This is a genomic window from Marinobacter sp. F4218 (assembly GCF_019443085.1).
Lineage (GTDB): Bacteria > Pseudomonadota > Gammaproteobacteria > Pseudomonadales > Oleiphilaceae > Marinobacter > Marinobacter albus.
Window position 1 is genome coordinate 399772 of record NZ_JAHZIL010000004.1, and the last position, 57671, is coordinate 457442.

52 protein-coding genes (2 of these 52 only partly in view) are annotated in these 57671 nt (G+C 58.8%); 14 read left to right on the forward strand and 38 right to left on the reverse strand.

The window, feature by feature from the left end:
- From tsaB to ppc, 4 genes are all read right to left on the reverse strand, one after another.
- Window positions 1-268: the beginning of a tRNA (adenosine(37)-N6)-threonylcarbamoyltransferase complex dimerization subunit type 1 TsaB gene (gene tsaB, locus K0B93_RS17155; protein ID WP_219868482.1), read on the reverse strand. The gene continues 431 nt to the left of window position 1, outside the view; the window shows 268 of its 699 coding nt (coding positions 1-268); it begins with the start codon at window positions 266-268; its stop codon lies off the left edge, out of view.
- A gap of 35 nt (window positions 269-303) precedes the next feature.
- Window positions 304-957 carry an adenylate kinase gene (gene adk / locus K0B93_RS17160; protein ID WP_219868483.1) on the reverse strand — a complete coding sequence of 218 codons (654 nt, stop codon included), beginning with the start codon at window positions 955-957 and terminating at the stop codon, window positions 304-306.
- A gap of 201 nt (window positions 958-1158) precedes the next feature.
- Window positions 1159-2529 carry an HDOD domain-containing protein gene (locus K0B93_RS17165; RefSeq protein WP_219868484.1) on the reverse strand — a complete coding sequence of 457 codons (1371 nt, stop codon included), beginning with the start codon at window positions 2527-2529 and terminating at the stop codon, window positions 1159-1161.
- A 61-nt stretch (window positions 2530-2590) separates the two neighbouring features.
- Window positions 2591-5236: a phosphoenolpyruvate carboxylase gene (ppc, locus tag K0B93_RS17170; protein ID WP_219868485.1), complete on the reverse strand. Its 2646-nt coding sequence runs from the start codon at window positions 5234-5236 to the stop codon at window positions 2591-2593.
- 104 nt (window positions 5237-5340) lie between these two features.
- Between ppc and K0B93_RS17175 the strand changes: the two genes are divergently transcribed.
- The gene (locus tag K0B93_RS17175; RefSeq protein ID WP_219868486.1) at window positions 5341-5574 is read left to right on the forward strand and encodes a hypothetical protein; all 234 of its coding nucleotides are present in this window, start codon (window positions 5341-5343) and stop codon (window positions 5572-5574) included.
- 106 nt (window positions 5575-5680) lie between these two features.
- On the opposite strand, the gene K0B93_RS17180 is transcribed toward K0B93_RS17175, so the two are convergent.
- From K0B93_RS17180 to cysM, 5 genes are all read right to left on the reverse strand, one after another.
- Entirely contained in the window at window positions 5681-6025 is a 345-nt protein-coding gene (locus K0B93_RS17180) for a pilin assembly protein (protein ID WP_219868487.1), read from the reverse strand.
- A gap of 133 nt (window positions 6026-6158) precedes the next feature.
- Complete coding sequence (gene mazG / locus K0B93_RS17185) at window positions 6159-7013, reverse strand: nucleoside triphosphate pyrophosphohydrolase (protein WP_219868488.1); 855 nt, start codon at window positions 7011-7013, stop codon at window positions 6159-6161.
- Window positions 7010-9247, reverse strand: coding sequence for a GTP diphosphokinase (gene relA, locus K0B93_RS17190; protein ID WP_219868489.1), 2238 nt, complete (start codon window positions 9245-9247; stop codon window positions 7010-7012). Before relA ends, mazG begins: the two co-directional genes overlap by 4 nt.
- A gap of 57 nt (window positions 9248-9304) precedes the next feature.
- A complete protein-coding gene (gene rlmD / locus K0B93_RS17195; RefSeq protein WP_219868490.1) occupies window positions 9305-10654 on the reverse strand; it encodes a 23S rRNA (uracil(1939)-C(5))-methyltransferase RlmD in 1350 nt (449 codons plus the stop codon).
- A 29-nt stretch (window positions 10655-10683) separates the two neighbouring features.
- Complete coding sequence (gene cysM / locus K0B93_RS17200) at window positions 10684-11577, reverse strand: cysteine synthase CysM (RefSeq protein ID WP_219868491.1); 894 nt, start codon at window positions 11575-11577, stop codon at window positions 10684-10686.
- A gap of 224 nt (window positions 11578-11801) precedes the next feature.
- Here cysM and K0B93_RS17205 point away from each other — a divergent pair, with 224 nt between their 5' ends.
- Window positions 11802-14678 carry an ATP-binding protein gene (locus K0B93_RS17205; RefSeq protein ID WP_219868492.1) on the forward strand — a complete coding sequence of 959 codons (2877 nt, stop codon included), beginning with the start codon at window positions 11802-11804 and terminating at the stop codon, window positions 14676-14678.
- Window positions 14679-14700: 22 nt separating this feature from the next.
- On the opposite strand, the gene pdxJ is transcribed toward K0B93_RS17205, so the two are convergent.
- From pdxJ to rpoE, 13 genes are all read right to left on the reverse strand, one after another.
- Window positions 14701-15441 carry a pyridoxine 5'-phosphate synthase gene (gene pdxJ, locus K0B93_RS17210; protein ID WP_219868493.1) on the reverse strand — a complete coding sequence of 247 codons (741 nt, stop codon included), beginning with the start codon at window positions 15439-15441 and terminating at the stop codon, window positions 14701-14703.
- Window positions 15431-16159 carry a DNA repair protein RecO gene (recO, locus tag K0B93_RS17215; protein ID WP_219868494.1) on the reverse strand — a complete coding sequence of 243 codons (729 nt, stop codon included), beginning with the start codon at window positions 16157-16159 and terminating at the stop codon, window positions 15431-15433. Before recO ends, pdxJ begins: the two co-directional genes overlap by 11 nt.
- A 7-nt stretch (window positions 16160-16166) precedes the next feature.
- Complete coding sequence (era, locus tag K0B93_RS17220; RefSeq protein WP_219868495.1) at window positions 16167-17084, reverse strand: GTPase Era; 918 nt, start codon at window positions 17082-17084, stop codon at window positions 16167-16169.
- Entirely contained in the window at window positions 17084-17773 is a 690-nt protein-coding gene (gene rnc / locus K0B93_RS17225) for a ribonuclease III (RefSeq protein WP_219868496.1), read from the reverse strand. The genes era and rnc overlap by 1 nt, the downstream gene beginning before the upstream one ends.
- Window positions 17770-18159 (reverse strand): DUF4845 domain-containing protein, encoded by a 390-nt coding sequence (locus tag K0B93_RS17230; RefSeq protein ID WP_219868497.1) that lies wholly within the window; start codon window positions 18157-18159, stop codon window positions 17770-17772. The genes rnc and K0B93_RS17230 overlap by 4 nt, the downstream gene beginning before the upstream one ends.
- A gap of 27 nt (window positions 18160-18186) precedes the next feature.
- Window positions 18187-18987 carry a signal peptidase I gene (gene lepB / locus K0B93_RS17235; RefSeq protein ID WP_219868498.1) on the reverse strand — a complete coding sequence of 267 codons (801 nt, stop codon included), beginning with the start codon at window positions 18985-18987 and terminating at the stop codon, window positions 18187-18189.
- A gap of 11 nt (window positions 18988-18998) precedes the next feature.
- Window positions 18999-20801 (reverse strand): translation elongation factor 4, encoded by a 1803-nt coding sequence (gene lepA, locus K0B93_RS17240; RefSeq protein ID WP_219868499.1) that lies wholly within the window; start codon window positions 20799-20801, stop codon window positions 18999-19001.
- A gap of 104 nt (window positions 20802-20905) precedes the next feature.
- Window positions 20906-23632, reverse strand: coding sequence for an EAL domain-containing protein (locus K0B93_RS17245; protein WP_219868500.1), 2727 nt, complete (start codon window positions 23630-23632; stop codon window positions 20906-20908).
- Window positions 23633-23752: 120 nt separating this feature from the next.
- A complete protein-coding gene (locus K0B93_RS17250) occupies window positions 23753-25228 on the reverse strand; it encodes a DegQ family serine endoprotease (protein ID WP_219868501.1) in 1476 nt (491 codons plus the stop codon).
- Window positions 25229-25319: 91 nt separating this feature from the next.
- Complete coding sequence (locus K0B93_RS17255) at window positions 25320-25769, reverse strand: SoxR reducing system RseC family protein (protein WP_219868502.1); 450 nt, start codon at window positions 25767-25769, stop codon at window positions 25320-25322.
- Entirely contained in the window at window positions 25766-26803 is a 1038-nt protein-coding gene (locus tag K0B93_RS17260) for a MucB/RseB C-terminal domain-containing protein (RefSeq protein WP_324125713.1), read from the reverse strand. Before K0B93_RS17260 ends, K0B93_RS17255 begins: the two co-directional genes overlap by 4 nt.
- A 2-nt stretch (window positions 26804-26805) precedes the next feature.
- The gene (locus K0B93_RS17265) at window positions 26806-27363 is read right to left on the reverse strand and encodes a sigma-E factor negative regulatory protein (protein ID WP_219868503.1); all 558 of its coding nucleotides are present in this window, start codon (window positions 27361-27363) and stop codon (window positions 26806-26808) included.
- A 15-nt stretch (window positions 27364-27378) separates the two neighbouring features.
- On the reverse strand, window positions 27379-28065 hold the full coding sequence (rpoE, locus tag K0B93_RS17270) for an RNA polymerase sigma factor RpoE (protein WP_219868504.1): 687 nt from the start codon (window positions 28063-28065) through the stop codon (window positions 27379-27381).
- Between the two features lie 134 nt (window positions 28066-28199).
- Here rpoE and nadB point away from each other — a divergent pair, with 134 nt between their 5' ends.
- The 5 genes from nadB (at window position 28200) to K0B93_RS17295 (ending at window position 32560) form a co-directional block, all read left to right on the forward strand.
- Window positions 28200-29804: an L-aspartate oxidase gene (gene nadB, locus K0B93_RS17275; RefSeq protein ID WP_219868505.1), complete on the forward strand. Its 1605-nt coding sequence runs from the start codon at window positions 28200-28202 to the stop codon at window positions 29802-29804.
- 49 nt (window positions 29805-29853) lie between these two features.
- Window positions 29854-30126, forward strand: coding sequence for a succinate dehydrogenase assembly factor 2 (locus K0B93_RS17280; protein WP_219868506.1), 273 nt, complete (start codon window positions 29854-29856; stop codon window positions 30124-30126).
- Entirely contained in the window at window positions 30110-30592 is a 483-nt protein-coding gene (locus K0B93_RS17285; RefSeq protein ID WP_219868507.1) for a hypothetical protein, read from the forward strand. The genes K0B93_RS17280 and K0B93_RS17285 overlap by 17 nt, the downstream gene beginning before the upstream one ends.
- 3 nt (window positions 30593-30595) lie before the next feature.
- Window positions 30596-31609, forward strand: coding sequence for a YgfZ/GcvT domain-containing protein (locus K0B93_RS17290; protein WP_228743578.1), 1014 nt, complete (start codon window positions 30596-30598; stop codon window positions 31607-31609).
- Window positions 31610-31726: 117 nt separating this feature from the next.
- Window positions 31727-32560: an HDOD domain-containing protein gene (locus K0B93_RS17295; protein ID WP_219868508.1), complete on the forward strand. Its 834-nt coding sequence runs from the start codon at window positions 31727-31729 to the stop codon at window positions 32558-32560.
- Window positions 32561-32563: 3 nt separating this feature from the next.
- Here the strand turns inward: K0B93_RS17295 and ung are convergent, their stop codons facing one another.
- From ung to ffh, 13 genes are all read right to left on the reverse strand, one after another.
- The gene (gene ung, locus K0B93_RS17300; protein ID WP_219868509.1) at window positions 32564-33295 is read right to left on the reverse strand and encodes a uracil-DNA glycosylase; all 732 of its coding nucleotides are present in this window, start codon (window positions 33293-33295) and stop codon (window positions 32564-32566) included.
- 3 nt (window positions 33296-33298) lie between these two features.
- A complete protein-coding gene (lysS, locus tag K0B93_RS17305; protein WP_219868510.1) occupies window positions 33299-34840 on the reverse strand; it encodes a lysine--tRNA ligase in 1542 nt (513 codons plus the stop codon).
- 52 nt (window positions 34841-34892) lie between these two features.
- Window positions 34893-35988, reverse strand: a protein-coding gene (gene prfB, locus K0B93_RS17310; protein WP_219868511.1) for a peptide chain release factor 2 whose coding sequence is annotated in 2 segments (ribosomal slippage) — window positions 34893-35915 and window positions 35917-35988 — 1095 coding nt in all. Because the reading frame shifts where the segments join, the coding sequence is not laid out codon by codon here.
- A gap of 139 nt (window positions 35989-36127) precedes the next feature.
- Window positions 36128-37861: a single-stranded-DNA-specific exonuclease RecJ gene (gene recJ, locus K0B93_RS17315; protein ID WP_219868512.1), complete on the reverse strand. Its 1734-nt coding sequence runs from the start codon at window positions 37859-37861 to the stop codon at window positions 36128-36130.
- A 6-nt stretch (window positions 37862-37867) separates the two neighbouring features.
- The gene (gene thrC, locus K0B93_RS17320; protein ID WP_219868513.1) at window positions 37868-39268 is read right to left on the reverse strand and encodes a threonine synthase; all 1401 of its coding nucleotides are present in this window, start codon (window positions 39266-39268) and stop codon (window positions 37868-37870) included.
- Window positions 39269-39279: 11 nt separating this feature from the next.
- Window positions 39280-40581 carry a homoserine dehydrogenase gene (locus K0B93_RS17325; protein WP_219868514.1) on the reverse strand — a complete coding sequence of 434 codons (1302 nt, stop codon included), beginning with the start codon at window positions 40579-40581 and terminating at the stop codon, window positions 39280-39282.
- Window positions 40582-40729: 148 nt separating this feature from the next.
- Window positions 40730-41476 carry a DsbC family protein gene (locus tag K0B93_RS17330; protein ID WP_219868515.1) on the reverse strand — a complete coding sequence of 249 codons (747 nt, stop codon included), beginning with the start codon at window positions 41474-41476 and terminating at the stop codon, window positions 40730-40732.
- Window positions 41477-41599: 123 nt separating this feature from the next.
- On the reverse strand, window positions 41600-42481 hold the full coding sequence (gene xerD, locus K0B93_RS17335; protein WP_219868682.1) for a site-specific tyrosine recombinase XerD: 882 nt from the start codon (window positions 42479-42481) through the stop codon (window positions 41600-41602).
- A gap of 135 nt (window positions 42482-42616) precedes the next feature.
- Window positions 42617-42973: a 50S ribosomal protein L19 gene (gene rplS / locus K0B93_RS17340; RefSeq protein ID WP_070969457.1), complete on the reverse strand. Its 357-nt coding sequence runs from the start codon at window positions 42971-42973 to the stop codon at window positions 42617-42619.
- Between the two features lie 25 nt (window positions 42974-42998).
- Complete coding sequence (gene trmD, locus K0B93_RS17345; protein WP_219868516.1) at window positions 42999-43757, reverse strand: tRNA (guanosine(37)-N1)-methyltransferase TrmD; 759 nt, start codon at window positions 43755-43757, stop codon at window positions 42999-43001.
- A gap of 3 nt (window positions 43758-43760) precedes the next feature.
- On the reverse strand, window positions 43761-44288 hold the full coding sequence (gene rimM, locus K0B93_RS17350; RefSeq protein ID WP_219868517.1) for a ribosome maturation factor RimM: 528 nt from the start codon (window positions 44286-44288) through the stop codon (window positions 43761-43763).
- Between the two features lie 27 nt (window positions 44289-44315).
- Window positions 44316-44555 (reverse strand): 30S ribosomal protein S16, encoded by a 240-nt coding sequence (gene rpsP / locus K0B93_RS17355; protein ID WP_219868518.1) that lies wholly within the window; start codon window positions 44553-44555, stop codon window positions 44316-44318.
- Between the two features lie 163 nt (window positions 44556-44718).
- Complete coding sequence (ffh, locus tag K0B93_RS17360) at window positions 44719-46107, reverse strand: signal recognition particle protein (RefSeq protein WP_219868519.1); 1389 nt, start codon at window positions 46105-46107, stop codon at window positions 44719-44721.
- A gap of 181 nt (window positions 46108-46288) precedes the next feature.
- On the opposite strand from ffh, the gene K0B93_RS17365 reads away from it, so the two are divergent.
- The 5 genes from K0B93_RS17365 to K0B93_RS17385 all read left to right on the forward strand — a co-directional run bounded on the left by K0B93_RS17365 (window position 46289) and on the right by K0B93_RS17385 (window position 52435).
- The gene (locus K0B93_RS17365; protein WP_219868520.1) at window positions 46289-47095 is read left to right on the forward strand and encodes a cytochrome C assembly family protein; all 807 of its coding nucleotides are present in this window, start codon (window positions 46289-46291) and stop codon (window positions 47093-47095) included.
- Window positions 47096-47176: 81 nt separating this feature from the next.
- Complete coding sequence (locus K0B93_RS17370; RefSeq protein WP_219868521.1) at window positions 47177-48457, forward strand: HlyC/CorC family transporter; 1281 nt, start codon at window positions 47177-47179, stop codon at window positions 48455-48457.
- 150 nt (window positions 48458-48607) lie between these two features.
- Window positions 48608-49210 carry a Yip1 family protein gene (locus tag K0B93_RS17375; RefSeq protein WP_219868522.1) on the forward strand — a complete coding sequence of 201 codons (603 nt, stop codon included), beginning with the start codon at window positions 48608-48610 and terminating at the stop codon, window positions 49208-49210.
- A 196-nt stretch (window positions 49211-49406) separates the two neighbouring features.
- Window positions 49407-51614 (forward strand): DUF1631 domain-containing protein, encoded by a 2208-nt coding sequence (locus K0B93_RS17380; RefSeq protein WP_219868523.1) that lies wholly within the window; start codon window positions 49407-49409, stop codon window positions 51612-51614.
- A 5-nt stretch (window positions 51615-51619) separates the two neighbouring features.
- Entirely contained in the window at window positions 51620-52435 is an 816-nt protein-coding gene (locus K0B93_RS17385) for a TonB family protein (RefSeq protein WP_219868524.1), read from the forward strand.
- Window positions 52436-52445: 10 nt separating this feature from the next.
- Here the strand turns inward: K0B93_RS17385 and grxD are convergent, their stop codons facing one another.
- Complete coding sequence (grxD, locus tag K0B93_RS17390; RefSeq protein ID WP_219868525.1) at window positions 52446-52772, reverse strand: Grx4 family monothiol glutaredoxin; 327 nt, start codon at window positions 52770-52772, stop codon at window positions 52446-52448.
- Between the two features lie 240 nt (window positions 52773-53012).
- Here grxD and argF point away from each other — a divergent pair, with 240 nt between their 5' ends.
- Window positions 53013-53927, forward strand: a complete 915-nt coding sequence (argF, locus tag K0B93_RS17395) for an ornithine carbamoyltransferase (RefSeq protein ID WP_219868526.1) — start codon at window positions 53013-53015, stop codon at window positions 53925-53927.
- A gap of 4 nt (window positions 53928-53931) precedes the next feature.
- The gene (locus tag K0B93_RS17400) at window positions 53932-55005 is read left to right on the forward strand and encodes an ABC transporter ATP-binding protein (protein ID WP_219868527.1); all 1074 of its coding nucleotides are present in this window, start codon (window positions 53932-53934) and stop codon (window positions 55003-55005) included.
- Between the two features lie 7 nt (window positions 55006-55012).
- Here the strand turns inward: K0B93_RS17400 and glpK are convergent, their stop codons facing one another.
- Both glpK and K0B93_RS17410 read right to left on the reverse strand, forming a co-directional pair.
- A complete protein-coding gene (glpK, locus tag K0B93_RS17405; RefSeq protein WP_219868528.1) occupies window positions 55013-56494 on the reverse strand; it encodes a glycerol kinase GlpK in 1482 nt (493 codons plus the stop codon).
- A gap of 260 nt (window positions 56495-56754) precedes the next feature.
- Window positions 56755-57671: the 3' portion of an ATP-binding protein gene (locus tag K0B93_RS17410; RefSeq protein ID WP_219868529.1), read on the reverse strand. 664 nt of this gene lie beyond the right edge of the window; 917 of the gene's 1581 nt are visible here — the last part of the coding sequence; its start codon lies off the right edge, out of view; its stop codon occupies window positions 56755-56757.

Here is a 57671-nt window from a genome sequence, read left to right on the forward strand (position 1 = left end):
CCACCGGCACATCCAGTCCCCATGCAAGGCCCTGAACCACGCCCGTCGCAATCCGAATGCCGGTGAAGGAACCCGGACCACAGGCAAAGGCCAGCGCATCCAGGTCCTTGGGCTCCAGACTTTTTTCAGCCAGGAGCTCCCGCACCATGGGCATCAACAGCCGGGTGTGGCCGCGGGGCGCAATCTCGAAACGTTCGGATATCTCGCCATCAAGAAGAAGGGCTGCCGAGCAGCCCTCCGATGACGTATCCAGTGCAAGCAGTTTCACGGACGTGAAAACCCTCGGGTCGGGATATCGTTGATTTACTGAAGCTTGGACAGAATCTGGTCACGAATGCTGTCGAGGCTGCCAACGCCCTCCACACGCACGTACTTTGGCGCGTCCTCCGGAGCCTCAGCAGCCCAGTCCTGATAGTAACCTACCAGCGGCGCCGTCTGGTCGTGATAGATTTTCAGACGCTTGCGAACGGTCTCTTCCTTGTCGTCTTCACGCTGGACCAGTGCTTCTCCGGTTTCGTCATCCTTGCCCTCAACCTTGGGCGGATCGTATTTCACGTGGTAGATACGGCCACTGCCTTCGTGCACGCGGCGGCCGGAAAGACGGCTGACAATTTCTTCGTCATCGACCGCAATCTCGACCACGAAATCGATAGCAATACCCTGATCCTTCAGCGCTTCGGCCTGGGGAATGGTGCGCGGGAACCCGTCCAGCAGGAAGCCGTTCTTGCAGTCAGGCTGCTGAATGCGCTCCTCGATCAGGGCGATGATGATATCGTCAGATACCAGACCACCGGTTGCCATAACCTCCTTGACCTGTTTTCCCAGATCGGATTCGGCCTTGACCGCGGCACGCAGCATGTCACCGGTGGAGATCTGGGGAATATCGAAACGTTCGGTGATGAACTGGGCCTGCGTCCCCTTCCCCGCGCCCGGCGCGCCTAACATGATGATTCGCATAACGTTGTGCTCCCGTTTTAGTCATTATCGTTTGAAAAGTTATGGCAAAAGCCCTTGCCTTTGCGACAACCTCTCGGTATCGAACGGATGTGCGCCAGGATCGGCGAACGCGCATTATACGAAGTCAGCCTGCCCAGAGAAAGTCGACCTCCGTATCATGAACTGCGAATGGGCATTTCGGGCCCGGAACGCCCGGCGGACTCAGGATGACAGGGATGTGGCCAGTGCGTCCAGATCCGGGGCAACACGATCTATCTCGAGCTCGAGATCGTCTACCACCGCAGGAGAGAGCCCGAGTCCTTCAAGAAGAGAGGGGATATCGTCAGCGTTGAATTCGTCACCAATTCGCCGAGCCTTGAGCAGGGCGTTGGCCAGTTGAACCATCAGCACATACTGTTCATCGTCGCCGTGATACCCCGCATGCTGGTGCATGCCGGCTGACTTGATCACTGGATCGGGCAGCTGCCAGAGTCGGTGCAGGATGCCGCCAATTGCACCGTGACCGACGGCAAGAACCTGCTCATTGCGGGCATGCCCGAACACCTGCTGCTCCAGGGAATACATGCTCGCCTCCGGATTGGCCTCGCGCAGGGCGTTCAATTCCTCGAATTCGGCAGGGAACAGGTGTCCTACCAGCAACAGGCCAAAGTTGTGCAGCAGACCGCACAGGTAGGCCAGCCCCTTATCGACGCCACAATAGGGCGCCAGGCTCTGACACAGGAACGCGCAATAGAGGGAGTGGCGCCAAAAATTGTCCATGCCCAGCATGCCCTTGCGCGGTATATCGAAAGCTCGCACCGAGGCGATACCCAGGGCGATGTGAGCCACCCGGTCAAAGCCCAGCACCCGCGTTACCGCCTCCTGGACCGAGTTGACCTGCCCCGGGTAATTGAACAGGGCCGAACGGGCGTAGCGCATGATCTGGGCGGTCAGGCTGGGATCAAATTCGATCAGTTCGGCCAGCTCCCGGGCGGTAGCTTCGGTGTTGGCGGTCAGGCGCAGAATACGCAGGGCCAGGGCAGGCATGGGCGGGAGTCGATACAACTGCTGCAGCTTGTCGGCGACCTCATCCAGAGTCAGCGCGGCACGATTGCCGTTGCCCTGCCCCCGGATGACGAGATGCCCACCACGGCTTCCCGCCAACGCCAGCCTCAGGTGACACCCTTCCATTTCAAGCACCCCGTGGTCGGATCCACCGGTAAACAGAACCCGCTCCGCCCGGGACACGTCTTCGTCCACCAGTACGGGCAGCTCATAGGCCGCACCAATCGGTGGAACGAAGCCCGGATCGCAGTCACTGAACAATCTCATGGTCTGACGGGCGGTCAGCAGTTGCAGATTGCGACCAGTGAGGTGATGGACCGCATCCAGATCCAGAGAACTGTCGAATTTGTGCACTGCCATGACGGCGCCGCCCATATCGATCAGCAGGGTTGCCTGAATGAAGTCCGCCTGTGGCTGTCCGGAGGCCCTTACCGCTGCGTCGAGGTTCGCCGCCTGGTCGATCCGGAGATCCGCGTAGGGTATGGCCTTTCGGGCCAGAAATCGTTCCAGTCGCGCAGCTAGAGCCACAGCCTACTCCCGTTCTTATTTATTGGCGCCAGTACAGACCACCGGTTTTATCGAGCCTAGCTTAACCGGTGTTGCGCATACCCGCAGCAATTCCCGCCATGGTCACCTTGAGCGCCCGTTCGACAAGCTCGGGCACCTCACCCTTGCCCTCACTTTCACGATTGCGCCGAAGCAGCTCGGCCTGCAGGTAATGCAGGGGATCCGTGTAGGGGTTGCGGACCCGCATGGAGTGGGCGAAAACCGGCTCGCCCTCCAGCAGATCTGTCTGCTCTTTCAATTCCAGCAGGCGCTGGATACATCGCCGCAGGCGGTCACGGAGATCGGCGCCAAGAGCCTGCAGTTTCTCGTCGTCCAACAGGGTTTGCTCGTAGTAGCTGGCAATTCGAAGATCCGACTTGGCCAGCACCATTTCCAGCATATCCACGTAGGTCCGGAAGAATGGCCACCCCTTCATCATGTCCCGTAACACCGGCAGGCGATTGTCCTGGGCCGCCTCTTCCAGCGCCACGTCACTGCCCAGCCAACTGGGCAGCATCAGCCGCATCTGGGTCCAGGCGAAAATCCAGGGAATGGCGCGCAAACTTTCGACGCCGCCCGTGGCTTTGCGCCGTGCCGGTCGGCTGCCAAGCGCCAGTTTGCCCAATGCCTGCTCGGGCGTGACCTGACGGAAGTAAGGCACAAAATCCGGATTTTCACGGACCACCTCTCGATAGGCCTTGAGGGACCGTTCGGTCAGCCAGTCCATGGTTTCGCGCCAGCCGGACTCCGGTTCCGGTGGCGGCGCCAGGGTCGCCTCAATAACCGCCGTGGTGTAAAGGGTCAGACTTTGCACCGCCAGGTGCGGCAGACCGAATTTAAAACGAATCATTTCACCCTGCTCGGTGATCCGGAAACTGCCGTTTACCGACCCCGGCGGCTGCGAAAGGATCGCCCGGTTGGCAGGACCGCCGCCCCGACCAACTGTGCCACCACGGCCGTGGAACAGGGTCAGGTGCACACCGTACTGGTTGGCAACCTCAGTGAGTTTTTCCTGAGCCTGGTATTGCGCCCAGGCCGCCATCAGCTGACCGGCATCCTTGGAAGAATCGGAATAACCGATCATGACTTCCTGACGCCCCTGACAGTACTCCCGGTACCATTCGACTTCGTAAAGTGACGCCATGCTGTCTGGCGCGCCCCGGAGGTCATCCAGGGTCTCGAACAGGGGGACGACCCGCATCGGGTACTTCATCCCGGATTCCCGAAGCAGCAGAATGACGCTGAGCACATCCGAAGGTTTGCTCGCCATGGAGATTACATAGGAACCCAGAGCCTGAGGCGTCTGTTGCGCTACCACTTCACAGGTTGCCAAGACCTCGCGAACTGGCTCCGACGGTTCCCAGTTGCGTGGTACGAGAGGCCGGCGCCCTTGAAGCTCGTTCACCAGAAACGCCTGACGGTCAGCTTCCGACCAGGACAGGTAGTCGCCCAGGCCAAGGTAGCTCACCATTTCGGCCACCGCCTCGGCATGTCGGGAGGCCTCCTGGCGAATGTCCAGACGAATCAGTGGCAAGCCAAAGGTGTGGGCGCGGCGAATGGTATCGAGCAGTGGACCGTTGGCGATCGATTCCAGCCCACAGTCCACCAGCGAGCGGTAGCACAGCTCCAGCGGCGCGGTGAGGTCTTCATTCTCGAACAGAATGTCCGTGGCATCGGCAGCCTCGCCATTGACACTGGCCTCCGCCCAGTCACGGGTTTTGACCAGACGTTCGCGCAGCTTTGCCAGCACCTGACGATAGGGCTCGCGGGTATCGCCGACGTGCTCCCGGAGCTCGTCACTGGCCTGCCACATGGACAACTCTGCCCGTAACGCCTGAATGTCCCGCAGGTAAAGGTCAGCCGCCATCCAGCGGCCAAGCAGGAAAACCTTTCGGGTAACCTGGTGAGTGACGTTGGGGTTGCCGTCCCGATCGCCACCCATCCATGATGCAATGCGGATGGGTGAGGCCTGCAGCGGCAACCCCCGACCGGTCGAATCGGCCAGGGCCGCATCGAGACTGCTGAGGAAACGTGGCAGGGCCTGCCACAGACTGTTCTCAATAACCGCAAAGCCCCACTTGGCCTCGTCCACGGCCGTTGGTCGCTCGTAGCGAATCTCGTCGGTGTGCCAGGCCTCGGTCACGAGCCGGGAGAGCTGATCGACAATTTCCTCGCGCTCAGCCGGCATAAGGTCGTCGTGATCCAGTCGCGCCAGGCACTCGGACATCTCGTCGTACTTCATGATAAGAGTCCGGCGCGCGACCTCGGTCGGATGGGCCGTCAGTACGAATTCAATGCGGAGGTTGGCCACCCGCTCGTGCAGCTCCTCGGGACTGACGCCGCCCGATTTCAGACGACCAAACACCTCTCCCAGGGACTCGACCATCAGGTCTGACTGATGGCCGCGTTTACGACGAATACCGTGGTACTGCTCGGCCAGGTTGGCGAGGTTGAGAAACTGGTTGAACGCCCGGGTAACCGGCAGCAGTTCATCGTCGCTCAGCTTGCGCAGCAGGCTGACCAGGCGCTGGCCAGAACCACTCTCCTGACGCCGATCGCCCTTGGCCGCAGCGCGCACCTCCTCGATCAGTTCGTAACATTCCAGCCCGGGGTAACGCTGGATGCTCTGGCCCAGCAGTTCCCCCAGCAAACGCACGTTCTCTCGAAGATCGGGATGTAGCTCGGTCACATTGACGTCCTTTTAAATTGACGGAGGCGAAGTAAACTTACGATACTAAGGAATAGTCGAGAAAGTCTATTGGCGTTTCAAGCCTTTGGCCGCAAGGAGTATTCATGAAAGTAACTGATCTGCCCAAGCACTGGGAAAAGCAAAAAGAACCCGTGGAGCGGACCCACGACTACAACCTGCGCCTGCCGTTGGAGGACGCAGCACGGATTGCCGCCCTGGCAGAACTGTATCCGGACCGCAGTGAAAGCGACATTCTCAACGACATGATTGGCGCGGCCCTGGACGATCTGGTCCGCCAGAGTCCGCTGAAAGACAAGCTGGAAAACAAAGACAAGTAAGAATCCCGAAACACCGGGCAGGAAATACAGAGCGTAGGGCGTAGGTTCGGAGTGGCGAACGCCACTCCGTCAATTCGATCGGGACAGGCCTTGGGCTGTCAACCGGTCAGGCGACCGATTCCAGCTGACGGGCCTTGAGACGCTGGATATGCTTCTGGCTCAGACTCACGAACCTGGGGGTCAGCCCTTGGTCCTCATAGATTTCAAAGCCGTCCTCATCATAAGCCACCACCTTGGTACCCTGAACATAGGGAAAACTGGTTTCCATTTCGTCCAGCGCAGCTGAAATCAGGTCACGCATCAAATCCTGCGGTGATTTCATCGGGTAGAGCGCTGCCAGTTTTTCCAAACGCTTGTGATGCTGGTCGGACAACGCCATAAAGTAGGCGTCGCGGGTCAATCGTCCGCGCGCATGTTTGTCCCAGTAATTGACCAGATCCTTGATTTTCATGGTGCCTTCACTCCTGCATCTTATTGATGGCGCACGGCGCACGGAATCAGTGCGTCCGTTCCCCGAAGTGTAGACGAAGCGGCTGCGGCGGGAACCTGGTAATTGGTAACGGATTGTACTTACCGTTGCCCTATTATCTGTTCCCGGAGCTCCCCTTTTCCACGCCCTTGACCGCTTGCCACACGGCGTCCAGCGCTTCGAGGGATTCCTCGTCCATGTCGCGGCCTTCTCGCGTGAGCACCCTCTCAATCGCCCGGAACCGGGCATCAAATTTGTGATTGGTGCGCTTGAGGGCCTGCTCGGGATTAACCTTCATGAAGCGTGCCAGATTCACACACACAAACAGCAGGTCACCCAGCTCATCCTCGACCGCATCCGGATCACCGGTTCCGCTCTGGGCGGCATGCCAGGCTTCCTTGAGCTCATCGATTTCCTCGTGGAGCTTGTCGAATACCGGGCCAATTTCCGGCCAGTCGAAACCGTGCCTGGCCGCCCGCTTCTGAAGCTTTTCTGCGCGCGCCATCGCCGGTAGGGTCCGGGCGATGCCATCAAGCCGACTGACGGGCGCATCCGAAGGCGGAACCAGTGCTCTCTCCTCGGCTTTAATACGCTCCCAGCTTTCCTTGATCCAGGACTCATCGGGCCGATTGTCCGGATCGATCCGACTGTCCAGCGTACCCTCTGGAAACACGTGGGGGTGGCGCCGGACCAGTTTGCGAACCAGGTTGTCGACCACGCCATCGAAATCAAAATGCCCATCCTCCTTCCCCATCTGGGTATAGAAGATCACCTGAAACAGCAAATCCCCGAGTTCATCCTTGAGATGGGGGTAGTCCTCCCGCTCGATGGCATCGGCGACTTCATAGGCCTCCTCCAGCGTGTGCGGAACAATGGTTCCGTAGGTCTGCTTTGTGTCCCAGGGACAGCCGGTTTCCGGATCCCTGAGACGCGCCATCAGGGTTTTCAGGTCGTCTATGGAATAGCTCATCCGCGCTTGCGCCTCACGTCGATGATATTGGGCAGGTTGCGAATCTGTGCCAGCAGCCGGGCCAGTTGTTCGAGGCTGGATATCTCCACCGTCACCGTCATGGTTGCCGTGTTCTCATCCTGGTTGGTCAGGGTATTAAGGGCCAGGACATCACTCTTTGAAGCCGAGAGCACTTGGGTAATGTCCCGCAACAGCCCGGAGCGATCATAGGCCTCGATCTGAATATCCACCGGATACACGGCCGCGGGCTGACCGCCCCAGCTGACTTCGATAATCCGGTTGGGCTCAAACTCCCGAAGGTTCAGAAAAGTCAGGCAATCCTGACGGTGCACAGTCACCCCCCGGCCGACGGTGATGTAACCACCAATGGGATCCCCGGGAAGTGGCTTGCAGCATTTGGCCACCTGGGTCTTGAGCTTCCCGACGCCCTGTATCTGGATATCGGTTGCGGTGTCGTAGGGCTTGTGGCGTTGGGCACTGAACTTCAGATCCAGTTGCTCGGATTTGGGCTCCAGCATCTGCTGGGCAACATGCGCGACATGGGCCGGCCGGAGATCACCGGCGCCGATGGCGGCAAACATGTCCTCCGAACCGTGATAGTTCACCTTTTCCGCCAGATCGTTCAAATTGACGTCATACAGTGACAGCCGCTTGAATTCGTCCTCAAGAATGGCTCGCCCATCGATGACATTGCGACCGCGGTCTTGCTGTTTGAACCAGTGGGTCACCTTGGCCCGGGCGCGGGACGTCTGAACGTAACCCAGGCTCGGATTCAGCCAATCCCGGCTGGGTGCCGGGTTGTTCGAGGTAAGGATGAAAATCTGATCGCCGGTTTTCAGCGGGTACGTCAGCGGCACAATCCGGTTGTTGACCCGCGCGCCGCGGCAGGCGTGACCGATCTCCGTGTGAACCCGGTACGCAAAGTCGACCGGTGTTGCGCCCTGGGGCAGATCCACCACGTGTCCTTCCGGGGTAAACACGTAAACCCGGTCCGACGCGACATCCGATTTCAGGTGGTCGGCAAGGCCCGAGAGGTCTCCCAGATCTTCCTGCCATTCCAATACCTGACGCAGCCAGTTGATCTTGGCGTCGTAGCCGGTAGATTTGTTCCCCCTGTCGGTGCCCTTGTACAGCCAGTGAGCACAGACGCCCAGCTCTGCTTCCTCATGCATTTTATGGGTACGGATCTGGACTTCCATCACCTTGCCCTCGGGGCCAATCACGGCGGTGTGCAGCGACTGGTAACCGTTTTCCTTGGGATTGGCGATGTAATCGTCAAATTCGTTGGGGATATGGCGCCACAGACTGTGAACAATCCCCAGTGCGGCGTAGCAGTCGCGGACCTCGGGCACCAGAATCCTGACCGCTCGCACATCGTAGACCTGGGAGAAGTCGATGCCCTTGCGCCGCATTTTCCGCCAGATGCTGTAGATGTGCTTGGCCCGGCCCGACAGGTCCCCGACGATACCGGAGGCGTCCAGTTCCTTGTGCAGAGCGTCAATGACACGTCTGATGTAATCGTCCCGATCCAGCCGCTTTTCATCCAGCAACTTGGCGATTTTCTTGTAGGCAGTCTCGTGCAGGTACCGGAAGGACAGGTCCTCCAGTTCCCACTTGATATGACCAATCCCGAGTCGGTGGGCTAGCGGGGCGTATATGTCGAACACCTCGCGCGCCACCCGCATACGCTTTTCTTCCGGCGCATTCTTCACCGCCCGGATCGCGCAGGTACGTTCAGCGAGTTTGATCAGGGCAACCCGAACGTCGTCGATCATGGTGACCAGCATTTTGCGGACGTTGTCGAGCTGGCCCTCACTCTGCCCCAGGACATTGCCCTTGAGCGGATGATGGATGGACGAGATGGCCGCCATCTGCTGGACACCGTTGATCAGCCCGGCAATTTCGTCGCCGAATTCCTTGCGCACGTTATCCAGCGGCACCCGCTCCTCGCGAACGGCCCGGTAGAGAATCGCGGCAACCAGGCTGGCCTGGTCCAGGTGCAACTCCGCCAGAACCTGTGCCATTTCAATGCCGATTCGGAAACTGCTGGACCCCGGTGCCCAGAGTCGGTCCTCGCGAAATGCCTGAAGATCAATCTCCGCCGCCTTTTCGCAAGCTTTGCGAAACTGATCGACATCGTCCAGATGGGTCTGAGCAGCGATTGTCTGGACCCATCTTTCGATGTCCACCTCGCCGTCACCGGTTAATGCATAATCTTCGCGAACTTTTACCATATCGGTTTTGCCATTTCTGCTGGTTCCCGCACCCATCCCTGGGACATATCTGTTCCGTCAGCCGGAATCCCGCTCAAATAGGGCGATGGATTCAACATGAGTGGTATGGGGGAACATGTCCATCACACCGGCACGCACAAGCCGATAGCCGTTGCGCACCATAACTCCCGCATCCCGTGCCAGGGTTGCCGGGTTGCACGATACGTAGACGATCCGGTTAGCTCCAAACGCGGTCAGGTATTTGCAGATTTCTTCCGCACCGGAACGCGGCGGGTCAATCAGGATCTTGTCAAACCCCTCTTTCGCCCAGCTCTGGCCGGTGAAGTCCCCGTGCAGATCGGCACCGTGAAAAGCCACGTTTTCCAGGCCGTTCAGTGCCGCATTTTCCCGGCCGCGAACCACCATCGCATCATCCCCTTCCACGCCGACGACCTGACCACCTTTTCGCGCAAGCGGCAGCGTAAAATTGCCGAGTCCGCAGAACAGATCAAGCACCCTTTCTCCGGGCTGGACATCCAGCCATTCGACAGCCCTGTGTACCATGGTGCGATTGATACCTGCATTGACCTGGGTAAAGTCCATGGGATGAAATTTCATGGTCAGGTCGAATTCGTCAAGCCGGTAACTGAGGCGCTCGTCTTCATGGCCCGCGGATACAGGCCAGATCCGGTGCACCGTATCCGGCCCCTTCGGCTGCAGGTAGATATGCAAATCGTGGGCCTGACCAAACGCGACAAGCCGGCTCCGGTCGTCCTCGCTCAGGTCGTCCATGTTGCGAAAGACCATGACTGCCTCGTCATCACCGCACGCCACTTCGACCTGCGGGATGCGATTGTAGGCATCGAGGCCGTGGAGCAGTTCGCGCAGCGGCAGAATCCGTTCACCAATTCGGGGATCCAGAACGACACACCGGTCTATGTCAGTGAGGAAGCTGTTCCGCTTCTCGCGAAAACCTACCAGCACCGACTCCCGCGCCGGAACGTAACGGACGCCCAAACGGGCCTTTCGGCGGTAGCCCAGAGTGTTTTCCGAGCGCATCGGAGCCACCCACTCTTCCGGCTCTATGCCTCCAAAATGGGCAAAATGTTCCCGCAGCGTATCCTCCTTGAACCGGATCTGGGCGTCGCCGCTCATGTGCTGAAGGCTGCAGCCACCGCACAGATCGGCAAAGTCACATGGGGGCGTCTGGCGTTCCGCAACGCTCTCAAGCACCTCCAGGGTTCGCAGCTCGTCAAACTTGCTGCGGGTGCCCACCATTTTGGCCATGACGGTTTCACCCGGCAGGGCGCCGTCCACGAACTGGGTTTTGCCGTCCTGACGGGCAATACCCCGCCCATCGTGACTCAGCTTCTCGATGTCGCAGCGCACGGGCTCTTTGGGAAGAGCCTTCCGGCGTCGTCTACTCATACTGGTTACTCTTGATGAAAGGGTCCGGTTCAGGCGCCCGGGAAGACGCCGGTGGACAGATAGCGGTCGCCGCGATCACAGATGATGGCAACGATAACGGCGTTTTCAACCTGTTCGGAAAGTTTCAGTGCTGCGGCGATGGAGCCCCCGGACGACACGCCGCAGAATATCCCTTCCTCCGAAGCCAGGGCACGCATGGTATTCTCCGCCTCTTCCTGGCCGATATCGAGCACCTGATCCACCCGCGTGGCGTCGTAGATTTTGGGCAGGTATTCCTCCGGCCAGCGACGGATTCCGGGGATGGCCGCTCCTTCCTTCGGCTGCAGCCCGATAATGCGGATATCCGGGTTGCGCTCTTTCAGGTACCGGGAAACCCCCATGATCGTCCCGGTCGTACCCATGGAACTCACGAAGTGGGTTACCCGGCCCTCGGTCTGGCTCCAGATTTCCGGCCCCGTCGTGCGGTAATGAGCGAGGGGATTGTCGGCATTGCTGAACTGGTCCAGCACCTTGCCTTTACCCTCGACTTCCATCTGCAACGCCAGGTCCCTGGCCGTCTCCATCCCTTCTTCCTTGCTCACGGTAACGATTTCCGCGCCATAGGCCCGCATGGAGGCCCGCCGTTCTTCACTCATGTTCGCCGGCATGATCAGCACCATCCGGTAGCCCTTGATGGCGGCGGCCATGGCAAGTGCAATACCGGTATTACCGCTGGTTGCCTCGATCAGGGTGTCGCCCGGCTTGATCTCGCCACGACGCTCGGCTTCCTGGATCATACTGATCGCCGGCCGGTCTTTCACGGAACCCGCCGGGTTATTGCCTTCGAGCTTGGCGAGAATCGTGTTGGAGGTCTCACCGGGGAGACGTTGCAGGCGAACCAGTGGGGTATGCCCGACATAATCTTCAATCGTGGGGAAATTCATATCATTACCCTGTGGTACACTTTTGCGTTCGCATGATACTCGTTATGACCGCAGTCTCCCAATACAGCTTCTAGCTATATCCATGACCCGTGGCTATAACCAAATCACGATATCAGGTGGCCGTGGGACTAATACCTCAGTCAATGGCCTCCGGATCATCTATTCTGACAGGGACGTGACTCCGGAATTGCTCCCGGGGCCGAGGCAATAAATCAGGAACAGGTATGCGACGCTGGGGCATTCGCAAAAAAGTACTGGTAGTGACGCTGGTCCCTACCCTGCTCACCACACTCATGCTGGGTATGTTTTTTACCTACAGCTGGGTGAAAAACATCGAGAGCCTGCTCAAAGACCGGGGAGAGTCGCTCTCCCGCCAGTTGGCTGCCGGCTCCGAATACGGTCTGTTCACCGCCAACCGCAGCCTCTTGAGCAGCCTTTCCAATGCCCTGCTGGAAGAGCAGGATGTCCGCTCCATTACCTTCTTCGGCAGCGACGGTGCCAGGCTTCTGCATACCGGGCCAGGCAGCTCCGATTCCATCACGGCGGACGAACTGCCGACCGAAACGGCGACCAGCGTGCGCCGGGAAAACAGTACCCGATTTGTCACCCCGGTCACGCTGCAAGACCTGATGCTCGAAACCATTCTCGACCCCGATGCCCGGGAATCGATGGCCCAGCCAGACGCTCCATTAGGCTGGGTAGCGGTCGAGATGTCCCACGTCCGGACCGAAAAGGAAACTTACAAGGCCCTGTTGATTTCGCTGTTGCTGGTGCTCGGGGGGGTGGTCATCAGCCTCGCCATCGCCCTCCGGCTCAGTCGAGCCTTCACCAACCCGGTCTTCGAACTGAATGAAGCCGTGGCCAAACTCAAAGAGGGCAAGCTCGATACCCGGGTATTCACCGGGGCCGGCCCCGAATTCGAGCAACTCGAATCCGGTCTGAACGCCATGGCCGAGGAGTTGAGCAAGGCCCAGGCCGAGATGCAGCAGAACATTGACCAGGCAACGGAAGATCTCCGGGAAACTCTCGAGACCATCGAGATCCAGAACATAGAGCTGGACTTTGCCCGCAAGGAGGCGCTCGAAGCCAGCCGAATCAAGTCCGAATTCCTGGCGAACATGTCCCATGAAATCCGCACTCCGCTGAATGGCATCATCGGGTTCACCGAACTGCTTCTCAAAAGCCCACTACCCCGCCAGCAACGGGACCATCTGAGCACCATCCGCAAGTCCTCGGAGATTCTGCTGACGATCATCAACGACATCCTGGACTTCTCCAAGATTGAGGCTGGCAAGCTGATCCTTGATCGCGTCCCCTTCCAGCTTCGCGATATTGTCGAAGAAGTGATGGTCATGTTGGCGCCGGCAGCCCACGCCAAGAACCTGGATCTGGTGCCTCTGGTATACAACGACGTGCCCGACAACATCATGGGAGATCCGTTGCGGGTGAAACAAGTGATTACCAACCTGGTCAACAACGCGATCAAGTTCACCCAGACCGGTGAAGTGGTGCTTCGGGCAAGCCTCGAAGAAGAGGAAAAAGACAGCAACCGGGTCACCCTCAAGCTGAGTATCACCGATTCCGGCGTGGGACTGTCCCGGGCCCAGCAGCAGTCCCTGTTCAATGCCTTCAGCCAGGCCGACGCATCCACCGCCCGGCAGTATGGAGGCACCGGCCTCGGGCTGGCCATTTCCAAACGGCTGGTGGAGGAGATGGGCGGCAAGATCGGTTTGGAAAGCGAACTGGGCAAGGGCTCCACGTTCTGGTTCACCCTGACCTCCGAGCTTTCCGCCACCGGCGAAGCCATTGCCCCCAGGGACGCCCTTCGTGGCGAGCGGGTTATCTATCTCGAGCAACAGAAAACCACGGGCCTGGCGGTAGAGCACCTGCTCAAGGACTGGGGCATGACCGTTGACCGGGTGGCTTCACCCGCTGCCATGCAGGAACAGATTGAAGAGGCCCAGAAGAGCCAGGCCGGGTACGCCCTGGCCATTATCGGGATTACCCGGCACCTGCTGAATTCCAGCCAGTACTGCGGGCTGGTACGCACCCTCGAGATCGAGCGGGATTGCCGCACCCTGCTGCTGACCCCCACCCTTGAGACCCACGACAGCGCACTCTCCGGCCTCGCCAGCGGCCACCTGAGCAAACCTGTCTGCCGGGATGCATTCTACGAGGAACTGCTGCTCCTCGTGCACGGCATCAGCTCCGGTGGGCGAATGGCGCTGGACTACGACAGTTCGGTGGCCCGTCTTCCAGCAGGTAACGTGCCCAGAGTATTGGCGGTGGACGACAACGACGCCAACCTGAAACTGGTGATGACCCTGCTGAACGACTTTCAGATTGAAGCCGAGGGCGCATCCAGCGGATTCGAGGCGTTGAGCAAGGCCCGGCAGAAACCTTTTGACCTGGTCTTCATGGATCTGCAAATGCCGGGGATGGACGGCGTGGAAACGACCTCCCGGTTGCGTGACATGGACCCCACCTCTCACCGAACTCCAATCATTGCCCTGACGGCCCACGCCCTCGCCGACGAACAGGAGCGCCTGATTCAGCAGGGTTTTGACGGCTACATGCCGAAACCCATCAGCAGCGCCCAGTTGACTGACATCATCCGCGATTACACCGGTTATGTATGCACCAGGCCCGATCGCGAAGACCAGATTCTGGTACCCGAGGTTCGGGATACCCGGCGCGCCATGCGGCCATCCACACGCAAGATGCAGCAGGACTGTGTCAGTATCCAGGAAAGCATTCAGCTCGCCGCCGGCAAGGCAGATCTTGCCGAGGAGCTGTTCAGCATGCTGCTTGAGCAGATGCGAAGTGACCAGTCGAGGGTGGAAGGGTTCTGGAACAACGGCGACCTGGACGGCCTGCTGGAGTGCGTGCACAAGCTGCACGGGGCAACCCGCTACTGCGGGGTTCCAGAGCTTCGGGCCGCCGCGAACCGTCTTGAAACAGCGCTGAAATGTTCGGCGCCGGACATCGAGCACCAGAAAGACCAACTGGTCTCAGCCATGGAGCGCCTGCAGATCTGGAGCGACCAGACCGACTGGCAACTACTCTTCCGGGAACAGCATCAGCAAACGGAAACGACCTGAAGACCGGGGTTACCGGCGCCAGTCAGATTCTGCCACGGGCCTGATCCAGAATCGCCTTCATATCACGGACCGCTTCTTTCAGCCCGGTAAACACGGCCCGGGCGATGATGGCGTGTCCGATGTTGAGCTCGTTGATTCCGGAAATCGCAGCCACCCGCTCGGTGTTGTGATAGTGCAGGCCATGACCTGCATTGACGATCAACCCCTTTTTCCGGGCGTAGGCCACGGCGTCGGCGATAACCTTGAAGGCGGCTTCGGTTTCACCGGCGGTCTTCGCTTCCGCGTATTCACCGGTATGCAGCTCGACAACCGGTGCGCCACAACGGACGGCTGCATCGATCTGGATCGGATCCGGGTCGATGAACAGCGACACTTCCGATCCGAGTCGGGCAAGACGCTCGCACGCCTTGGCCACCCTCGTTTCCTGACCTTCGACATCCAGACCGCCTTCGGTGGTCAGTTCCTCGCGTTTCTCCGGCACCAGGCACACACATTCCGGCCGGACCTGCTCGGCAAACGCCAGCATGGCGTCGGTCACCGCCATTTCGAGGTTCATCTTGGTCTGCAGTGTCTCCCGGAGCAGGAGCACATCCCGATCCTGAATGTGACGCCGATCCTCTCGAGGATGGATGGTGATGCCGTCTGCGCCGGCTTCCTCCGCCACCAGTGCGGCCTGAACCGGATCCGGGTAGCGCGTCCCCCGAGCCTGGCGCAGTGTGGCCACATGATCGATGTTGACGCCGAGTAGGACTCTAGGATTCATGCCGTTCTCCCCGAAGGTGACTGAATAAACTGCGACTGTGCAGGGGCCGTCCCTGCAGAAGATAATCGGTTAGTACCCGCATTACCCGCTTGGCGGTACGCCGGGACGAATCCGATTCCAGATCCCCCGACGCCAGGGCCAGTAACACGTCCCCGGACAGGTTCTGCAGCCGGGTGCCCGGCCCCGGAGACGCCACAATACCCTGCTCGGGGTCATAACAATACGGCTGGCCCGGCTCGACGGTTCGTCCGGTATCCGTTACCAGGTCCCAGGCAAAATCAAAGCCGAGCGCGGCCGCAAAGGCGCGCTCAAATCGACGCAACACGGGTTCAACGTCGGTCGTTTCGGCCAGTTCCGCGAGTGCATCGATGTAGGCAGCAAACAGTGTCGGATGCGGATCCACCGCCGGCATGACGCGCTGCAGAAGCTCATTCAGGTAAAGACCGCTATAGAGCGAAGCCGTGCGATGCAAGGAAGGCCCGCTGCGCACTTCAACATTGGTGAGCGTCTTCAGGTCCCCTCGTCCGGTCCAGTCCAGCATTAATGGCTGGAACGGCTGCAACTGAGCCTTTAGGGGACTCTTGGCGCTGTTGGCACCGCGGGCGATGACCGTCATACGCCCACGGTTGAGGGTGAACACGTCCACCATAAGACTGGTTTCCCGCCAGGGCCGGCGGTGAATCACGTAGGCGGGCTCCTGCTGCTCCGGCCCCCTCATAGACGCCTCAGAGGTCGTTCATCCCGAGGCTTTTCAGGGCCCGGTCGCTGTCGGCCCAGCCCCTCTTGACCTTGACCCAGAGCCGCAACATGATTTTGCTGTCAAACAGCCGCTCCATATCGGCCCGGGCTTCCTGGCCAATCCGGCGCAGGCGCTCTCCCTTGTCACCGATCATGATCTTTTTCTGTCCTTCCCGCTCGACCAGGATCAGTGCAGAGATATGCAGGGTCTTACCTTCGCGCTTGAATTCCTCAATCTCCACCGCAACGGAATACGGCAGCTCGGCGCCCAGTTGGCGGGTAATCTTCTCACGCACGATCTCCGACGCCAGAAAACGCTCGCTACGGTCGGTGATCTGATCATCGGGATAGAAGTGGACACTTTCCGGCAGAAACCGGCCAACGGCTTCTTCCAGTGGCTCCAGGTTGTTTTCCTTCAGCGCGGACAAGGGAATGATCTCCGCGAAATCGCGCTTCTTGGACAGCATGTCCAGGTGCGGCAACAGGGTTTCCCGCTTCTCAATCTTGTCAACCTTGTTCACCGCGAGGATGACCGGGCATTTGAGCTTGCTGAGTTTCTCCAGAACCAGTTCATCGGCGGTCGTCCAGTACAGCTGGTCGACGACGAAGATCACCACATCGACATCAATCAGCGCAGACGTCGCGGCCTTGTTCATGTAACGGTTCAAGGCCCGGGGCTCTTCCTCGTGCATCCCCGGCGTATCCACGTAGACGGCCTGCACGGGTCCCAGGGTCTTGATGCCCAGCACCTGATGGCGGGTGGTTTGGGGCTTGCGCGAGGTGATACTCAGCTTCTGGCCGAGAATGTGGTTGAGCAATGTGGATTTGCCCACATTGGGTCGACCGACAATCGCCACAAAACCGCAGCGACTGTCCGGGTTTTCCGGACGGGTGATATCGTTCATTACTGGTTCTCCACGCCCAGCTCTTGCAGGGCGTTACGGGCTGCCTGTTGCTCGGCGACCCGGCGACTGCTGCCGGTTCCGGTCGTCTTACGGTCCAGCGAAGGCAACGCACAGGATACATGGAAAGTCTGGTTGTGGGCTTCGCCATCAACAGAAATAACGTCATAACGCGGTAATGGGAACTGACGGGATTGCAGGTACTCCTGCAGGCGGGTCTTCGGATCCTTCTGGGTATCCTGAAGGTCCAGTTTCTCGAGCCGCTGTTCAAACCATTGCAGAACCTTTTCCCGACAGGTATGGAAATCGCTGTCGAGATAAATCGCACCGATGATTGATTCCACCGCATCGGCGAGGATGGACTCCCGGCGGAAACCACCGCTTTTAAGCTCGCCCGAGCCCAGACGCAGGTAGTTGCCCAACTGGAACTCCCGCCCGATCTCGGCGAGAGTCACCCCCTTGACCATACGAGCACGCAACCGGCTCAGTTGGCCTTCCCGGGCCTTTTCAAAGTGCAGAAACAGGTACTCGGCAATCACCATGTTCACAATGGAGTCGCCCAGAAACTCCAGGCGCTCGTTATTCTGATTGCCATAACTGCGATGGGTAAGCGCCAGCATCAGCCGCTCGGGCGATTTGAACTGATAGCCTATGCGGCGCTGTAACTGATCCAGATCCGGTTGCGAACTCACTTGCCCTTCATCTCGTATTCATGCTTGAAGTGGACGACCGTATCCACATTACGGAAAAGATTGTTGCGGACTTCGTAGTCCACCAGGATCACAACGAACTCGCCGTTCTTTTCGACGGAGATATTCTTGGCATCAAAACCGCGCACGTTGTTCACACTCAGACGCTTGTTTATCAAGGTGCGCACCTGAGCCGGCCCCATGTTGGACAGACCTTCCGTCCCGTCCAGGCTTTCCAGTGCCTCCTGAATGGTGATGTCATCCAGGTAAACCGGGCCCAGCTTGATCAGCAGTGTCAGCAGGCCGCCGAAGAACAGCACCATGACCATGACCGTCAAAGCCGAGGCGCCGCCCTGTCGCCCCATGGCGGAGAGTTTGTTTTTCTTCATTGTTACTGCACTCCAGACTCGTTCGAATTACTCAATGCCGCCTACTCGATCAAAGGATGGCAGACTGGTAAGTGATTTCCAGTGCATCCAGATGCCGAAGGCCTTGCCCACCACCAGCTCGTCGGGAACCATGCCCCAATAGCGGCTGTCGTTGCTGTTATCGCGGTTATCGCCCATGACAAAGTAATGGTCCTGCGGCACGACCCATTCACCCTCGCCGGCCGCACCGGGACGGCCCATGGTCAGGAAGATATCGTGCTCCACTTCGCCGAGGTCTTCACGGCGCAATTCCACGGGAGGCAGACGGGCGACAAACCGGGTTTCGACCTTCTCACCGTTTATAAACAGCTGCTTGTCCCGGTAGCGAATCCGGTCGCCGGGCATCCCAACCACCCGTTTGATGTAGTTGGTCTCGCCGTCCTTCGGGTAGCGGAACACCATGACATCGCCGCGTTCCGGGTCGCCCACTTCCAGAACCTTGGTACCGGCAACGGGAAGGCGAAGACCGTAGGCATACTTGTTGACGAGGATGAAATCACCGACTTCGAGCGTCGGCAACATGGAACCGGATGGAATCTGGAAGGGCTCAACCAGAAACGACCGGAGCACCAGAACGATTGCCAACACCGGAAAGAACGACCGGCTAAGGTCAACCAGGTAAGGCTCCTTCGGCTCCTCAGTCTCGTCCGTAACCGCATCTTCGGCTGTCGTGCCGTTGGCGCGCGCCGCAGCCAGGCGGCGCTCTCTCAAGAACAGTTTGTCCGCCAGCCAGATCAGACCTGTGGCAAAGGTCAGAACAACCAGAACCAGGGGAAAATCAATATCCATCCAGGTGCCTTTTATTTATCCACTTGCAACACGGCCAGAAACGCTTCCTGAGGCACCTCGACATTACCCAGCTGCTTCATGCGTTTCTTACCCTCTTTCTGCTTCTGGAGCAGCTTCTTCTTCCGGCTAACGTCACCACCGTAACATTTGGCCGTTACGTTCTTGCGCAATGCCTTGACCGTCACCCTTGCCACCACCTGAGTGCCAATCGCAGCCTGAATGGCGATATCAAACATCTGCCTCGGGATCAGTTCCTTCATCTTGTCGATCAACTGACGCCCTTTGTAATGAGCCTGCTCCTTATGGACGATCAAGGCCAGGGCATCCACCCTCTCACCATTGATCAGGACGTCCAGACGGACCAGGTTGGCTGGCTGGAAACGCACAAAATGGTAGTCCAGCGAGGCAAAGCCCCGACTGGCCGATTTGATGCGGTCAAAGAAGTCCATCACCACTTCCGCCATCGGCAGCTCATAGGTGAGCTGCACCTGGGTGGACATGAAGTGCATGTTCTTCTGTACGCCCCGCTTTTCCTCACACAGTGCGATGACGTTACCCAAGTGCTCCTGGGGTACCAGGATGCTGGCCTCGACAATGGGCTCGCGCATTTCTTCGATGGACCCAATATCCGGCAGCCGGGACGGGTTGTCTACCGAGAGTGTCTCACCCTGCTTGGTAACCACCTCATAGATTACGGTCGGCGCCGTGGTAATCAGGTCAATGTCGTACTCGCGCTCAAGCCGTTCCTGGATGATTTCCATGTGCAGCATGCCAAGGAAGCCGCAGCGGAAGCCAAAACCAAGCGCATCGGAATTCTCGGGTTCAAAGAACAGGGAGGCATCGTTCAGGGTCAGCTTTTCCAGGGCATCCCGGAAATCGTCGTAATCGTCGGCACTGACCGGGAAGAGGCCCGCGTAGACCTGAGGCTTGACCTTCTTGAACCCCGGCAGCATCGGTGTTTCTTCGGCAAACTTCTGGTGTACGATGGTGTCGCCCACCGGAGCCCCGTGAATGTCCTTGATGCCCGCCACGACGAAGCCGACGTCGCCAGCTTCGAGAATATCGGTATCCTTGGGTTTCGGGTTAAAAATCCCGACCTTGTCCGCATTCCAGCTTTTGCCGGTGGACTTGATCACGATCTTGTCACCCTTTTTCAAGGTGCCCTCGGTCACCCGCACCAGCGACACCACACCCAGGTAGTTGTCGAACCAGGAATCAATAATCAGCGCCTGCAGCGGCGCCGCTCGGTCGCCCTTGGGCGGCGGAATCCGCTTGATCAGATCCTCCAGCACATCCTCCACACCGAGGCCGCTCTTGGCACTACAGCGCACGGCTTCTACCGCCTCAATCCCGATAATGTCCTCAATCTCTGCGGCCACGCGCTCGGGTTCGGCCTGGGGAAGATCCATCTTGTTCAGAACCGGAACCACCTCCAACCCCTGCTCGATCGCGGTATAACAGTTGGCCACGGACTGGGCTTCAACGCCCTGGCCGGCATCAACCACCAGCAAGGCGCCTTCGCAAGCGTAAAGGGAGCGGGAAACCTCGTAGGAGAAATCCACGTGTCCCGGAGTGTCGATAAAGTTCAGTTTGTATTCGTGACCGTCCTTCGCCGTGTAGTTGAGCGTCACGCTCTGGGCCTTGATGGTGATCCCACGCTCCCGCTCCAGATCCATGGAATCCAGGACCTGTTCGGCCATTTCCCGGTCCGTCAGGCCACCACAAATCTGGATAAAGCGATCTGCAAGGGTAGATTTACCATGGTCAATGTGGGCGATGATGGAGAAGTTACGGATTCGGCTCAGTTCAGTCACAGACAATGAATACTCATATAAGACGTAGGATTGAGCCCGGAAGGGCCGCTACCGGGATCCGGGAACGGCGTGATTTTACCGGTTACCGGCTGTCATTGCCATGATCAGGACATAAGCGGCTTTTCATACTGACGGATCAGGAAGCCGATCAGCGCGTCCTCATCCAGTGGATAACTGAACAGATTGCCCTGACACTGGGCGCACCCGGAGGACTTGAGGAAGCTGAGTTGCTGCGGTGTTTCGACACCTTCCGCCACAACCGTCAGGTGCAGTTTTCGGGCCAGGGCGATGACCGCAGACGCCACATCCGTGGCACTGACGTTGTACGGGATATCGCGGATAAACCGATGGTCAATCTTGATCACATCCAGCGGTAGCTGCTGCAGCGACACCAGTGAACAGGACCCCGTCCCGAAATCGTCCAGAATCAGACAGACACCGAGATCGTGCAGGGCAATCAGCAGCTCCCGGAGCGTCCGGGGGTCCTCATTCAGCAATTCCGCCGGCATTTCCAGTTCCAGCCGCTCCGGCGACACCCCGGTCTCGGTGATAACCTGCCGGATCATGTCCAGGAAACCGGAATCGGTGAGCTGCCGGACCGACAGGTTAACGGCCATCTTGAGGGATTCGAAGCCCGCCCGCTCAAGCGCCTGCACCTGAATACAGGCCTGGCGCAACGCCATTTCGCCCAGACGCACAATCAGACCGGTTTCCTCCGCGAGACCGATGAACTGCTGGGCCGATACCAGCCCCTTTTCAGGATGATGCCAGCGCAGGAAGGCCTCGACCCCAATCACCCGATCGGTCGCCAGATCCACCTTGGGCTGGTAATGCAGCACGAAGCGATCACCCTCCAGCGCCGTCGCCAGCTCTTCCTGCTGAAGCAGCCGGCGCGCGGCCTTGATGTTCATGGCGGGGGTAAAGAACTGGTAGGTGTTTCGACCCAGCTCCTTGGCCCGGTACATGGCCAGGTCGGCATACTTCATCAATGTCCCCGAATCCTCACTGTCGTGGGGAATCATGGTGATGCCGATACTGACGGTAATTCCGACTTCGTGGTCATTCAGGCGAATGCGCTGGCACAGACGACGCAGAATGGTCTCCGCCACCTTGCCTGCGGCATCGGGCCCGCTTATCCGGGACAGCAAGACTACAAACTCGTCCCCGCCCAGCCGGGCCACGGAATCCTCCTCACGCACGCAGCCCTCCAGCCACTCGGCCACCTGACACAGCAGCTCGTCTCCGGAGTCGTGGCCCAGGGTGTCATTGATTCGTTTGAAACCATCAAGGTCGAGGAGCATGAGCGCCGCGGGCTCGCCACTGCGACGGCTGCGACGCACGACATGATTGAGCCGATCACGGAATAGCTGGCGGTTCGCCAGCCCGGTCAGGGGATCGTAAAACGCCAGTCGGTGAAGTTCGGACTGGGCCGCTTTCAACTGTGTCAGATCCCTCAGGCTCAGCACCACACCGTTGACCCCCGGCACAGTCAACATGGCAGTGAACGTTCCCTCCATATCGCGCCACTGGCCACCCGCATCGCGGATCCGGGCACGAATCACCGGCATCTGTTTGCCCGGGGCCGCGATCGACTCATCAAACCCCTTCAGCAACTGAGGCCAGTCGTCGGCGTGCGCGAGGGATTCGAGCGCGAGTGCCTGCAACTTACCCGGATCAAAGCCAAGAATATCGAAACTGGACGGGCTGGCGTAGATGGCGTTCCCGCTCCGGTCCATGACCAGCGTAACGTTGGCGGCGCCCTCGGTAATCGCACGGTAGCGACCGGCGCTGATCTGCGCCATCAGGCGGGAGCGAATCAGCGCCAACACAAACAGGAACAGGAGCACGCTGATCACCAGACCGCTTCCCAGTACAATGGGGGGACGCGGGTCCGACGCCAGGAAATCGAAAGCCGGTGTTGAACGTGTCTGCAGAAGCCAGTCCCGACCACCGGCGGTAACCGTCTGGCTCATCTCGAAACTGAACTCGTTGTCCAGTGACCCAAGGTTGGAGCCATACATCAGGGTGTCCCTGCTGACCACGCCGTTGTCGTAGATGCGCACGTCGAGGAAGGGCGAGATTAACCCGACAATGCCATCAATCAGGTTATTCATCCGAAAGGCGCTGAACACATACCCGGCCAGCATCATGCGGCGCTCGGCCCGGATTTCCGGGACATTTCCTCCCTGATAGACCGGGTAGTACATCAGGAAACTCGCCTGATCCTCCGCAAGCTCCTCCTGGACCAGCACCACCTTGCCGGTCACCGTCGGGATCGCGTCATCCCGGGCCTGCTCCATGGCACGACGGTGGACCGGGTCACTGAAAGCATCATAGCCCAGAGCCCGGCGGTTTCGGTCAGTACCGGGCTCAAGGTACACCATGGGATAGTAATATGGGCCGGAACCCAGCGGGCTCACCAGATAGTTGTGGACACCGTCGGCACGGACTGACGCAATGTGGTCGGCCATCTGCCGCACACCAATACGCCGGACATAGCCAATGCCCTGAATGCCGGGGTAGTAACGGTTGATATCGACCTTGTCGACGTATTCACGCCATTGCTCCCGGGACACGTCTCCGGCTACTGCAAACAGGCCGGCACTACCCGCGAGCACCTGCTCGTAGTTCAACAAACGTTCTTCGATGGCGGTTTTGAGCTGCAGGGACTGGGTCCGGAAACGGGCCTGGGTCCGGTCGTCCACCAGGCGAATTGACACCTGCCAGAGCAATGTCGTGACCGCAATCACAACGGCAAAAACAAGCCACGCGACCCACGCGTTCCGAAATTCCAACAGCTGTCGGAGGGGTAGATCCTTTTTGTTCATCATCTGATCCGGTCCGTTCCATGGCCATGCTATTTTTTTGTGTCGCGAAAGTATAACAAAAGCCTCCGGACGTGTCGTTTTCAACACGCACCGGAGGCTTCGTTTATGACTTGATTGGCCCGATCAGGGCTTCATGACAAGATAAACCGCTCGGCCCTGGCGAACCACCCGGACAGACACCGCACGATCTTTCGGAAGCGACTCCACGACGTCTCTGAACTCTTCGACCGACGCCACCGACTTCCGGTTGATCTCGGTAATCACATCGCGAGGGCGAATACCCGCTTCAAAGGCAGGCCCACGGCTAACGTTGGTAACAACCACACCACCGTCAACTCCCAGGGAATCCGCCAACTCGGCCGGAATGGGCTCAACAATCATCCCCAGAGGGGCCGAAGACGAACTGTCACTCTCAGAGGGCTGAGCCTGCTGCTCGCCGCCCTGCTCCGGCAGCTTGCCAATTTCAACATCCAGCGTCATTTCCTCGCCACCTCGGAGGACGGTCAGACTGGCAGTTTCACCAATGGGTGTTCTGCCCACCATGGGGGGCAAATCGGATGACAGCTGTATCTCCTCACCGTCGTACTCAAGCACGATATCGCCGGACTGAAGGCCCGCTGCCTGCGCCGGTGATCCGTCCATCACCTCCGCAACGAGAGCACCCCGAGGACGCTTCAGGCCGAAAGATTCAGCCAGATCCCGGTTCACTTCCTGAATCAGGACACCAAGCCAGCCGCGGGCAACCATGCCAGTATCCCGGATCTGACGAAACACGTTCATGGCGTCGTCAATCGGGATGGCGAAGGAGACCCCCATGAACCCACCGGAGCGGGTGTAGATCTGGGAGTTGATCCCGACCACGTCACCGTCGAGGTTAAACAGTGGACCGCCGGAATTGCCCGGGTTAATGGCGACATCCGTCTGAATAAACGGCACGTAGTTCTCGGTCGGCAGCGACCGGCCCAGAGCACTGACGATGCCTGCCGTAACGGTGTAGTCAAAGCCGAACGGCGAGCCGATGGCGAATACCCACTCGCCGACTTTCAGATCCCGGGAACGCCCGATCTCCACCACCGGCAGATCATCCCCGTTTTCAATCTTGAGCACCGCCATGTCTGAGCGGGGATCCGTCCCCACCAGTTTGGCTGGCAATTCCCGCCGATCATTCAGTCGAACGATAATTTCGTCTGCACCCTCAACCACGTGGTTGTTGGTGAGCACATAGCCATCGCGGGATACGATAAAGCCCGACCCCATTGAGCGACGCGGCTCGGCGTTGCCTGGAGCCCCACCGAAGGGGGATTGAGGGCCGCGGAAGAAATCCTGGAAGAATTCTGGCAACTGTTCGAGCTGACGCTCACTGAAGGGCGATCCATTTCCGGCGCCACTCGCGGCCTTTGGCGTGCTGGTAGTACTGATATTCACCACGGCACCGGCATTATCCTCCACCAGTTCGGTGAAATCCGGCAGGTTTCTCGCTCCCGCGCCCTGACTCCAGAAAACCGACACCATGACGGACAGCATCAGCAGAGCACCCAGTATTTTCCTTGCCCGCACGGCAGGATCTGGCTGGGCAACCTCTGTCAGTATTCTCGGCATGTTATTCCCCCTTGCGTTCGTGTCACTAATCGAAATTTTGAGATGCTGAATGCGATTTTCAACTTACAAAACAGTAGGGTTTGCGTAGAGTTCAGGTACAGGCTTCAGACACGATGCGATTCACCCGAAGTAGCCGTGGTTCAAACTGACCTTCCTTTCGGGCCTGCATCCGACGGCTTAATAGAAAGCCCGACAACAACCCCACCACGGCACCCAGGATGGCCCCGGGATCGGAGCCACCAGACAACTGATGCCCGACAATGCTCGCCAATACCATCAGAAGCAAAGGCAGGGCATACACGATCAACGAAGCCCCCAGCAGTGCCTGTTCGTCAATGCCTATGGTCACCTCGTCGCCGACCTGCGCCCTGACAGTATTCTCGACCAGCACCTGATTGGCGCGACCGCCGGTGGCCGAAGCCAACACCCGCTGGCCGCAGCCGCTGCGCGCGGAACAGCTCTCGCAGGCACTCTGACGAATGGTCTGGACCCATACCCGATCATCCTTCAAGGCGACGACCGTTCCGTTTTCCGTAATCATGACCCACCCGAATGCTGCGCAAGAGCGTCACCGATCTGGACGGATTCGGCAACCTGGCGGGCGGTCTTGGGCGGTATTTCGCCAACCACGGTGACCAGAAAACTGCCACTGCCAGCTTTCAGCTCTCGCATATAGACCGTAGTGGCACCGATTCGGGACGCACCTATGGGCATCCGGACCTTTCCCTGCGGCTCGACGAAGACCGAGAAAGCGGCAACCCCATCGGAAAATGCCACCGCCTGCCCCCGGCCGGATCGGGGTGCCGCGGCGGGAACAAACCCCTCCGGATGCCAGCCAAGATTCCAGCCGTCCATGGACGACCGCTCCACAGGCTCGCCGGAGGCGACATCCTCCAGATTTCGGGTAATCTCACGACCCTCCGTCTGGATTTCAAACTCCCCGTCCGGAATATGGTCCGTGATTTCGAGGCTGGTGAACTGGAAATGTTCAAGCACCTTGCCGCCGGGTTCACCCACATGACTCTTGACCAGCAGACCGGAATTTTGCTCCAGCCAGAGACGGTGACTGTACCGATGCGAATCTTTGGCGGTAAGCGCAATAATCACCACGTCATAACCGGCAATACGGTCCTCGCCCACCAGCTCGGCCTGATACCACCGACTGACGGGCACGAGCTCGTTGGCGAACGCTTCCGCAAACGGCCCTGAGGGAATCACCTGATCCAGCCTGATCCGGCCTCGTTCGGGCAGCACGCACACCACGTTCATGCCCTTTCGAACGATCTCTCCGTCACCACCATCCTGGAGCACCAGACGCTCCTCAACCATGCCGTTATGAAAACGGTGGGCAATGCGCATGGAGTGAACGCGGTCCCCCCGGGCATATACAAACACCCCCCGGTACGTGGTCATATTGAGGGCAGGGCCCATCCGTTCCAGCCACCGGGTTGCCTCGGCATCTTCGGCCGCAACCGGCCGGACCACCAGTAGTATGAAAACGATCATCAGGAGCGATGACAAGGCCGCTTGCCGGGTGCCATTGCCCGATCCAGACGAGGAAATTCGGCCGTACATAATTAGTAACCGCTGCCCGAGGCACTCACCAGCCGCGCATAGCCGACGGAACCCCGGCCAGCCCCCACACTGTTATGCTGGGCATGTTCCAGGAGGTAGCGGCTCATGTGCTCCCACTGCTGCTCATCGAGTCCCTGGAGTGCAATTTCATTGACCGGCTGCGCGGTCGTTTGATCAACCGGCTGCGTGGCTGCAACCGGGGCACCGACTGTGCCATCCACTGATTCCCAGCCGGCACCGGCACCAAAACCGATCAGAAGCGCCATGGTCACCATGGCGACGGCCGGCCATTGCCAGCGAGCCGCAGGCTTCGGATCCGTCACCATGTGGTCACCGGTCTGTCTGGCCCGCCCGTCCAGCACTTCCCGCACCGCCACACTGACATCGACGCCGTCTGCCGGTGAGTGGCTGCTGTGCATCAGCCCACGTACCTGCTGCCAGCGCTGCCACTGCTCGCGCACCTCATCCTGTCCGCCATGGGACAGTAGGCGCCGAACCGCCAGCTCATCGGCCTCGTCGTCCATCATGGCTGAAAGTGTTTCTCTGAGACGATCGTCCATAGGATGCACCCTCAACTACGTCACTGAATTATTAAGCAAAGGCCCGAGGTGCCGGTCAACCGCATCCCGCGCCCTGAAGATCCGGGAGCGCACGGTACCGATCGGGCAGTCAAGTATCCGGGCGATGTCCTCATAACTGAGGCCGTCATACTCCCGCAGCAAAAATGCCGAACGTAACTCCTCCGGCAGTTGCGTAATCGCCTCTGACAGCGCTTTCTGGAGCTCTTCGCGCTGCAGCAGTCGCTCCGGAGAGGCGACGTCCCTGAGGCGACCGCCGTCATCAAAATTTTCAGCCTCGACCACATCGGCACTGCCCTGGGGTCGACGCCCCCGGGATTCCAGGTAGTTCTTGGCGGTATTCACGGCGATCCGGTAGAGCCAGGTATAAAAGGCGCTGTCCCCACGGAACCGGTCCAGGGCCCGGTAGGCTTTGACGAAGGCTTCCTGGGTCAGATCCATCACTTCCTGACTGTCGTAGACGTATCGACTGATAATCGATGCGACCCTGGACTGATACTTGACGACCAGCAAATCAAAAGCCGCACGGTCCCCATTCCGCACCTTGCGTACAAGTTGCAGATCGGTTTGGCTGTCGGAACTTTCACCCTGTCTCTGGTCTTGGTCAGGAGTCATGGACTGTGTGCCGGGCTTCCCTGTTTTAACGGCCAGTTGACCGATCTTCGCTAGGTTTCGATGCGTCATTGTTGCTGTCCGGCGTCCATTCATTGAACGGGTCGAGCTACCCTTTCGGAGGCTTACCCTGTCAGGCCAAATAGACAGCACGTCCAAAGTTTAGTTCAATAGACCTCCACATTATGGCCCGCGATCACGACCCAATGCCACAGTCCTACGAATTCGATGTCCTCATTATCGGCAGTGGTGCTGCCGGCCTTACCGTGGCGCTCAATTTGCCGGAGCACCTGCGCATCTGCGTTCTCAGCAAGGCCGAAATTTCCAGTGGGGCGACGCTTTGGGCCCAGGGAGGTATTGCTGCCGTTCTGGATGACGACGACTCCATTGAGGATCACATCCAGGATACGCTTGCGGCCGGCGCCGGGCTCTGCCATGAGGATGCGGTCCGGTTCACTGTTGAACATGGCCGGGAAAGTATCGACTGGCTCATCAATTCCGGCGTCGACTTCACCAAAGACGAGAACGCCCATTACCACCTGACCCGTGAGGGCGGGCACAGTCACCGCCGCATCATTCATGCCGCCGATGCCACCGGCCATGCGGTATCCACCACGCTCACGGAGCAGGCCCAGGCTCGCCCCAACATTGAGCTAATGTCCAGCCGGGTTGCCATCGACCTGATAACAAACCGCAAGCTGTCGCTACCGGGCAACCGCTGTGTCGGCGCCTACATCCTCAACCTTGAGGACAACCACGTTGAGCTGTTCCGGGCCCGGTTTACGGTGATTGCCACGGGCGGCGCCTCCAAGGCCTATCGCTACACCACCAATCCGGACGGCGCCTCCGGCGACGGGATCGCCATGGCCTGGCGTGCGGGCTGCCGGGTCGCCAACATGGAATTCAATCAGTTCCACCCGACCTGCCTGTATCACCCGCACGCCAAATCGTTCCTGATTACAGAAGCCGTACGCGGTGAAGGCGGACTGCTGAAGCTGCCCGACGGCAGCCGCTTCATGGACCGGTTCGACGAGCGGGCCGAACTGGCACCGCGGGATATCGTGGCTCGAGCCATTGACCATGAAATGAAACGCCTGGGTGCCGACCATCTTTATCTGGACATCAGTCATAAACCGGCTGACTTTATTAAGCACCACTTCCCGACCATCTACGAAAAATGCCTTGGTTTCGGCATCGACATCACCCGGGAACCTCTCCCGGTCGTGCCAGCCGCCCACTACACCTGTGGCGGAATCATCACCGACGAACGCGCCCGCTCAGACATCAACGGCCTCTATGTGGTCGGCGAGGCCGGTTTTACCGGCTTGCACGGCGCGAACCGGATGGCCAGCAACTCCCTCCTGGAGTGTCTCGTCTATGGCCGTTCCGCCGCCCAGGACATCGCCCGCCGGGAAGCCGATATTCCACCACCGCCGGAAGCACCGGACTGGGATGAAAGCCAGGTGCGGGACTCCGACGAGGACGTGGTCATTTCCCATAACTGGGATGAGTTGCGGCACTTTATGTGGGACTATGTCGGTATTGTCAGGACCACCAAACGACTGCAGCGGGCGAAACACCGCGTCGACCTGCTGTCCCGTGAAATTGGTGAGTTCTACAGCAACTACCGGGTCTCCAACGACCTTCTGGAACTGCGGAATCTGGTGACCGTGTCCGACCTGATTATCTGCTCTGCTCTCCAGCGGAAGGAAAGCCGGGGGCTGCATTACACCCTTGATTACCCGGGCCTGACCGGTGAAGCCAAAGATACTGTACTGGTTCCGACGACCTACCGTACGCTGTCTCCCTGAGCTGCGGTTACTTTTACCATTGACTCACACCACACCAACGGAATCTGCTATGCCCGAACACGCTGCTCCCTCAGACAACTCCGAATTCAATCGACTATGGTGGCATAGCCGCCGCGGCATGCTGGAACTGGATGTCCTGCTGATCCCCTTTGTTGAAGAGGCTTACCGAGACCTGCAAGCCGAAGACAAGGCGCGTTACCAGAAGCTGCTAAGCTGCGAAGACACCGACATGTTCGAGTGGTTCATGCAACGCAGCCGGCCCGAAGATCCCGATCTCCAGCGCATGGTTGATATGATTCTGAATCGTGTCCAGCCGGATTGAACTGACCCTCATTCCATCCGTTGCCACCGGCCTGTTGGCGATCGCCCCCTGGCTGGTCCTGCTTGGCTTCCTGGTAGCCGCGGCGTACGGGGACAAACCGTGGCTGCTGGCTGGCCTGCCAATAATGCTGGCGGGTGCCGCCGTTCAATACCGGCGCGCCGGTCGGCTCAGAGGCCGCTCAGCCGTCAACGCACTGATCGTTGAACATGGTCAGCTGAGCGCCCGACTTGGCGACGGCCGACAAATTTCCGTAAAGGCAGCCAGAACGAGCCGGCTTGGCGCTCGCCTCGCCCTCTTGAAACTCCACCCCTGCGACACCACAGTCAAAGCGTATTCTGCCATTCTTCTGGCCAACACAGCCTGCCTTAAAGGCAACGTGCCGGAAGACGAATTTCGTCGCCTCAGGATGTGGCTTAGACTGGGACAGCCCCAATCAACATCCCGGCGACGCCCTGATCAGGAGTAATGCATGACCGACCCAGTCACACCAGTCTCCGGCGCTACATCCTCGGTTCTCACGACTGCCGCAGCCCCCTTGCCCGAGGCCGGCTGGTCTAAGCTAAGCAACCGCATGCTTGTGCGCGTCAGCGGCCCCGGTACCGACAAGTTCCTGCAGGGCCAGTTCAGCCAGCACCTCGATGAGGTTGTCGCAGGATACTCACCCCGGGCCGCAGCGGCCACACCCAAGGGGCGCGCCTACTGCCTGACCCGTTTGGTACGGGATGGTGCCGACATTGTGATGGATCTGGACACGGCACTGGCAGAGTCGACCCTTGCGCACTTGCGCAAGTATCTGATGTTGTTTCGGGGCACCTCCGCAGACCTCATCGCAGACGGTTGCATCTTTGGTCTGCTTGGCGACTCAGACGCGCAAAAGTTGGCGGGGGAGGCGGTTTCAGACCTGAAACGCCCGGGCGATTCGCTGGCACTCGACCACGGTTTCCTGATTCGTGTGGAACCCACCGCCGAGGGCCTGCCCCGGTTCGAATTCTGGCAAACCGACGATTCCACGACGGGCCTGGACACCCGAGATGAGCGCAGTCTGACCGACTGGCAGGCATCAGAGATTGCTGCCGGTATCGCTGCGCTGACAGAACAGACCAAAGAGGCTTTCGTACCCCAGATGCTGAACTGGCAGCATGTCGGTGGCGTGCACTTCAAGAAAGGCTGTTACACCGGCCAGGAAATCATCGCCCGCATGCATTTTCTGGGTCAGCTCAAGAAGAGCCTGTATCGCTTCCGGCTCGAAACGACCGTGCCCCCCGAACCCGGCAAATCCATCCTCGCCGGTGAACGGTCGGTCGGCAGCGTGGTCAATTCCGTGGCGTTGCAGAACGGCACCTGCGAGCTGCTGGCAGTGGTCAGGCATGACGCGGCGGACGATGAGCTGACGGTCGACGGACTGGACGGCCGGATGCTGGTCCAGCTACCCCTCCCCTACGCCGTGCCCGAGAGGGAAAAAAGCCCACAGACAGATACATAAGTTGACAGGCAAATCGATCGTAATTTGCTATAAAGTAACTCACTTATATGATTTTTATGGTTGCTGGCGACCGCTGTACGCCGGCACCAAATCCTGTCAATCGGACTGTTGCTGACCATGTCGAATATCGTCGAAACCATAAAAACTGATCTGATCACCGCCATCGAAAATGACAAACTCGTCCTCCCGACACTGCCGGAGGTGGCCCTGCAGGTCAGGGAAATCGCCGAGTCGGAAGACTCCGCAATTGCCGATCTGGTCAAGGTGATCAGCAACGACACCGCGCTCTCGGCTCGCATCATCCGGGTCTGCAACAGCCCGCTTTTTCGGGGCAGTCGCGCCATCGAGAACCTGAACATGGCGTTAAGCCGTCTGGGCATGGCGTACACCAGCAACCTCGCGATGGGCCTCGCGATGGAACAGATGTTCCAGGCCACGTCTGACATGGTCGACAAGCGTCTGCGGGCCACTTGGCAGACCAGCACTGAAGTGGCCGGCGTCTGTCATGTACTGGCTCAGCATTACACCAAGCTGAAGCCGGAGCAGGCGACACTGGCGGGCCTGGTGCACCAGATCGGTGTCTTGCCGATCCTGCGTTACGTCGAGGATCAGGATATCCAGATCAGCAGCATCATGCTTGATAACGTGATTGATGAGCTCCATCCCCGACTGGGTGTGGCGATCCTGAAAAAGTGGGATTTCCCTAAAGAACTGCAGAACGTGCCCCTGGACTATGCGAAGTTCCAGCGACAAGCGCCAGCCGCCGATTACGCGGACCTGGTGATGGTTGCTAACCTGCAGTTGGTTGCCGGCAGCGGCCACCCATGGAACGAGATCGACTGGAACAGTATCTCCGCATTCGACCGCCTGGGGCTCGATCCCAACATCGACATGAGCGAGGAAGAAGACCTGAATGCCGAGATGGAAGCGGCAATGGCGCTGCTTCAATAAGACCTACTTCTGGTAGCGGGCAATCAGCTCGGCTTTCGAGGGCAGCGTCCAGTCAATGGATGGCTGCCCTTTTTGTCGCAACCAGTCGTTAGCGCGGGAAAAGTGCCTGCAGCCAAAGAATCCGCGATATGCACTGAGTGGTGAAGGGTGTGGGCCCTCCAACACCAGATGCTGGTTGCGGTCTATGTGCCGGCCTTTCTTTCTTGCGTAGCTGCCCCAAAGCAGGAAAACCACACCTTCCCTTTCCCGGTTGATGGTTTCAATTACCTTGTCGGTGAAGGTTTCCCAGCCCTTGCCCTGGTGCGCACCTGCCTGCCCCTGAACCACCGTAAGTACGCTGTTAAGCAACAGCACACCGTCTTCGGCCCAGGGCTGTAAGCAGCCGTGATCGGGGGCTTCGATATTCAGATCGCTCTGGATTTCCTTGAAGATGTTGACCAGTGACGGCGGTGGCGTAACGTCCGGCCTGACGGAAAAGCACAAGCCATGGGCCTGCCCGGGGCCATGATAGGGGTCCTGCCCGAGAATCACTACGGAAACCTTATCCAGGGGCGTGCTGTTCAGCGCATTGAAGCAATGCTGGCTGGCGGGAAACAGGACCTTCCCGGCCTGCTCCTCTTCGGCAAGGAATTCCGCGAGCGCCCGCATGTAGGGCTGACGGAATTCGTTGCCGAGATGATCGGACCAGCCCCGGTCAGGCCTGAGCTGGCTAGCCAGTACCTCAGCCGGGTGCATGGTCTACGCCTCGTCGCCTGCGTCGTGGTGGTCGGAACGGTGCTCCGGGCGCATGTGCGGGAACAGGATCACGTCACGAATAGACGGGGAATCGGTCAGCAGCATGGCCAGACGATCGATGCCGATGCCTTCGCCGGCGGTCGGCGGAAGGCCATACTCCAGCGCCATTACGTAGTCCTCGTCATAGAACATGGCCTCGTCATCGCCGGCATCCTTTTCAGCTACCTGGGCCCGGAAGCGCTCAGCCTGATCCTCGGCATCATTCAGCTCCGAGAAGCCGTTGGCAAGCTCGCGGCCACCCACGAAGAACTCGAATCGTTCCGTCACGAACGGATCGTTGTCCTTGCACCGGGCCAGCGGAGAAACCTCCTTGGGATAATCGGTGATGAAAGTGGGCTGGATCAGCAAGTGTTCCGCCGTCGCTTCGAAAATTTCGATCTGCACCTTGCCCAGGCCCCACGTATCCTTGAGCTGAATGCCAAGATGGGCGGCAACGCGACGGGCACTGGCTTCATCACCGAGCTGACCGGCCTGGATGTCGGGGTTGTGTTCAAGGATGGCCTCAACGACCGTCATGCGCCGGAACGGCTTACCGAAATCGTATTCGACGGTTTCCTGCTCGCCGTTGGAGAGCTCCCGGGTGTTCACCACGGTCGTGGTGCCCAACACCTCCCGGGTGACCTGGCGCAACATATCCTCGGTCAGATCCATCAGGTCGTTGTAGTCGGCGTAGGCCTGGTAGAACTCGACCATGGTGAATTCCGGATTGTGCCGGGTCGAGAGACCTTCATTCCGGAAGTTGCGGTTGATCTCGAACACCCGCTCGAAACCGCCAACCACCAATCGCTTGAGAAAAAGCTCGGGGGCAATGCGCAGATACATGTCGATGCCCAGCGCGTTGTGATGCGTAGCGAACGGACGCGCCGTTGCACCACCCGGGATCACCTGCAGCATCGGCGTTTCGACTTCCATGAAGCCGCGGGCATTGAAATAATTCCGCATGCTGCTGATCAGGCGGGTGCGGGCCATGAACACCTTGCGGGTATCTTCATTCACCATCAAATCGACGTAGCGATGACGGTAACGGGCCTCCATGTCGGTCAGCCCCTTATGCTTCTCCGGCAAAGGACGCAGCGACTTGGTCAGGAGCACGTACTCATCCATGGTTACGTACAGGTCGCCCTTGCCCGACTTGGTCAGCGTGCCGCGAACACCCACGATATCGCCCAGATCCCAGTGCTTGGTGTCCTTCTGGACATGCTTGGTGGCGTAGATCTGGATCCGCCCGGTCATATCCTGAACAACCTTGAACGCCTTGCGGTCGAGCATCATGCGGCCGGCGATGGCCACCTTGATGTCCAGCTTTTCCAGCTCTTCCTTGCTCTTCTCACCGTATTTTTCCTGCAGTTCAGCAGCAGTGCTGTCACGGCGGAAATCATTCGGGAAAGGATTGCCTTCGGTGCGCAGCTCGGCCAGCTTGGCACGGCGCTCGGCAATCAGCTTGTTGTCCTCGTGCTGGGTGGCGCTGTGGGTTTGTTCAGTCATGTTGGCTCACTAAAGATCGGGAATTATCCGGGTTTTGGTTTGATGGCGCGGGTTACAGCGCCATCTTCAGACTGGCTTCGATGAACTTGTCGATATCACCATCCAGTACCGACTGGGTATTGCTGGTTTCGACCTTGGTGCGCAGATCCTTGATACGGCTGTCATCGAGCACGTAGGAGCGGATCTGGCTGCCCCAGCCGATGTCGGCCTTGGCGTCCTCGGCCTTCTGCTTCTCGGCATTACGCTCCTGCATCTCGCGCTCGAACAGCTTAGCCTTCAGCTGCTTCATCGCCTGGTCTTTGTTCTGATGCTGGCTTCGGCCGGCCTGACAGGCAACCACGATACCGGTCGGGTTGTGGGTCAGACGAACGGCCGACTCGGTGCGGTTGACGTGCTGACCACCGGCGCCGGAGGCGCGATACACATCGACGCGCAGGTCGGCAGGGTTGATTTCAATCTCGAAGCTGTCATCCACCTCCGGAGACACGAAGACAGATGAGAACGAGGTATGGCGACGGTTGCCGGAATCGAACGGCGACTTCCGGACCAGGCGGTGAACACCGGTCTCAGTGCGCAACCAGCCGTAGGCGTAATCACCCTGAATGTGGATAGTGGCGCTCTTGATACCCGCCACATCACCTTCCTGCAGTTCGACGATCTCAGCCTTGAAACCACGACGCTCGGCCCAGCGCAGGTACATGCGAAGCAGCATGTTCGCCCAGTCCTGGGCCTCGGTGCCACCGGAACCGGCCTGGATATCCAGGTAGGCATTGTTGGCATCCATTTCACCGGAGAACATCCGGCGGAACTCGAGCTTCTCAAGCTCCTTGTCGAGACCGTCAAGATCCGCCTCGATCTCGGCCACCGTTGCCTCGTCGTCTTCCTCAACCGCCATGTCCAGCAGACTCTCGGCGTCGCCCAGACCACTGGTGAGGTTGTCGATGGTTTTGACGATCAGTTCCAGATCCGCCCGTTCCTTGCCCAACCCCTGGGCCCGCTCGGGATCTTCCCAGACCGTGGGCAATTCCAGTTCACGCTCTACCTCGACCAGACGTTCACTGCGCTGGTCGTAGTCAAAGATACCCCCTGAGCGCTTCAGTACGCTCACGAAGCTCTTTAATCTTCGTCACAATGGGATTAATTTCCATGAAACCCTTACTCGCTCTAGAAAATGGTGAGTAAAACAGTGGCGGGATTCTACCGGAATTCTGTACTTAAATCAGCCGGGGAAACCGTAACGCCAATCACGGCAGTGGGGCCTGCAGCCATTCTCATGCAGCTCGGTGGCTAGTTCAAAGGCTCGAGATAATCCACCAGGAGCTGTAGATTGGTGCGGCCCCGAAACGTATTGGCATCCGGCTTGTACACGACCCGGGCCCCCGTGCGGGTATAGTCTGGCACTTCCGGACCGGTATTGAAGGCGATGCCATCGATGATGCCACCACCCTCCAACGGCTGCAGCACCAGTTTCAAATGGTTGTCCCCCACAATGCGCTGGCTGACCACCCGGAACTCGCCATCAAAGACCGGTTCCGGAAAATGCTGGCCCCAGGGACCCGCGCGTTTCAGCAAAGCGGCGGTATCCAGGCTCAATTCATCGACACTCAGAGGACCGTCGGTGGTGATGGCGGCCTCCAGGTCTTCGGCCCTCAGGGTGTCCCGAACCGCCTTATCGAAGGCCTCGGAAAACCCGTCAAGGTCCTCCCGCGCCAAGGTCATGCCAGCGGCCATGGCGTGACCGCCATACTTCTTCATCATGCCAGGGTGCCTGGCGTCTACAGCCGCCAGCACGTCACGAATGTGCAGGCCCGGTATTGACCGCGCAGACCCCTTGATGTCCTGACCGTTCTCGTCATTGGCGAAGGCAATGGTTGGACGGTGGGTCTGCTCCCGAATTCGGGCAGCCAGGATCCCAATAACCCCCTGATGCCACTCCGGGTCAAACAGTGCAAGCCCCCAGGGCAGCCCCTCCAGGTCAAGGGACATGGACGCCAGCAAATCCTGGGCCTGGGCCTTCATGCCCTTTTCGATGGTTCGGCGTTCCCGGTTGAAGCTGTCCAGCTCCTGCGCGAGGCGACGGGCTTCGTCCTCACTGTCGGCCAGCAGGCAGGCGATGCCGACACTCATGTCATCGAGGCGTCCGGCGGCATTCAGCCGGGGCCCCACCACAAAACCGAGATCGGTTGAACTGATGGCGGCGTGGTCGCGACCGGCCACCTCGAGCAACGCCAGGATGCCGGGGCGCGCCTCGCCCTTGCGTATACGGCGCAATCCCTGCTCCACGAAGATTCGGTTGTTATGATCCAGAGGCACAACGTCCGCCACGGTACCAAGTGCCACAAGATCCAGAAGTACGCCGAGGTTGGGCTCGGGCTGGGCCAGGCGCCCGGTTTCGCGAAGGTGTTTGCGCAGCCCGGTGAGCACGTAGAACATAACGCCGACACCGGCCGCATTTTTGCTCAGGAAGGGACATCCGGGCTGATTGGGGTTCACAATGGCATCCGCATCCGGCAGCGTTTCTCCCGCCAGGTGGTGATCGGTAACAATCACCTTCATGCCCCTTTCCCGGGCGGCTTTGACACCGTCGATGGCGGAAATCCCATTATCGACGGTGACCAACAAATCCGGCAGCTCACCCTCGTCTGCAAGCCGCTCAATGATCCCCGGAGTCAGGCCGTAGCCATCGGCAAACCGGCTTGGAACCCGGAAATCGAGCCCCTGAAGCCCGAGCATCGACAGACCAAGCATGGCCACCGCCGTGCTGGTGGCGCCATCGGCATCGAAATCGCCAAGAATGAGGACCCGCTGCTGTCGATCAATGGCCTCGGCCAACAGGGCAACGGCGCGACCAATACCGCGAAGCTGCATCGGTGAGGCAAGCGACTTGAGGGTGTAGCTCAGTTGCTCATCGGAGGTAACCCCTCGAGCAGCATAGAGGCGACGAAGCAGTGGCGGGAGCTGTTGCCCCCAGGCGGACGTATTATCCGGATGGGGGCGGCGCAGGATCTTTTTCAGCGTCATACCGGATCAGGCATTTTTCCAGTGCCTGGCTATGAACTCCTGAACACCGGCAATATTGTTGTCCAAAACGGTGTAGCGCTCTTCCCGCTCAAACAGGTCCGCCATGTGGGCGGGCAACTGAGGCTTCACCGTCACTCCGGATTCGGCCACGGCATCCGGGAACTTCGCCGGGTGAGCGGTACCCAGGGTGATCATCGGTACTGAACGGTCACGCCGGCAGTTACGAGCCGCGCGCACGCCAATGGCTGTGTGCGGGTCGAGCAGGTATTCGTTCTGCTCATGAATTTCACGGATGATGTCGCAGGTCGACTTGTCATCAACCGCGTCACTGTCGAACAGCTTGCGCGCGTGACGCCAGCGGTAATCCTCAATGCTCACAGGGCCCTTGGCAGCGTTTTCCAGCAGGGTTTTCACCGCCTGACCATCACGACCGTGCAGGTCAAAAAGCAGACGCTCGAAGTTGCTGGATACCATGATATCCATGCTTGGCGACAGGGTATGCTCCAGCTTGTGCTGCTCGTATTTGTTGCCACTCATGAACCGGTGAAGGATGTCATTGCGATTGGTGGCAATAACCAGCTGGGATATCGGCAGCCCCATCTTTTTGGCCAGATAACCGGCAAAAATGTCACCAAAATTGCCGGTTGGAACCGAAAACGCCATGCTTCGATCAGGGCCACCGAGCGCCAGGGAAGCCTGGAAGTAATAAACGATCTGGGCCATGATCCGCGCCCAGTTGATGGAGTTCACCGCTGCCAGTTGGGTTTTACCACCCAGGAAGCCCTGGTTACCAAAGCTTTCCTTAACCATGCGCTGACAATCATCGAAATTGCCCCGTACCGCGATGTTATGGATGTTGTCGCCTTTGACCGTGGTCATCTGCCGGCGCTGTACTTCCGAGACACGCTCATAGGGATGCAGGATAAAGATATCCACGTGCTCACACCGGCGACAGCCCTCGATCGCTGCCGACCCAGTGTCACCTGAGGTGGCGCCCATGATCACAACGTGTTGCTTGCGCTTTTCCAGCACGTAATCCAGCAAACGGCCCAACAGCTGCAGGGCAAAATCCTTGAACGCCAGGGTCGGCCCACGGAACAGTTCCATCACCCACTCGTTGCTGTCCAGTTGAACCAGCGGGGCCACCGCCTTGTGACTGAACACGGAATAGGTTTCGTCCAGCATCTTGCGGAAATCGTCGGCCGGGATGGCATCATCCACGAACGGATGCATCACGTTAAATGCGAGCTCGCTGTAGGATAGTCCACGCCAGCTGCGAATTTCCTCGAGACTGAAGTGCGGGAGCGATTCCGGCACATAAAGCCCGCCGTCGGTGGCCAGACCGGTCAGCAGAACATCCTCAAAGCCCAGTGCGGGCGCTTCCCCCCGCGTACTGATATATCTCACAAGCGTACCTGTTAGTTAAAGTTTTCAGCGCGGATGCGAACGACCTGACCATCGGTATCGGTCAGGGCTTCCAGCTCTTCGATGGCACGATTGACCTGCCGCTCCTGGACCGTGTGGGTCAGGATAATGACCGGGATACGGCCATCCTGCAGCTCGGATTCCTTCTGCATGATCGACTCGATGTTGATGCCATGTTCGCTGAGAATAGAAGCAATCTTCGCCAGCACGCCCGGGCGGTCCAGAGCGGTGATTCGCAGATAGTAGGCGGACTGGACATCCTCCATGGACAGTACATCAAGGTCCTCCATAGCCTCTGGCTCGAACCCGAGGTAGGGCACCCGCTGCTGGCTGCCGGTGGAAACGGAGCGGGCAACGTCAACAATATCGGCAATGACAGCGGAGGCTGTCGCCTCATCACCCGCACCCGGCCCGTAATACATGGTTTGACCGACGGCATCGCCGTCCACCAGCACCGCATTCAGCACGCCGTCCACCTGGGCAATCAGATGGCTCTGGGGCACCAGGGTCGGGTGAACCCTGAGCTCGATACCGTCATCGCGGCGACGGGCAATGCCCAAGTGTTTGATGCGATAGCCCAGCAGCTCGGCGTGAGCGATGTCATAGGGCGTGATTTTCGAAATGCCCTCGGTGAAGCCTTTTTCAAACTGCAAGGGCACACCAAAACCGGCGGAGGCCAGGATGGTCAGCTTGTGGGCCGCGTCGATGCCCTCGACGTCAAACGTTGGATCGGCTTCGGCGTACCCGAGGTCCTGGGCTTCCTTCAACACCTCGGAAAATTCACGCCCGGCACGCATTTCGGTCAGGATGTAGTTGCCGGTGCCATTGATGATGCCGGCAATCCAGTCGATGCGGTTCGCCGCCATCCCCTCCCGGATCGCCTTCATGACGGGGATACCGCCCGCCACACCGGCCTCGTAGGCAACGACCACACCGGCCTTCTCGGCGGCGTCAAAAATCTCGTTGCCGTGCACCGCAATCAGGGCCTTGTTGGCGGTAACAACGTGTTTGCCATTCCTGATCGCCGCCAGCACCAGTTCTTTTGCGGTTTCGTAACCACCGATCAACTCCACAACAACGTCCACGGCGGGGTCGTTTACCACGTCAAAAATGTCGGTGGAAAACGGTACATCCCCGAGATCCATATCGGTCCGGGGACGACGGCTGGCGATCCTGGTAATTCGGATGTTGCAACCGGCCCGGCCTGCAATGAGCTTTGCATTCCGGGTCAAGACATTGAACGTACCGCCGCCAACGGTACCCAGTCCGCAGATTCCGACACTGACGTCTTTCAAACTCTCACCTCTGAACCCGTAAGGGGTGCTGATGAATTACAATTAGGGAGGCATAGTATACCGATTCAGGTGCCCGTGAATAAGCCCTGAACCGGAAGGATGTGAAATCCGTGAGAGGCCCCGCACAGGAGCCCGACCCTCAAGACGGTCAGAGCAGGCCGAGGCCCTTGGCAAGGTTATCGGCGGGAACATAGCCACGGACCATATTGCCGTCCTCCAACACGATCGCGGGAGTTCCGGTCACACCGATTCGGCCACCCAACTGGTACTGCTCGAGCACGGGATTTTCACAGCTGGCCGACTCCACCGGGCGACCGGCCTTGGCTGCATCCATCGCTGCCTGCTGATCCTCTGCGCACCAGACCGACACATATTTAGCGAACGATGGCGTGCCCGGACCGGAACGTGGGAAGGCGTAATAGTTGACCGTAATGCCATAGGAATTGAGTTGCGGCACTTCAGCGTGAAGTTTTCGGCAATAGGGGCAGTCAATGTCGGTAAACACATCAATAACGGCCTTTTCCTTGCCGTCTGCCGGGAAGCGGATCACGCCATCGTCACCAAACTCCGCCATAACCTGTTCCCGCTGCCCGGCCCGGGCCTCTTCGGTCACATTGGCGATGCCGTTGCTGGTGATCTTCAGCAGATCCCCGGTCAACAGGTACTGTCCGTCTGCCGTTGTATAAATCGTATCGCCGTTATTGCTCTGCACTTCGTACAGACCCTCGGCTTCGGATTTCCGCACGGACTGAATCTTGAGCCCGGGCACGGCCGTAGCCAGACGCTTGGCGATCCCATCTTCAACCTCGCCGGCGGTGGCCGGCAATGCGATCACAGCGCCAGCCATCAGGCCAACCGCCATTGCAACTTTCTTCACGCTTTCTCTGGCAGACATAGTTACATCCAGTCAGGTAATTTTGGACCCCCGCCCAAACAGGCCGGGCCATGGGAATACGATACTGCGACACAGGGCTGCCGCAAAAGTTCAAACCCGGTACCTTACCCAAAAACCCCGACCTCAGCCACGGGGATGATGCGACTGATGCAAAGATTGCAGGCGCTGGCGCGCGACGTGGGTGTAGATTTGCGTGGTTGAAAGATCGGAATGCCCCAGCAGCATCTGAACCACTCGCAGGTCAGCCCCATTATTAAGCAGATGGGTTGCGAACGCATGACGCAGGGTATGAGGCGAAAGGTGCTTGCGGATGCCAACTCGGGACGCGTAATGCTTGATGCGATGCCAGAAGGTCTGCCGGGTCATTGCGGCGGGCCGGTTTCCCGGGAAAAGGGCGTCACAGGAGTGCCCCTTGAGGAGCTCGGCGCGAGCTTCCTTCATATACCTCACCAGCCAGTCGACCGCCTCCTCCCCCAGTGGCACCAGACGCTCCTTGTCCCCCTTACCGGTTATGCGAATCACGCCCTGACGCAGGTTGACCTGGTCAACACGCAAACAGGTGAGCTCGGTAACTCGCAGGCCGCAACCGTACAGGATTTCCAGCATCGCCTTGTCCCTGAGCTCAATGGGCACTTCCGGGTCCGGCTCGGCCAGAAGGGAATCCACCTCCTCTTCCGTCAGCGAATCCGGCAACCGTCGCGGCAGACGCGGGCTGTCAATTCGCAGTGTCGGGTCCTCGGCAATCAGGCCCTCGCGCAGGAGAAACCGGAAAAACCGACGCATCCCCGACAAACGCCGCGCGGCGGTGGACGCTTTCACACCCTCTGCCAGCCCTCTGGACATCCATGCCAGCAGGTCGGTTCTGCGAGCCGCCTGCAGCAAGGGCTGCCCTGGCTGCTCTTCAAGCCAGGATGCCAGACGCGCCAGATCGCTGCGGTACGCCTGGCGCGTTTTTTCCCCCAACCCGTCCTCAAGCCAGATGGCGTCGGTAAAACGGGTGATCATGGCCTCATCTTCCGGTCTCACATCACCACTCTCATGCTTTCACCCTGAAACGAGCATGCCTCACCCGGGGAACAGACACAAAAAAGGCAGCCCGAGGCTGCCTTTTTATAAGCGCGCTGTTCAGCGAATAGCTGATCAGCCCAGCTTCTCCTTGATACGAGCTGCCTTACCAGACAGGTCGCGCAGGTAGTAAAGCTTGGCCTGACGCACGTCACCGCGACGCTTCACACTGACGCTGTCGATCAGCTTGGAGAAGGTCTGGAAGGTACGCTCGACGCCCACACCGTAGGAAATCTTACGTACGGTGAAGGAAGAGTTCATGCCACGGTTACGCTTGCCGATGACAACACCCTCGAACGCCTGCAGACGCTCACGGTTACCCTCGGTTACGCGAACCTGAACGACCACGGTGTCGCCCGGCGCAAACGCAGGGGTTTCCTTGGTCATCTGTTCTGCTTCAAGTTGACTGATGATGTTGTTCTTGCCGCTCATCGTAATGCTCCTGATACCCAATCTTTTAATGCCCTGATGATTCAGAGGCACCCGGTTCGTTCAAAATCTCTTCCAGCAGCTGACGCTCTTCATCCGTAAACACCCGCTGCTCCAGCAGGTCGGGGCGCCGCTCCAGGGTTCGCCTCAGCGACTGTTTCAGTCGCCAACGCCGGATCTGATCATGGTGACCGCCCAATAAAACATCCGGCACCGCCTGACCTTCATAAACCTCGGGCCGGGTATAGTGCGGACAATCCAGCAAACCGTCAGCAAAGGAATCCTGCTCTGCCGACTGCGCATGACCCAGCGCTCCGGGGATGAGGCGTGTAACCGCATCAATGACGGCCATGGCCGCCAACTCGCCACCGGATAAAACGAAATCACCCAGCGACACTTCCCGATCGACTTCCGTCGATATCAGGCGCTCATCCACACCCTCATATCGGCCTGCAACCAGAATCAACTGTTCCTCCGCCGCAAGCGACTCAACAACAGATTGATTCAGCGCTTCACCCTGAGGCGACAGATACACCACACAGGCCTTGCCGGGCGCTGACTCCCTTGCCGCATGAATGGCGTCCCTGAGAGGCTGAATTTTCATCAGCATCCCTGGACCACCACCATAGGGCCGGTCGTCCACGGTGCGATGACGGTCGTGGGTGAACTCACGGGGATTCCAGCTCCGGAAAGTCAACAGACCCTCCCGAACCGCTCTACCCGTAATACCGTAATCCGTTACCGCACTGAACATCTCCGGGAACAGACTGACTGCGCCAATCCACACCCGTTAAAACTCCGGGTCCCAGTCAACGACCATACGGGCCGCAGCCAGATCCACTTCCCTCACTACCTGATCCGGCAGATAGGGAATCAGTCGTTCTCGCTGATCAATGGAGCCTGCCGAGGCATGCACCACCAGAACATCGTTGGAACCCGTCTCAATCAGGTGATGCACTGTTCCCAGGCATTCACCCTCGACCGTAAAGACATCAAGGCCCTCGAGCTGGAACCAGTAAAACTCCCCTTCCGGGAGGTCCGGCAGCTCATCGGTACCGACTTTGACGTCCGCGCCGCAGTACTTGAGTGCGACATCCCGGTCATCAATACCTTTAAGCCTGACGACGATCCCCTGCCCTTGGCGGCGACCTTCCTCAAGCTTGGCCGGAACACGTTTACCGTCCAGATCCAACGTCCAGTCGCGGTAGTTCAGTATTCCTTCCTTGGGGTCAGTGTAGGAGTAAACCTTGAGCCACCCCTTGACCCCAAATACCGAGGTAATCCGGCCGATCACAGTTTCCTGCGAATTCTGTGTCATGCCATGAACCTCAGCCTCAAGACGTGATTACTCAGCGCCCTTCAGCAGCTGCGCAACGCGCTCGCTGGTCTGTGCACCCTGGCCCAACCAGAAATCCACACGATCACGATCCACGCGCAGACGCTCTTCCTGACCACGGGCGATCGGGTTAAAGAAGCCAACACGCTCAATAAAACGACCGTCGCGAGATTTGCGGCTGTCGGTGACTGTCAGATGGTAGAACGGGCGCTTCTTGGAGCCGCCACGAGCCAAACGGATTATTACCATTTAACCAATATCCTGTTCTGTTGTACGAACTTTGTACGATTCACACCAACCGAACCACGGCTGACGCGAAGACCCATACTCGAAAGGGGCGCTATTCTATGCTAAAAAAGCGCCAAAGAAAACAGGAAAACACGCTGTTTCCCCGTTTTTGGTGTAAGGCATTTTACATACGGCCAAACGGAGGCATACCACCTCCGCCACCACCGGGCGGCATCATACCACCAAGACCGCGCATCATATTCGCCATACCACCCTTTTTGCCAAACTTTTTCATCATCTTCTGCATCTGCTTGTGCTGCTTGAGCAGTCGATTGACGTCCTGGATCTGGGTACCGGACCCACCAGCGATTCGGCGTTTGCGGGAATTATTGATGACATCGGGATAGCGGCGTTCCTTGGGCGTCATGGAACAAATAATTGCCTCCATCTGCCCCATGGACTTGTCGTTGACCTGCTGCTGTGCCATCTGCGCCATTTGGCCCATGCCCGGCAGCTTGTCCATCAGGCCACCAATGCCGCCCATGCTCTTCATCTGCTGGAGCTGATCGCGGAAATCCTCCAGGTCAAAGCTCTTGCCCTTCTTGATTTTCTTGGAGAGCTTCTGGGCCTTCTTCTGATCCAGCTTGCGTTCTGCCTCCTCTATAAGGGAGAGCACATCACCCATACCAAGAATGCGGGACGCCACACGATCCGGGTAGAAAGGCTCGAGCGCATCCGATTTCTCACCGACACCGAGGAACTTGATGGGCTTGCCGGTAATGTGACGGACGGACAGCGCCGCACCGCCTCGGGCATCACCGTCGGTCTTGGTGAGGACCACACCCGTCAGCGGCAGCGCATCATTGAACGCCTTGGCGGTATTGGCCGCATCCTGACCGGTCATGGCATCAACCACGAACAACGTCTCAACCGGATTGACCGCCTTATGCAGCCGCCCGATTTCGCCCATCATCTGTTCATCAATGTGAAGACGACCGGCAGTATCCAGAATGACCACATCGACGTGCTTTTTGCGGGCTGCAGAGATCGCGCCCTCGGCGATGTCCACCGGATCCTGATCTGCGGTGCTGGGGAAAAACTCGACACCCACTTCACCGGCCAGCGTCTCCAACTGCCGGATAGCGGCAGGACGGTAGACGTCGGCACTGACCACCATGACCGACTTTTTCTGGCGCTCTTTAAGGAAACGGGAAAGCTTTGCCACGGTGGTGGTTTTACCCGCACCCTGGAGACCCGCCATCATGATGACCGCTGGTGGCTGCACCGCCAGGTTGAGGGATTCGTTGCCCTCGCCCATCACGCGCTCCAGCTCCTGCTGGACCACTTTCACAAACACTTGCCCCGGTGTCAGACTACGCTGCACTTCCTGACCAACGGCACGCTGGCGAACACCTTCAATGAAATCCTTCACCACCGGCAGGGCGACGTCTGCTTCCAGCAGCGCCATCCGCACTTCGCGCAGCGTGTCCTTGATGTTGTCGTCGGTTAGCCGCGCCTGACCGGAAATCTTGCGCAGGCTACCGGAAAGTCGGTCTTGGAGGTTCTCAAACATGTTGCTATTCCGTACCCCGGATAAATTGAGTGCATGGTCCGCAGAGCCGGCCCCGGCTCCTTGATTCCAGTTGCATAATCGCGACATTATAACCAGACTATCGCCCTGAAACGACCAGCCCGGTCAAATCGGTGTTTCGAGCCACCGATCCCCAGCAAGAACAGTGGTATATAAGGAAGTCATGGGAACGCTGATCCTCGCGGTCACCTCACTTTTTCTGTACAGCGTTGGCACCGCGCTGCAGGCGCTCCATTTCAGAGGCCGAGTCACCAGCAATCTTGCCGTTACCACCCTGATCGGCGTTCTCGCCCTGACCAGCCATGGCCTGCTGATCGCCCAGAGCGTTCATCACGATGGGGGGTTTGATTTCGGCTTCTTCAAGAGTTCGGTTCTGATCTCCTGGCTGATTGTCTTTCTGCTGCTGGGACTGAACCTGAAAAAACCGGTCCAGAACCTGTTTCTCGGCGTCTACCCGCTGGCCGCGCTGACCATCATCCTGGCGCTGGTGACCCACTCCCCCTCGAGACTCGTGTCCGATGACAGCTACGGCATGTTGTCACACATTGCCCTGTCGGTAACAGCCTACAGCCTGTTTACCCTGGCTGCCATCCAGGCCACGCTGCTCTACTTCCAGAATCGCCAGCTCAAACACAATTACAACAGCCTTCTGGTGCGCAACCTGCCACCGCTCCAAACCATGGAGTCCCTGCTGTTCGAGATGGTGTGGGCGGGCGTCGTCATGCTGATTCTGGCAATCGTTACCGGTGCCCTGTTTGTCGAAGACCTTTTTGCCCAGGACCTGGCCCACAAAACCGTGTTTTCCCTGCTGTCGCTGGCGGTGTTTGTCGCGCTGTTGGTCGGCCGCTACACCAAGGGCTGGCGTGGCATTACTGCCAGTCGCTGGACGCTGGCCGGCTGCGTCCTGCTGATGCTGGCATTCTACGGCAGCAAGTTTGTCCTGGAACTGCTGTTTCAGAAGGGCGGCTGACTGACCGGACCGCATAACTTGACACCGGGCTTGGCCACACCCTATTTTCCCTACTCGTCGGTAATATAAGGACTCCTTCTCTTGAACGAAACATCGCTTACCGCGCTGTTTATCCTCCTTGTCGGTCTGATCCTCCTGTCCGGTTTCTTCTCGAGTTCCGAAACCGGAATGATGTCGCTGAACCGGTATCGTCTGAAACATCTCGCCAAAACTGGTCACAAAGGCGCTAAACGGGCACAGAATCTGCTCCAGAGAACAGATCAGCTGATCGGCGTCATTCTGATCGGCAACAACTTCGTCAACATCTTTGCCTCATCGATCGCCACGGTCATCGCCATTGAGATCTGGGGGGACGCAGGCATCGCGATTGCCACCATTCTGTTGACCGTGGTGATCCTGATTTTTGCCGAGGTGACTCCGAAGACTCTGGCCGCCTTGTTCCCCGAGAAAATCGCCTTTCCGGCGAGCTACGTGCTCGGCCCGCTGCTCAAGATCCTTTATCCGATCGTCTGGGCGGTTAACCTCCTCACCGGCGCCATTCTCAAGCTGCTGCGCATCTCGCCCGAGGAGGCAGCCAGTGACCACCTCAGCCGCGAGGAACTGAGGACCCTCGTGAATGAGGCCGGTGCCCTGATTCCGGCAAAACACAAGGACATGCTGGTCAGCATCCTTGATCTGGAGAAGGTCACGGTCAATGACATCATGGTGCCGCGCAACGAAGTGGTCGGCATCGACCTGGAGGACGACACCGACACCATCCTCCGCCAGCTCCGGAGCAGCCAACATACCCGGCTGCCGGTGTTCAAAGGTGACATCAACAGCATCCAGGGCATTCTGCATCTGCGCAGCGCATCAAAACTGCTCCAGCAGGAGGAAATCAACAAGGCGATGATCATGCAGCTGTGCCAGGAACCCTACTTTATTCCCGAAAGCACGCCGCTGAACACGCAGTTGATCAATTTCCAGAAGGGAAAACGCCGGTTCGGTATCGTTGTGGATGAGTATGGCGACGTACTCGGGCTGGCGACGCTCGAAGACATCCTGGAGGAGATTGTCGGCGAATTCACCACCGACTACGCCGCGACCAGTCCCGACATCATCCCCCAGGATGATGGCACCTTCATCATCGATGGCACGGCCGCAGTGCGCACCATCAACAAGACGCTGGGCTGGAAGCTACCGATCGATGGCCCGAAAACCCTGAACGGCCTGATCACCGAGACCTTGGAAAACATCCCCGATACCAACGTGTGCCTCAAGGTGGAGGGGCACAGGGTTGAGGTTCTGCAGATCAAGGACAACGTGGTAAAGGCAGCCATCGTGCACCCCCGGAAACGAAGAAAACGCTCACTCGGCCGCTGAAGCCCCCTCCCTGAAGCTCCGCTATAGTCCCCAAAGTTATAGCGGAGCAGTTTCTAGAAAGATCACAATTTAACCGCTTCCTTGACCCTTATCGAATCGCCACCAACACTCAAACGGTGCGAGACAAAAACAATGATAAGGAGTACATCCATGAGCCTAACCCACAGCTTTGGCCTTCTGACCCACCCGGATCAGGAATGGGAAGCCATTCGCAATGAATCCGAAACGACTACGCGGCTGTACCTTGGCCACATCCTGCTACTTGCCCTGATTCCGGCGGCGGCAGGCTTTTACGGCACCACTCAGGTGGGCTGGCAGATCGGGGACGGCCAGATAACGCGACTGTCGAGCGGGAGTGCATTGCAGCTTTCCGTGCTGTTCTACGCGGCCATGCTGGCTGGAATTTTTGTGCTCGGTAAGTTTATCGATTTTTTCGCGGCAACCTACGATGCCGTGGAGCGAACCCCTAGAGGCGTTGCCCTTGCCGCTTATACAGCCACGCCGGTTTTTCTGATTGGCGTGATCGCGATCTATCCCAACATCTGGGTCAACATGCTTGCGGGGCTGATTGCCATCTCCTACGCTGTCTACCTCCTGTACGAGGGCCTTCCCATCCTGATGAAAATTCCGGAGGAACGTGGTTTCATGTTCGCCTCCGCGGTGCTGACCGTCGGCCTGGTGATGTTCGTCGCGCTGATGGCGATCAGCGTAGTTATTTGGAGCATGGGAGTTGGACCCGTCTATGTGAGCTGAGCTTGAGCTATCGATAGCAAGCCGCTGAAATAGCGAAGGGTGCCCGCACAGGCATCCTTCGTTTTTTTGAAGGCTGTCCCATGTTTGCTTTTATTCATGTTAAGTTTGCTGGAAATGCGGTAAATTTGATCAATAACTAAAAGATAGGATTGAAAGCTCGGTCATGTATCCGGTTGAGGCGTAAAAGGAGTCTGCCATGAACAAGCAGTCCGGCATACATTACCTCCGTGAGCACAAGGAAGCGGGCAACGGCAAACCGGTTCCTGTGGAGGTTACCCGCATCCGTGACACGGTTGTCGCCGGACTTGGCGACCTGATGCAGGGCGCTTTCGATGCCGTCGATGATTCGCTGTTCGAATTGGCCAATAATGCCCGCAGCAACAACGAGCAAAACCGCTATTTCGAAGCGATGCGGGAAATCCGGATCAAGCGGAAAGGCGTTGAACGGCATTTTCAGAGCGCAGTTGCCCGGTTTTTCTCTCGCCCCCCGCACACCGGACAAAGCCAGGAAGAGACCCTGAACCCGGAGCCCGGCATCGACGGCTTGTCACTGGTTGGCGATGAAGACCTGGAAGAACAGGTTGCAATCAACGCCATGATCACCAAGGCCAAGGCACACTTTCAGGGCCCACTGCTGCAACTTCAGACCCGATTCAGTCAGGTTTACCCGGAAGCTACCGACGAATCGCCCGTCAACCCGATGGCGCCGGAGCATCTGTGCAGCGCCTTTATCGAGGCCATCCAGTCGCTCGAGATCCAGATCCGCGAACGCCTCATCCTGCTGAAACAGTTTGACCGCTACGTTGTCTCCAACCTGGGCATGTTACTGGACGAGGCCAACCGGATACTGATTCAGGCCGGAGTCATTCCCAACTTCCGTTACCACGGCAAAGCGGGCAAACAGCATGGGGCCGAGGCTGACAAGAGTGCCCGCTCCCAATCGGCCCAAACCGAGACCGGTCACACTGCTGAGGACCTGAGCAACAGCGCTGTTTTTGACCAGATTCGGCAAATGTTGGCACTGCAACGCGCCAATGCCGGCATTCCACCCCGCGCGTCCGATCCCAACATCCGGGTTGTCGGGGATTCCGAACTGGCCGACCTGCTCAATGCCTTGCCGCTGCCGGATACCCGGCCGATCAGTGGAAACCTGAGCGATGGCGAACCGATTACCATCGACCTTCGATACGTGGTGCAACAGATCCTCGCGAACGCGGATGCCGGCGACGGTCGCAAGCCTGCACTGAATGAGGCTGACGAGGATCTGATCAATCTGGTCTCGATGCTGTTCGAGTTCATACTTGATGACTACAACCTCTCGGCCCCCGTTCAGGTGCTGATCAGCCGCCTGCAAATTCCGATTCTCAAAGTAGTGATCCGGGACAAGAGCTTTTTCAGCCAGGCGACTCACCCCGCCCGCCGTCTCCTGAACTCGCTGGCCCGCGCCGGTATTGGCTGGAGCTCCAGTGACGAGAAGGCCCGGGACAAACTGTACAATCAGATTCACAACATCGTTCAGCGGATTCTCAATGAATTTAATGGCGATATAGCCCTCTTCGAAACCCTGAACCACGAATTCGAACAGTTTCTCGAAAAAGAAAATCGCAAGACTTCCCTCGTCGAACAGCGCACACGGGAATCAGAGCGCGGCCGTATCAAATCTCAGAAAGCACAGGAAACCGTAGACAACCTGTTGAAGCAGAAAATCGCTCGTTACAAGTTGCCCGATCCCGCCCATGACATTCTGATGAATGGATGGAGCCGTGTCATGTTCCTGGCGTATTTGCGGGATGACGTGGAACACCGCTGGAATGAAACTGTGCGGATTGTTGATGACCTGATCTGGTGCCTGCACCCACACCAGGAGGATGAAGAGCGGGATCAGTGGGTGAGAGTGGTGCCAAGCCTGCTCAAATCACTTCGGGCCGGCCTGGAAGAGGTTTCCTACAACTCGTCCAAACTGGATGAAATGATGGGCCGTCTCAAACACGAACTGGCCGAAGCATTCCGAACCAACGCTGCCATTGAGGCACGCGAGGATTCGCCCGCAGATGACGAGGAAGAATTCGCCCCACTCCACCCGACCGCTGTGGAACGACAGCAGCAGCTGGAGGAAGCGGCGATTTCCGAATTCGTTGCCCAGATCGACAGTATCGAAATCGGAAATTGGGTGGAATTCCGTCTGGTGAATGGCGCCAGCTTCCGGTGCAAGCTGTCGGCCATTATTGAAGATGCCGACAGCTTTGTCTTCGTGAACCGCATGGGCCTGAAGGTAATCGAGAAGAACCGCATTGAACTGGCGCACGAGATGCGTCGGGGTCGCCTGACACTGCTTGAACAGGGCGCCCTGATAGATCGGGCCATGGACGCGGTGGTAGGCAGCTTGCGGAGCAAGACAGCCTGATATTGATGCCGGAGCTACAACTGACGACACACCGCTCGCCGGCAAACTACAGGATCGGTCTGGCAGTATCCACGGCGCTGCTGATACATACACTCCTGCTGTCCGGATTGCCCGCACCGATCCAGCAGCCCGAAGACACTCGCCACCGCATTCGCTTCGAACTCGTCAGCCCCGGGGCAACGGCCAGCCCCGCCCTGGCCCCCTCGACCTCCACGGAAGCTCCCGACAATCGTAACCCGAGATTCGAGGTAGCGCCAACGGTAACCGATAGCGCCCCCAACACCCCAGAGCCAACGACAACCGAGTCTGAGCGCAAAACGGCGAGGACCGAGCCTACACCCCGGGAACGGACTAGCCAGGCTTCGGAGGATCAGGTGAAGGCAGCGCCAACGACGTCTTCGCCGGCCCGCGAATCCCAGGCCGAGGAATCCCGCGCCACGGTCGCGGCCCGCTCAGGCGAACAGGCTCCCGAGACAGAATCCAAGCCGACCGCCAACGCAACCCAGGTCACCGAGTCACCGAGCGAGCGGGATCCATACCTGGTCAAACTGGCCGTCCATCTGAGCCATGAGCTTCAGAGGCTGAGAGTGCCGGCGATCAACCAGCTCTCAGAGAAGGTGGCGATGGAAATTGAGCTTCAGCTACTGGAAAACGGCGCCCTGACACGGGCAAGAATTCTGAAATCGACGGGGATAAAAGTAATAGACGATGCGGCTTATCGCGCATCACTGGCCGCCAGCCCCTACCCGGAGCCACCGGCCGGAAAGGAAAGCCAGAACCGCTTCGAGGTGGAACTGGTGTTCTCCCCGGAACGGCTCTGATTGCGCTAAATCAGGCTTCGGCCTGCTTTGCGGCTTCCTTGACCATTTTGGCCAGCTCGCCGCTCTCGGACATTTCCAGAATGATGTCGCAACCGCCCACAAGCTCACCATTGATGTAGAGCTGGGGATAGGTGGGCCAGCTGGAATAGACCTTCAGGGCCTCGCGCAGCTCCTGATTATCCAGGATGTTAACGAACGCGAAACGCTCGCCACAGGCCATCAGTGCCTGGACTGTCTTGGCGGAAAATCCGCACTGGGGCGCCTGCGGGCTACCCTTCATGTACAGAATGACGGGGTTAGCTTCGAGCTGGCTCTTGATGGTTTCGTTGATGTCCATGAACACTCACCTCTGAAAGGAAACAAAATTGCCAAAGGGCAACGGACTTGACGCTATTGTACACGTCACGCGAACACCGCACCAAACGTCTGACTTCCATCGCCCGTGGGGCCCCGGCCTGCGGCGTTGTCATCCCCGCCGCGAAGGGCTAGACTTGTTGGCCCTTTTTCAGGCAACACCTTAGCCATATTTTTCGCTGACCCCGCTGATCCGGGGGTTCGTTGACATAAGGGCCATTGCATGGCGGCAAGACACTTTCTGACATTGAACGACATGAACACCACCGAGCTTGAGAGCCTGGTGGATCACGCCACCAGACTCCGCAACGAGTGGCGTCAGGGAAAGGTTCGGGACTCCCTGAAGAATCGCGTTCTGGCGATGATTTTCGAGAAGTCTTCCACCCGGACCCGAGTCTCGTTCGAAGCCGGCATGGCCCAGCTAGGCGGTTCAGCCCTCTTCCTGTCTCCGCGGGATACGCAACTGGGGCGCGGTGAGCCGATTGAGGATTCTGCCATCGTGATCTCAAGCATGGTGGACGCCGTTATGATCCGCACCTTTGCCCACGATACGGTCGAGCGCTTTGCCGCCGCATCCAGAGTGCCTGTGATCAATGCCCTGACTGACGACTTCCACCCCTGCCAGTTGCTTGCGGACATGCAAACATACCGCGAACATCGTGGCAGCATCCGGGGAGCCACCGTGGCCTGGATTGGCGACGGCAACAATATGTGCCATTCCTACGTCAACGCGGCCTCGCAGTTCAATTTCCATCTGAATGTAGCCTGTCCGGAGGGTTACGAGCCCGATGCGGCGCTGCTTGAGGCCCATGGTGACCGGGTCACCGTCTTCCGGGACCCGGCCGAGGCGGCACGCAATGCTAACTTACTGGTCACGGATGTCTGGGCATCAATGGGCCAGGAAGAGGAGCAGAAAATTCGCGAGCGGGCCTTCCGCAACTACCAGATCAATCCGGACCTGATGAAGGTCGCGGATAAGGATGCGCTGTTCATGCATTGCCTGCCCGCACACCGCGGCGAAGAAATCTCGGTCGATATGATGGAACACCCCGGCTCGGTGGTCTGGGAGGAAGCCGAAAACCGGCTGCACGCGCAGAAGGCGTTGCTGGAATTTCTTATCCTCAACCGCCTGGATTGAGCCCATGGGAATGACGGCGAATTCTCCGGGAGACTGGCTGCTTGAAGTCAACAACCTGTCCTGCGGTTATGGCGGAGATTCCGTGATCCGGGACGTGAGCTTTGCTCTGAGTCACGGCGATATCGGCTGCCTGCTCGGTCCCAGTGGTTGTGGGAAAAGCACCATCTTGCGAGCACTGGCGGGCTTTCTCCCGCTAAACAGTGGCGAAATCTGCCTGCAGTCCCAGGCCATCAGCCTGCCCGGAAGGACACTGCCCCCGGAGAAGCGTCGTATTGGCATGGTGTTCCAGGACTATGCTCTGTTCCCGCATCTGACAATAGCCGACAACGTCGGTTTCGGCCTCCGCAAAATGCCCAAGGCGGACCGGCGCCAGAAAGTGATGGAACTGCTCGACGTCGTGCATCTGCGGGACCTGGCCGACAACTATCCCCATGAGTTGTCAGGTGGCCAGCAACAGAGGGTTGCACTCGCCCGGGCACTGGCACCCGAGCCGACCCTGATCCTGCTCGACGAGCCATTTTCGAACCTGGACGCAGACCTGCGCCGACGCCTGAGTCTGGATGTTCGGGAAATCCTCAAAACGCTGGGCATCAGCGCCATTCTGGTCACCCACGACCAGCAGGAAGCCTTCGCCATGTGCGACCAGGTTGCGGTCCTGCGGGACGGGCAAATCCAGCAGTGGGATGTGCCCTACAACCTTTATCACGAGCCTTCGAACCGGTTCGTCGCCAGCTTTGTTGGCCAGGGTGGCTTTGTACCGGGGAAGGCGCTGGGGCCGGACACGATTGAATCCGAACTGGGCGTCATTCGTGGTAACCGGGCGTACAAATGGTCACCGGGCACTCTGGTAGATGTCCTGATTCGACCGGACGACATTCTCTACGATCCGGACTCCGAGCTGCGCCCCAAGGTGGTTGAGAAAACCTTCGCCGGTACGTCGACGCTATATCGCTTCCGTTGCTCGGAGGAAACCGAGTTCGAGGCCCTGTTCCGCAGCCACCTGGATTTCCACTTGGGCGAGACGGTGCCAGTGCGGGTTGAAGCCGACCACCTCATTGCATTCGAGCGCACCGCCTGAACAAGGCTTAGTTGTTGCAAACGCGCTCTACCGCATCCAGCCAGCCGGCATACAGTGATTCCCGTAGTGCCGGCCCCATTTCGGGATGGAATTGGCGCTCACACTCCCAGAGACGGGATATCTCGTCCAGGCTCTCGTAGACTCCGGTTTGCAGGCCCGCAAGAAAGGCGGCACCCAGCGCGGTGGTTTCCGTCACCTTGGGGCGATCCACTGTGACGTTGAGAATGTCGGCCAGAAACTGCATCACCCACTCGTTGACCACCATGCCGCCGTCCACGCGCAGTGACTCCAGCCGCGCACCATCGTTTTGAATGGCTCGGACCAGATCCTTGGTTTGGTAACACACCGACTGCAAACCAGCAGTCACGATTTCCGCGATCCCCGTGTCACGGGTCAGCCCCATGATGGCGCCACGAGCGTGAGGGTCCCAATGGGGGGCGCCCAGACCGGTGAAGGCGGGCACCATGTACACGGGGTTGTCGACGCCGACCGACTCCGCATGGGCCGACGATTCATCAGCATGACTGATCAGCTTCAGCCCATCCCGCAACCACTGCATGGCGGCCCCAGCCACGAAAATGCTCCCCTCCATGGCGTAGCAAGGTTTCCCGTTCAGCCGGTACGCCATAGTGGTCAATAACCGGTTTTCAGACCGTAATGCCCGATCGCCGGTGTTGAGCATCAGAAAGCAGCCCGTCCCGTAGGTGCTCTTGGCCATCCCGGACTCAAAACAGGCCTGACCTATCAGTGCCGCGTGCTGATCACCGGCAATACCGGCGACGGCGACCGGAGCACCCAGCCATTCCGCGTCGGTGCTGCCAAAATCGGCTGCGCTGTCCAGGACTTCAGGCAACAGGGCCGTCGGTACTCGAAACAGTTTCAGGAGTTCATCGTCCCAGGCCTGACTGTGGATGTTGAACAGCGCCGTACGGGATGCATTGGTCGCGTCGGTGTAGTGGGACGTACCACCGGTCAGATTCCACAACAGCCAGCTGTCCACGGTACCGAACGCAAGTTCCCCGGATTCGGCCCGGGCTCTCGCGTCCTCGACGTTATCCAGGATCCAGGCAATCTTGGTCGCGGAAAAATAGGGATCGATTAACAGGCCGGTCCGCTCGACAACGGTATCCTCGTGGCCATCGGTCTTGAGCTTGGTACACAGGGAAGCTGTCCGCCGGTCCTGCCAGACGATGGCGTGGTATATGGGCTTGCCGGTGGAACGTTCCCAGATCACCGTGGTCTCGCGCTGGTTGGTGATGCCGATGCCGGACAATTGCCTGGCCGCCACGCCGGCTTTCTCCAGTGCACCCCGACAAACCGCCAGCGTACTGTCCCAGATTTCCAGCGCGTCATGCTCCACCCAACCATCCCTCGGGAAATACTGGTGAAACTCCTGCTGGTCAACAGCGACGCTGCTGCCGCTCTCGTCAAATACAATGGCACGGGAACTCGTGGTTCCCTGGTCGATGGCAAGCAGATAGCGGGTCATGGACATCTCCGGTTGTTTTTCCGGATTCTAGCAGCAGTGCCACGACGGTGAGAGTGAACAGGACAAAAAACGGGAGGAAAGGCATAAAAAAAGGGCCGGAAAAACCGGCCCTTAAATGACGAATGAAACAAGGAAAGTTCGTAAGAACTACAACCTCAAAAGTCATCCCTTACGCTTTCTATTATTGATAATGTCGCCGGGATCTTCAGTAGCGGTTATGTAGCAGCTTTGTTACATCAGGTTAGAGGGTGAGGTGCAGTTCACACAACGGCATCGACAGGCTTCTTACGCGGCCACACCAGGCTGAATCGGGCCCCGCCCAACGCATCGCTACGGCCGACAAAGGCCTGGCCACCGTGCCAATAGAGAATCCGCCGAACAATAGAGAGCCCCAGACCGTAGCCACCGGAGGTCCGTGTCCGACTGTCATCGAGCCGGGCAAACGCGGTAAACACTTTTTCCCAATCCTGCTCCGGCACGCCTGGCCCGTCGTCCTCAACGTCGATGCGACAATTGTCCTCGTCAATGTGACAGCGAACCAGCACACGACCTTCGGCATACCGACCCGCATTGCCTACCAGGTTCTGGATAGCCCGGTGAATGTAGCGGGGTTCGACATCCGACATTGCCCACCGTTCCGCCTCCGGTTCGATGTCTGCCTCGATGACCAGCGCCGGGCGAATGATCTGCTGTTCGGAAACCACCTGCCGGACCAGATCCGTCACCGATGCCTCCTGCAGCGAAAATACGGGGCCGCCCTGCTCAAGGCGGGCGTACGTCAGAATCTCATCGATGAGTTCATCCAGCTCCTGGATGTCGCCATCGATGTCGTCGAGCTGTTTCTGCAGCCGGTCCTTGTCCTGGCAGGACTCGATCATCTGAACGCCAAACCGGATTCGTGCGACCGGCGTCCGTAACTCGTGGGACACTGCATGAATCATTTCACGCTGGACCTGAACCAGACGCTGGATGTGTTCCGCCATCCCGTTAAAGGAGGCCGCCAGCCTGGACACCAGGGTGCCGGTACCGGCTTCAACTCGCGCCCCCATCTCGCCCCTGGCTATGCGGATCGCAACCGACTCCACCTTGCGAAGATTACTGTCGACTTCACGCAATCCGAGATACAGCGCCACCGCGAGCACGCTACCGATGACCAGGACCATTAACAGAATGACCG

Bases quoted from the DNA above. Each gene is read 5' to 3' on its own strand.
- adk (WP_219868483.1), bottom strand. From the start codon at position 957: ATGCGAATCATCATGTTAGGCGCGCCGGGCGCGGGGAAGGGGACGCAG.
- K0B93_RS17175 (WP_219868486.1), top strand. From the start codon at position 5,341: ATGAAAGTAACTGATCTGCCCAAGCACTGGGAAAAGCAAAAAGAACCC.
- K0B93_RS17180 (WP_219868487.1), bottom strand. From the start codon at position 6,025: ATGAAAATCAAGGATCTGGTCAATTACTGGGACAAACATGCGCGCGGA.
- mazG (WP_219868488.1), bottom strand. From the start codon at position 7,013: ATGAGCTATTCCATAGACGACCTGAAAACCCTGATGGCGCGTCTCAGG.
- relA (WP_219868489.1), bottom strand. From the start codon at position 9,247: ATGGTAAAAGTTCGCGAAGATTATGCATTAACCGGTGACGGCGAGGTG.
- rlmD (WP_219868490.1), bottom strand. From the start codon at position 10,654: ATGAGTAGACGACGCCGGAAGGCTCTTCCCAAAGAGCCCGTGCGCTGC.
- cysM (WP_219868491.1), bottom strand. From the start codon at position 11,577: ATGAATTTCCCCACGATTGAAGATTATGTCGGGCATACCCCACTGGTT.
- K0B93_RS17205 (WP_219868492.1), top strand. From the start codon at position 11,802: ATGCGACGCTGGGGCATTCGCAAAAAAGTACTGGTAGTGACGCTGGTC.
- pdxJ (WP_219868493.1), bottom strand. From the start codon at position 15,441: ATGAATCCTAGAGTCCTACTCGGCGTCAACATCGATCATGTGGCCACA.
- recO (WP_219868494.1), bottom strand. From the start codon at position 16,159: ATGAGGGGGCCGGAGCAGCAGGAGCCCGCCTACGTGATTCACCGCCGG.
- era (WP_219868495.1), bottom strand. From the start codon at position 17,084: ATGAACGATATCACCCGTCCGGAAAACCCGGACAGTCGCTGCGGTTTT.
- K0B93_RS17230 (WP_219868497.1), bottom strand. From the start codon at position 18,159: ATGAAGAAAAACAAACTCTCCGCCATGGGGCGACAGGGCGGCGCCTCG.
- lepB (WP_219868498.1), bottom strand. From the start codon at position 18,987: ATGGATATTGATTTTCCCCTGGTTCTGGTTGTTCTGACCTTTGCCACA.
- K0B93_RS17245 (WP_219868500.1), bottom strand. From the start codon at position 23,632: ATGATGAACAAAAAGGATCTACCCCTCCGACAGCTGTTGGAATTTCGG.
- K0B93_RS17250 (WP_219868501.1), bottom strand. From the start codon at position 25,228: ATGCCGAGAATACTGACAGAGGTTGCCCAGCCAGATCCTGCCGTGCGG.
- K0B93_RS17255 (WP_219868502.1), bottom strand. From the start codon at position 25,769: ATGATTACGGAAAACGGAACGGTCGTCGCCTTGAAGGATGATCGGGTA.
- K0B93_RS17260 (WP_324125713.1), bottom strand. From the start codon at position 26,803: ATGTACGGCCGAATTTCCTCGTCTGGATCGGGCAATGGCACCCGGCAA.
- K0B93_RS17265 (WP_219868503.1), bottom strand. From the start codon at position 27,363: ATGGACGATCGTCTCAGAGAAACACTTTCAGCCATGATGGACGACGAG.
- rpoE (WP_219868504.1), bottom strand. From the start codon at position 28,065: ATGACGCATCGAAACCTAGCGAAGATCGGTCAACTGGCCGTTAAAACA.
- nadB (WP_219868505.1), top strand. From the start codon at position 28,200: ATGCCACAGTCCTACGAATTCGATGTCCTCATTATCGGCAGTGGTGCT.
- K0B93_RS17280 (WP_219868506.1), top strand. From the start codon at position 29,854: ATGCCCGAACACGCTGCTCCCTCAGACAACTCCGAATTCAATCGACTA.
- K0B93_RS17290 (WP_228743578.1), top strand. From the start codon at position 30,596: ATGACCGACCCAGTCACACCAGTCTCCGGCGCTACATCCTCGGTTCTC.
- K0B93_RS17295 (WP_219868508.1), top strand. From the start codon at position 31,727: ATGTCGAATATCGTCGAAACCATAAAAACTGATCTGATCACCGCCATC.
- ung (WP_219868509.1), bottom strand. From the start codon at position 33,295: ATGCACCCGGCTGAGGTACTGGCTAGCCAGCTCAGGCCTGACCGGGGC.
- lysS (WP_219868510.1), bottom strand. From the start codon at position 34,840: ATGACTGAACAAACCCACAGCGCCACCCAGCACGAGGACAACAAGCTG.
- recJ (WP_219868512.1), bottom strand. From the start codon at position 37,861: ATGACGCTGAAAAAGATCCTGCGCCGCCCCCATCCGGATAATACGTCC.
- K0B93_RS17330 (WP_219868515.1), bottom strand. From the start codon at position 41,476: ATGTCTGCCAGAGAAAGCGTGAAGAAAGTTGCAATGGCGGTTGGCCTG.
- xerD (WP_219868682.1), bottom strand. From the start codon at position 42,481: ATGATCACCCGTTTTACCGACGCCATCTGGCTTGAGGACGGGTTGGGG.
- rplS (WP_070969457.1), bottom strand. From the start codon at position 42,973: ATGAGCGGCAAGAACAACATCATCAGTCAACTTGAAGCAGAACAGATG.
- rimM (WP_219868517.1), bottom strand. From the start codon at position 44,288: ATGACACAGAATTCGCAGGAAACTGTGATCGGCCGGATTACCTCGGTA.
- rpsP (WP_219868518.1), bottom strand. From the start codon at position 44,555: ATGGTAATAATCCGTTTGGCTCGTGGCGGCTCCAAGAAGCGCCCGTTC.
- ffh (WP_219868519.1), bottom strand. From the start codon at position 46,107: ATGTTTGAGAACCTCCAAGACCGACTTTCCGGTAGCCTGCGCAAGATT.
- K0B93_RS17365 (WP_219868520.1), top strand. From the start codon at position 46,289: ATGGGAACGCTGATCCTCGCGGTCACCTCACTTTTTCTGTACAGCGTT.
- K0B93_RS17375 (WP_219868522.1), top strand. From the start codon at position 48,608: ATGAGCCTAACCCACAGCTTTGGCCTTCTGACCCACCCGGATCAGGAA.
- K0B93_RS17380 (WP_219868523.1), top strand. From the start codon at position 49,407: ATGAACAAGCAGTCCGGCATACATTACCTCCGTGAGCACAAGGAAGCG.
- K0B93_RS17385 (WP_219868524.1), top strand. From the start codon at position 51,620: ATGCCGGAGCTACAACTGACGACACACCGCTCGCCGGCAAACTACAGG.
- grxD (WP_219868525.1), bottom strand. From the start codon at position 52,772: ATGGACATCAACGAAACCATCAAGAGCCAGCTCGAAGCTAACCCCGTC.
- argF (WP_219868526.1), top strand. From the start codon at position 53,013: ATGGCGGCAAGACACTTTCTGACATTGAACGACATGAACACCACCGAG.
- K0B93_RS17400 (WP_219868527.1), top strand. From the start codon at position 53,932: ATGGGAATGACGGCGAATTCTCCGGGAGACTGGCTGCTTGAAGTCAAC.
- glpK (WP_219868528.1), bottom strand. From the start codon at position 56,494: ATGACCCGCTATCTGCTTGCCATCGACCAGGGAACCACGAGTTCCCGT.